This is a genomic window from Actinoplanes aureus, assembly GCF_015704865.1.
Taxonomy (GTDB): Bacteria; Actinomycetota; Actinomycetes; order Mycobacteriales; family Micromonosporaceae; genus Actinoplanes; species Actinoplanes aureus.
In genome coordinates this window covers 110,797-164,865 of the sequence record NZ_JADQTO010000017.1, presented here as the reverse complement: position 1 = coordinate 164,865, position 54,069 = coordinate 110,797, and the positions used below count along the sequence as shown (strand labels likewise).

Annotated in this window: 57 protein-coding genes, 1 pseudogene and 1 riboswitch (2 of these 59 cut by a window edge); of the genes and pseudogenes, 24 read left to right on the top strand and 34 right to left on the bottom strand. The window is 72.7% G+C overall.

All coding sequences use genetic code 11. From position 1 onward, the window contains the following. The 3 genes in view from I4J89_RS31400 to I4J89_RS31390 are tightly spaced (at most 22 nt apart) and all read right to left on the bottom strand, a layout consistent with a single transcriptional unit that may run on beyond the window. Positions 1-820, bottom strand: partial view of a type III PLP-dependent enzyme domain-containing protein gene (locus tag I4J89_RS31400; RefSeq protein ID WP_196417727.1) — the 5' portion only. 323 nt of this gene lie to the left of the window's left edge; only the first 820 of its 1,143 coding nucleotides appear in the window; the start codon lies at positions 818-820; its stop codon lies off the left edge, out of view. After that, entirely contained in the window at positions 813-2,387 is a 1,575-nt protein-coding gene (locus tag I4J89_RS31395) for an IucA/IucC family protein (RefSeq protein WP_196417726.1), read from the bottom strand. The genes I4J89_RS31400 and I4J89_RS31395 overlap by 8 nt, the downstream gene beginning before the upstream one ends. Positions 2,388-2,409: 22 nt before the next feature. Beyond that, positions 2,410-3,903, bottom strand: a complete 1,494-nt coding sequence (locus I4J89_RS31390) for an IucA/IucC family protein (protein ID WP_196417725.1) — start codon at positions 3,901-3,903, stop codon at positions 2,410-2,412. Between the two features lie 151 nt (positions 3,904-4,054). On the opposite strand from I4J89_RS31390, the gene I4J89_RS31385 reads away from it, so the two are divergent. Further along, positions 4,055-5,725 carry an FAD-binding dehydrogenase gene (locus I4J89_RS31385; RefSeq protein WP_196417724.1) on the top strand — a complete coding sequence of 557 codons (1,671 nt, stop codon included), beginning with the start codon at positions 4,055-4,057 and terminating at the stop codon, positions 5,723-5,725. A 59-nt stretch (positions 5,726-5,784) separates the two neighbouring features. On the opposite strand, the gene I4J89_RS31380 is transcribed toward I4J89_RS31385, so the two are convergent. After that, the gene (locus tag I4J89_RS31380) at positions 5,785-6,384 is read right to left on the bottom strand and encodes a CGNR zinc finger domain-containing protein (protein ID WP_196417723.1); all 600 of its coding nucleotides are present in this window, start codon (positions 6,382-6,384) and stop codon (positions 5,785-5,787) included. Positions 6,385-6,474: 90 nt separating this feature from the next. On the opposite strand from I4J89_RS31380, the gene I4J89_RS31375 reads away from it, so the two are divergent. Beyond that, positions 6,475-6,660, top strand: a complete 186-nt coding sequence (locus tag I4J89_RS31375; RefSeq protein ID WP_196417722.1) for a hypothetical protein — start codon at positions 6,475-6,477, stop codon at positions 6,658-6,660. A 157-nt stretch (positions 6,661-6,817) separates the two neighbouring features. Here I4J89_RS31375 and I4J89_RS31370 read toward each other — a convergent pair whose 3' ends face one another. Further along, positions 6,818-8,068 (bottom strand): polyamine ABC transporter substrate-binding protein, encoded by a 1,251-nt coding sequence (locus I4J89_RS31370; protein WP_196417721.1) that lies wholly within the window; start codon positions 8,066-8,068, stop codon positions 6,818-6,820. Between the two features lie 307 nt (positions 8,069-8,375). Next, positions 8,376-9,338 (bottom strand): NAD-dependent epimerase/dehydratase family protein, encoded by a 963-nt coding sequence (locus I4J89_RS31365; protein ID WP_196417720.1) that lies wholly within the window; start codon positions 9,336-9,338, stop codon positions 8,376-8,378. Positions 9,339-9,450: 112 nt separating this feature from the next. Here I4J89_RS31365 and I4J89_RS31360 point away from each other — a divergent pair, with 112 nt between their 5' ends. Then, positions 9,451-10,335 (top strand): bifunctional helix-turn-helix transcriptional regulator/GNAT family N-acetyltransferase, encoded by an 885-nt coding sequence (locus tag I4J89_RS31360; RefSeq protein WP_196417719.1) that lies wholly within the window; start codon positions 9,451-9,453, stop codon positions 10,333-10,335. Here the strand turns inward: I4J89_RS31360 and I4J89_RS31355 are convergent. Genes I4J89_RS31355 through I4J89_RS31345 form a run of 3 tightly spaced genes read right to left on the bottom strand, consistent with a single transcriptional unit; the run spans position 10,314 to position 11,981 of the window. After that, positions 10,314-10,685: a hypothetical protein gene (locus I4J89_RS31355; RefSeq protein WP_196417718.1), complete on the bottom strand. Its 372-nt coding sequence runs from the start codon at positions 10,683-10,685 to the stop codon at positions 10,314-10,316. The two genes, I4J89_RS31360 and I4J89_RS31355, sit on opposite strands and share 22 nt — an antisense overlap. A 45-nt stretch (positions 10,686-10,730) precedes the next feature. Continuing rightward, positions 10,731-11,510, bottom strand: coding sequence for a lysophospholipid acyltransferase family protein (locus I4J89_RS31350; protein ID WP_196417717.1), 780 nt, complete (start codon positions 11,508-11,510; stop codon positions 10,731-10,733). A gap of 57 nt (positions 11,511-11,567) precedes the next feature. Then, on the bottom strand, positions 11,568-11,981 hold the full coding sequence (locus I4J89_RS31345) for a DUF6069 family protein (RefSeq protein WP_230859885.1): 414 nt from the start codon (positions 11,979-11,981) through the stop codon (positions 11,568-11,570). 109 nt (positions 11,982-12,090) lie between these two features. Between I4J89_RS31345 and I4J89_RS31340 the strand changes: the two genes are divergently transcribed. Genes I4J89_RS31340 through I4J89_RS31330 form a run of 3 tightly spaced genes read left to right on the top strand, consistent with a single transcriptional unit; the run spans position 12,091 to position 14,219 of the window. Then, on the top strand, positions 12,091-13,239 hold the full coding sequence (locus tag I4J89_RS31340) for a sensor histidine kinase (RefSeq protein ID WP_196417716.1): 1,149 nt from the start codon (positions 12,091-12,093) through the stop codon (positions 13,237-13,239). Continuing rightward, positions 13,227-13,886, top strand: coding sequence for a response regulator transcription factor (locus I4J89_RS31335; protein WP_196417715.1), 660 nt, complete (start codon positions 13,227-13,229; stop codon positions 13,884-13,886). The genes I4J89_RS31340 and I4J89_RS31335 overlap by 13 nt, the downstream gene beginning before the upstream one ends. Positions 13,887-13,904: 18 nt before the next feature. Beyond that, positions 13,905-14,219, top strand: a complete 315-nt coding sequence (locus tag I4J89_RS31330; RefSeq protein ID WP_196417714.1) for an NIPSNAP family protein — start codon at positions 13,905-13,907, stop codon at positions 14,217-14,219. On the opposite strand, the gene I4J89_RS31325 is transcribed toward I4J89_RS31330, so the two are convergent. Beyond that, complete coding sequence (locus tag I4J89_RS31325) at positions 14,188-14,775, bottom strand: hypothetical protein (RefSeq protein WP_196417713.1); 588 nt, start codon at positions 14,773-14,775, stop codon at positions 14,188-14,190. The two genes, I4J89_RS31330 and I4J89_RS31325, sit on opposite strands and share 32 nt — an antisense overlap. A 163-nt stretch (positions 14,776-14,938) precedes the next feature. Further along, a riboswitch (guanidine-III (ykkC-III) riboswitch) is annotated at positions 14,939-15,009 on the top strand. Positions 15,010-15,023: 14 nt separating this feature from the next. Between I4J89_RS31325 and I4J89_RS31320 the strand changes: the two genes are divergently transcribed. The 3 genes from I4J89_RS31320 (at position 15,024) to I4J89_RS31310 (ending at position 16,701) form a co-directional block, all read left to right on the top strand. Continuing rightward, entirely contained in the window at positions 15,024-15,338 is a 315-nt protein-coding gene (locus tag I4J89_RS31320; RefSeq protein WP_196417712.1) for a DMT family transporter, read from the top strand. 170 nt (positions 15,339-15,508) lie between these two features. Beyond that, positions 15,509-16,039: a TetR/AcrR family transcriptional regulator gene (locus tag I4J89_RS31315; protein ID WP_196417711.1), complete on the top strand. Its 531-nt coding sequence runs from the start codon at positions 15,509-15,511 to the stop codon at positions 16,037-16,039. After that, positions 16,036-16,701, top strand: a complete 666-nt coding sequence (locus tag I4J89_RS31310; protein WP_196417710.1) for a GAP family protein — start codon at positions 16,036-16,038, stop codon at positions 16,699-16,701. The genes I4J89_RS31315 and I4J89_RS31310 overlap by 4 nt, the downstream gene beginning before the upstream one ends. A gap of 393 nt (positions 16,702-17,094) precedes the next feature. Here the strand turns inward: I4J89_RS31310 and I4J89_RS31305 are convergent, their stop codons facing one another. Further along, on the bottom strand, positions 17,095-17,586 hold the full coding sequence (locus tag I4J89_RS31305) for a hypothetical protein (protein WP_196417709.1): 492 nt from the start codon (positions 17,584-17,586) through the stop codon (positions 17,095-17,097). Between the two features lie 158 nt (positions 17,587-17,744). On the opposite strand from I4J89_RS31305, the gene I4J89_RS31300 reads away from it, so the two are divergent. Then, positions 17,745-18,308, top strand: coding sequence for a chloramphenicol phosphotransferase CPT family protein (locus I4J89_RS31300; RefSeq protein ID WP_196417708.1), 564 nt, complete (start codon positions 17,745-17,747; stop codon positions 18,306-18,308). Here the strand turns inward: I4J89_RS31300 and I4J89_RS31295 are convergent. The 3 genes from I4J89_RS31295 to I4J89_RS31285 all read right to left on the bottom strand — a co-directional run bounded on the left by I4J89_RS31295 (position 18,305) and on the right by I4J89_RS31285 (position 20,583). Next, complete coding sequence (locus I4J89_RS31295; protein ID WP_230859884.1) at positions 18,305-19,033, bottom strand: hypothetical protein; 729 nt, start codon at positions 19,031-19,033, stop codon at positions 18,305-18,307. The genes I4J89_RS31300 and I4J89_RS31295 overlap by 4 nt on opposite strands. An 84-nt stretch (positions 19,034-19,117) precedes the next feature. Further along, positions 19,118-19,843 (bottom strand): VOC family protein, encoded by a 726-nt coding sequence (locus I4J89_RS31290; RefSeq protein WP_196417707.1) that lies wholly within the window; start codon positions 19,841-19,843, stop codon positions 19,118-19,120. After that, on the bottom strand, positions 19,840-20,583 hold the full coding sequence (locus I4J89_RS31285; RefSeq protein WP_196417706.1) for a metallophosphoesterase family protein: 744 nt from the start codon (positions 20,581-20,583) through the stop codon (positions 19,840-19,842). Before I4J89_RS31285 ends, I4J89_RS31290 begins: the two co-directional genes overlap by 4 nt. A 77-nt stretch (positions 20,584-20,660) precedes the next feature. Between I4J89_RS31285 and I4J89_RS31280 the strand changes: the two genes are divergently transcribed. After that, positions 20,661-21,110 carry a GNAT family N-acetyltransferase gene (locus I4J89_RS31280; RefSeq protein ID WP_196417705.1) on the top strand — a complete coding sequence of 150 codons (450 nt, stop codon included), beginning with the start codon at positions 20,661-20,663 and terminating at the stop codon, positions 21,108-21,110. Positions 21,111-21,116: 6 nt separating this feature from the next. Here I4J89_RS31280 and I4J89_RS31275 read toward each other — a convergent pair. Further along, positions 21,117-21,278, bottom strand: a pseudogene (locus I4J89_RS31275) (glyoxalase); the annotation flags it as partial. 943 nt (positions 21,279-22,221) lie between these two features. Here I4J89_RS31275 and I4J89_RS31270 point away from each other — a divergent pair. Then, entirely contained in the window at positions 22,222-23,169 is a 948-nt protein-coding gene (locus I4J89_RS31270; protein WP_196417704.1) for a tyrosine-type recombinase/integrase, read from the top strand. Positions 23,170-23,203: 34 nt separating this feature from the next. Here the strand turns inward: I4J89_RS31270 and I4J89_RS31265 are convergent, their stop codons facing one another. Together I4J89_RS31265 and I4J89_RS31260 are read right to left on the bottom strand one after the other, a co-directional pair. Further along, a complete protein-coding gene (locus I4J89_RS31265; protein ID WP_196417703.1) occupies positions 23,204-23,623 on the bottom strand; it encodes an organic hydroperoxide resistance protein in 420 nt (139 codons plus the stop codon). After that, positions 23,620-24,054 carry a MarR family winged helix-turn-helix transcriptional regulator gene (locus I4J89_RS31260; RefSeq protein WP_196417702.1) on the bottom strand — a complete coding sequence of 145 codons (435 nt, stop codon included), beginning with the start codon at positions 24,052-24,054 and terminating at the stop codon, positions 23,620-23,622. The genes I4J89_RS31265 and I4J89_RS31260 overlap by 4 nt, the downstream gene beginning before the upstream one ends. Before the next feature lie 76 nt (positions 24,055-24,130). On the opposite strand from I4J89_RS31260, the gene I4J89_RS31255 reads away from it, so the two are divergent. Beyond that, positions 24,131-24,649 carry a GNAT family N-acetyltransferase gene (locus I4J89_RS31255; RefSeq protein WP_196417701.1) on the top strand — a complete coding sequence of 173 codons (519 nt, stop codon included), beginning with the start codon at positions 24,131-24,133 and terminating at the stop codon, positions 24,647-24,649. Here I4J89_RS31255 and I4J89_RS31250 read toward each other — a convergent pair. Continuing rightward, positions 24,613-25,389 carry an endonuclease/exonuclease/phosphatase family protein gene (locus I4J89_RS31250; RefSeq protein ID WP_196417700.1) on the bottom strand — a complete coding sequence of 259 codons (777 nt, stop codon included), beginning with the start codon at positions 25,387-25,389 and terminating at the stop codon, positions 24,613-24,615. The genes I4J89_RS31255 and I4J89_RS31250 overlap by 37 nt on opposite strands. 119 nt (positions 25,390-25,508) lie before the next feature. Between I4J89_RS31250 and I4J89_RS31245 the strand changes: the two genes are divergently transcribed. Both I4J89_RS31245 and I4J89_RS31240 read left to right on the top strand, forming a co-directional pair. Further along, a complete protein-coding gene (locus tag I4J89_RS31245) occupies positions 25,509-26,270 on the top strand; it encodes a sulfite exporter TauE/SafE family protein (RefSeq protein WP_196417787.1) in 762 nt (253 codons plus the stop codon). 17 nt (positions 26,271-26,287) lie between these two features. Then, positions 26,288-26,764: a heme-degrading domain-containing protein gene (locus I4J89_RS31240; protein WP_196417699.1), complete on the top strand. Its 477-nt coding sequence runs from the start codon at positions 26,288-26,290 to the stop codon at positions 26,762-26,764. Here the strand turns inward: I4J89_RS31240 and I4J89_RS31235 are convergent. Genes I4J89_RS31235 through I4J89_RS31220 form a run of 4 tightly spaced genes read right to left on the bottom strand, consistent with a single transcriptional unit; the run spans position 26,685 to position 31,796 of the window. Beyond that, positions 26,685-27,437 (bottom strand): hypothetical protein, encoded by a 753-nt coding sequence (locus tag I4J89_RS31235; protein ID WP_196417698.1) that lies wholly within the window; start codon positions 27,435-27,437, stop codon positions 26,685-26,687. The genes I4J89_RS31240 and I4J89_RS31235 overlap by 80 nt on opposite strands. A gap of 32 nt (positions 27,438-27,469) precedes the next feature. Continuing rightward, positions 27,470-28,294 carry an aldo/keto reductase gene (locus I4J89_RS31230; RefSeq protein ID WP_196417697.1) on the bottom strand — a complete coding sequence of 275 codons (825 nt, stop codon included), beginning with the start codon at positions 28,292-28,294 and terminating at the stop codon, positions 27,470-27,472. Next, complete coding sequence (locus tag I4J89_RS31225) at positions 28,291-28,824, bottom strand: LuxR family transcriptional regulator (protein WP_196417696.1); 534 nt, start codon at positions 28,822-28,824, stop codon at positions 28,291-28,293. The genes I4J89_RS31230 and I4J89_RS31225 overlap by 4 nt, the downstream gene beginning before the upstream one ends. Beyond that, positions 28,821-31,796 (bottom strand): LuxR C-terminal-related transcriptional regulator, encoded by a 2,976-nt coding sequence (locus I4J89_RS31220; RefSeq protein ID WP_309238546.1) that lies wholly within the window; start codon positions 31,794-31,796, stop codon positions 28,821-28,823. Before I4J89_RS31220 ends, I4J89_RS31225 begins: the two co-directional genes overlap by 4 nt. Positions 31,797-31,974: 178 nt before the next feature. Between I4J89_RS31220 and I4J89_RS31215 the strand changes: the two genes are divergently transcribed. From I4J89_RS31215 to I4J89_RS31190, 6 genes are all read left to right on the top strand, one after another. Beyond that, entirely contained in the window at positions 31,975-33,444 is a 1,470-nt protein-coding gene (locus I4J89_RS31215) for a dynamin family protein (RefSeq protein WP_309238545.1), read from the top strand. Then, on the top strand, positions 33,441-35,237 hold the full coding sequence (locus I4J89_RS31210) for a dynamin family protein (RefSeq protein ID WP_196417694.1): 1,797 nt from the start codon (positions 33,441-33,443) through the stop codon (positions 35,235-35,237). The genes I4J89_RS31215 and I4J89_RS31210 overlap by 4 nt, the downstream gene beginning before the upstream one ends. After that, positions 35,237-35,686, top strand: a complete 450-nt coding sequence (locus I4J89_RS31205; protein WP_196417693.1) for a hypothetical protein — start codon at positions 35,237-35,239, stop codon at positions 35,684-35,686. The genes I4J89_RS31210 and I4J89_RS31205 overlap by 1 nt, the downstream gene beginning before the upstream one ends. A gap of 73 nt (positions 35,687-35,759) precedes the next feature. After that, a complete protein-coding gene (locus I4J89_RS31200; protein WP_196417692.1) occupies positions 35,760-37,136 on the top strand; it encodes an MFS transporter in 1,377 nt (458 codons plus the stop codon). After that, complete coding sequence (locus tag I4J89_RS31195; RefSeq protein WP_196417691.1) at positions 37,136-37,501, top strand: GntR family transcriptional regulator; 366 nt, start codon at positions 37,136-37,138, stop codon at positions 37,499-37,501. Before I4J89_RS31200 ends, I4J89_RS31195 begins: the two co-directional genes overlap by 1 nt. 241 nt (positions 37,502-37,742) lie before the next feature. Further along, complete coding sequence (locus I4J89_RS31190; RefSeq protein ID WP_196417690.1) at positions 37,743-38,267, top strand: RBBP9/YdeN family alpha/beta hydrolase; 525 nt, start codon at positions 37,743-37,745, stop codon at positions 38,265-38,267. On the opposite strand, the gene I4J89_RS31185 is transcribed toward I4J89_RS31190, so the two are convergent. The 7 genes from I4J89_RS31185 to I4J89_RS31155 form a co-directional block, all read right to left on the bottom strand. Then, complete coding sequence (locus I4J89_RS31185) at positions 38,257-39,192, bottom strand: RNA polymerase sigma-70 factor (RefSeq protein WP_196417689.1); 936 nt, start codon at positions 39,190-39,192, stop codon at positions 38,257-38,259. The two genes, I4J89_RS31190 and I4J89_RS31185, sit on opposite strands and share 11 nt — an antisense overlap. An 8-nt stretch (positions 39,193-39,200) precedes the next feature. Next, entirely contained in the window at positions 39,201-39,674 is a 474-nt protein-coding gene (locus I4J89_RS31180; RefSeq protein ID WP_196417688.1) for a carboxymuconolactone decarboxylase family protein, read from the bottom strand. 366 nt (positions 39,675-40,040) lie between these two features. Then, positions 40,041-41,018: a DUF3626 domain-containing protein gene (locus I4J89_RS31175; protein WP_196417687.1), complete on the bottom strand. Its 978-nt coding sequence runs from the start codon at positions 41,016-41,018 to the stop codon at positions 40,041-40,043. Further along, positions 41,015-41,851 (bottom strand): undecaprenyl-diphosphate phosphatase, encoded by an 837-nt coding sequence (locus I4J89_RS31170; RefSeq protein ID WP_196417686.1) that lies wholly within the window; start codon positions 41,849-41,851, stop codon positions 41,015-41,017. Before I4J89_RS31170 ends, I4J89_RS31175 begins: the two co-directional genes overlap by 4 nt. Positions 41,852-41,908: 57 nt before the next feature. Beyond that, complete coding sequence (locus I4J89_RS31165) at positions 41,909-42,850, bottom strand: tyrosine-type recombinase/integrase (protein WP_196417685.1); 942 nt, start codon at positions 42,848-42,850, stop codon at positions 41,909-41,911. Between the two features lie 13 nt (positions 42,851-42,863). Continuing rightward, complete coding sequence (locus I4J89_RS31160; RefSeq protein WP_309238544.1) at positions 42,864-44,366, bottom strand: ABC-F family ATP-binding cassette domain-containing protein; 1,503 nt, start codon at positions 44,364-44,366, stop codon at positions 42,864-42,866. A 275-nt stretch (positions 44,367-44,641) separates the two neighbouring features. Then, positions 44,642-48,079 (bottom strand): P-loop NTPase fold protein, encoded by a 3,438-nt coding sequence (locus I4J89_RS31155; protein ID WP_196417684.1) that lies wholly within the window; start codon positions 48,077-48,079, stop codon positions 44,642-44,644. A 124-nt stretch (positions 48,080-48,203) separates the two neighbouring features. Here I4J89_RS31155 and I4J89_RS31150 point away from each other — a divergent pair, with 124 nt between their 5' ends. Together I4J89_RS31150 and I4J89_RS31145 are read left to right on the top strand one after the other, a co-directional pair. Beyond that, positions 48,204-49,286 carry a hypothetical protein gene (locus I4J89_RS31150; RefSeq protein WP_196417683.1) on the top strand — a complete coding sequence of 361 codons (1,083 nt, stop codon included), beginning with the start codon at positions 48,204-48,206 and terminating at the stop codon, positions 49,284-49,286. 13 nt (positions 49,287-49,299) lie between these two features. Beyond that, a complete protein-coding gene (locus I4J89_RS31145; protein ID WP_196417682.1) occupies positions 49,300-49,623 on the top strand; it encodes a PadR family transcriptional regulator in 324 nt (107 codons plus the stop codon). A gap of 231 nt (positions 49,624-49,854) precedes the next feature. Here I4J89_RS31145 and I4J89_RS31140 read toward each other — a convergent pair whose 3' ends face one another. Then, entirely contained in the window at positions 49,855-50,709 is an 855-nt protein-coding gene (locus I4J89_RS31140) for a sigma-70 family RNA polymerase sigma factor (RefSeq protein WP_196417681.1), read from the bottom strand. A 179-nt stretch (positions 50,710-50,888) separates the two neighbouring features. Here I4J89_RS31140 and I4J89_RS31135 point away from each other — a divergent pair, with 179 nt between their 5' ends. Beyond that, complete coding sequence (locus I4J89_RS31135; RefSeq protein ID WP_196417680.1) at positions 50,889-51,413, top strand: 2'-5' RNA ligase family protein; 525 nt, start codon at positions 50,889-50,891, stop codon at positions 51,411-51,413. Between the two features lie 7 nt (positions 51,414-51,420). On the opposite strand, the gene I4J89_RS31130 is transcribed toward I4J89_RS31135, so the two are convergent. The 4 genes in view from I4J89_RS31130 to I4J89_RS31115 are tightly spaced (at most 32 nt apart) and all read right to left on the bottom strand, a layout consistent with a single transcriptional unit that may run on beyond the window. Beyond that, positions 51,421-51,774 (bottom strand): DUF6204 family protein, encoded by a 354-nt coding sequence (locus I4J89_RS31130; RefSeq protein WP_309238543.1) that lies wholly within the window; start codon positions 51,772-51,774, stop codon positions 51,421-51,423. 32 nt (positions 51,775-51,806) lie between these two features. Beyond that, entirely contained in the window at positions 51,807-52,619 is an 813-nt protein-coding gene (locus tag I4J89_RS31125; protein ID WP_196417678.1) for a sugar nucleotide-binding protein, read from the bottom strand. Positions 52,620-52,628: 9 nt separating this feature from the next. After that, complete coding sequence (locus tag I4J89_RS31120; protein ID WP_196417677.1) at positions 52,629-53,321, bottom strand: hypothetical protein; 693 nt, start codon at positions 53,319-53,321, stop codon at positions 52,629-52,631. Beyond that, positions 53,318-54,069: the 3' portion of an ATP-binding cassette domain-containing protein gene (locus I4J89_RS31115; protein ID WP_196417676.1), read on the bottom strand. It continues 124 nt past the right edge of the window; only the last 752 of its 876 coding nucleotides appear in the window; its start codon lies off the right edge, out of view; the stop codon is at positions 53,318-53,320. The genes I4J89_RS31120 and I4J89_RS31115 overlap by 4 nt, the downstream gene beginning before the upstream one ends.

The following is a 54,069-nucleotide window of genomic DNA, read 5'->3' as shown; positions in this document are numbered from 1 at the left end:
GGGTGGTTTTGAGGTCGAGGACTTCGGCGGTGTACCAGCCGGCGTCGGCGGCGAGGTAGCGGCCTGGTTCGAGGAGTAGTTCGAGGCCGTCCGGGACGGTCACGGTGGACAGCGGTGCCAGGTCGATGGAGTCCGTGGTCAGGTAGTCGACGCCGAAGCCGCCGCCGGCGTTGATGACGCGCAGTGCGATGCCGTGTCTCTGGGCGGTGCCGATGGACCAGGTGATGGCGTCGGTGAGGAAGGCGGCGTGTGCGGTGCCGTCGAGGTTGTTGGATACGGCGTGCAGGTGGAAGCCGATGACGCGCAGGCCGGCGGGTACGGCGGCGAGCAGGGCGGGTAGCTGGGTTTCGTCGACGCCGAACGGGGTGGGTGTGCCGGTCATGGTGTGGCTGCCGGTGAGGCCGGTGCCGGTGCGGTTGACCCGGACGCAGATGTCGGTTCGCAGGCCGAGGCCGGCGAGGCGGTGCATCTCGAAGGCGCTTTCGACGTTGAGGAGGGCTCCGGCGGTGACGGCGGCGGCGAGTTCGGCGTCGGTTTTGCCGGGTCCGGCGAAGGCGATGCGGCGGGCGCCGGCGTCGACGGCGAGGCGTAGTTCGCCGAGGGAGGCGACTTCGAGTCCGTCGCAGGCGTCGGCGAGGGTGCGGATGACTGTGGGGTGACCGTTGGCTTTCACGGCGTACAGGAAATGGGTGTTGGCGGGGAGCGCGGCCCGGAACGCGGCGGCACGGTCGCGCAGTGCCTGGGTGTCGTAGAGGTAGGCGCAGGCGGGTGCCGGCAGGCGCCGCAGCGCGGCGGCGACGTGGGTGGGGAGCTCAGCCATGGAGGGGGTTGCCGACCGGGAGGTAGATGTCGCCTTCGCCGGCGAGGCGCATCCGGACCAGGGCTTTGTGGGGGATGGTCGGTGCGGTGAAGTAGGCGTGGTCGGGGTGTCCGCCGATGGTGTCGTAGGTTTCGTCGACGATGTCGCGGACGATGCGCCAGGCGTGGTCCTCGGGTAGGCCGTGGGTTTCTTCCAGGCGGATGACGAGTTCGCCGAGGTGGGCTTGCAGGGCGGTGTAGCCGAGTTTGGCGCGCATCAGGTCGAGGTCGTCGGTGCCGACGACGGAGCCGGGCCACAGGGTGAGGGTGTGTCCGGCGGTGGTGAGGCGGCCGGGGTGCAGGCGCAGGCCGGCGAAGTCGCGCAGGGCGAGGCGGTGGGGGCGGCCGGCGATGAAGGTGGGCAGGCAGTTCTGCAGATGGGCTTCGAGGGCGATGCCGCGGGTGGCCAGGCGTAGCAGGGGTGGCAGGAGCAGGCGGGTGTAGGCGGTGAGCCAGGCGGCGGCGCCGAGGCCGGAGGTGTCGACGAGGCCGGCGAGGACGGTGGTGCCGGTGGTGGGGTCGTGGGCGGGCAGGGCGCTGCCGGGTACGGCGTGTTCGCCGGGTTGCAGGTGGCCGGTGAGGCCGTCGCGGGCGATGGCGGACAGGTCGCGTCCGGTGCTGGCGGTGGGTACGGCGGCGCCGTGGGTTTCGGCCATGAGCAGCAGGCGGTGGCCGTCGGGGTCGTCGGCGACGAGGCGGTGCAGCAGGGTGGACAGGGCGGGGCCGTTGCGGGTGCTGGCGACGCTGATGCTGCGGCGGGTGGAGGTGACCTGGATGTCGAGGGACAGCTTGAGGTAGGTGCCGGTGCCGGGGAGCAGCAGGGTGCGCAGGGCGGCGGTGGGGATGGCGTCGAGGTGGCCGTCGAGGGGTCTGAGGGCGCCGTCGGCGAACAGTTCGGGGTAGCGGCTGGTGACGAGTTCGCGTTGCCAGGCGTGGACCGGCTGGGTGCGGTATCCGGGTGGTGCGGCGGGCAGGGCGAGGCGGGTGGCGAGGTCGTCGCCGAGGTGGTGGTCGTCGCGGACGGCGAGGAAGCCGATGGTGGTGTGGCCGGCTTCCAGGTCGTGGGCGAGGACGTCGACGGTGTCCCAGCCGAGGCGGGTGCGGCCGCAGGGGTGCAGGTTGTGTCCGGCGACGGCGAGGCGTTCGAGGCGTACCGCTTCGTCGTCGGGGTTGGTTTGTGGCTGGCCGGGTGTGAGTCGGGACATCGCGATGGCCAGGTTGAGGACGGCGTTGCGGATCTCTGCGGCGAAGGTGCCGTTGTCGAGTCCGGCGAGCAGGTCGACCGGGTCGTTGACGCCGGCGTTGGGGTATTCGACGCGGTTGAAGGCGTGGACGCGGCCGCGGGCGAAGGCGGGGGTGAGTTCTTCGCGGACGAGGGCGGCGCGCAGGCGGCGGCCGACGGTGTCGGCGGCGTGCGGCAGGTTGGCGATGAAGCCGTTGACGAGGTGGGGGGCGTGGACGGCGAGGGCGGCCTCGGTGTGTGCGGCGGCCGCGGCGAGCCGGCCGGTGCTGACACTGCGGATGATCATCGGGGGTCCTTCCGCGGGTGGCTCATGCCGCCATCGGGTTGGGCAGGTGGGTCCACTGGTCGGTGAGCGGGTCGGCGGCGAGCCGCATGGCGGTGGTGGCCTTGATCGGGAGGGGGTCGGTGAGCAGGTGCGGGATGTCCGGGGTGCCGGTGGCGCGCAGGGCGGCGGCGATGATCGTCCAGAGGCGTGCGGGTTCGGCGTCGTGGTGGTGGGCGAGGGCGGTGACCAGTTGCAGGGCGACGGTGCCGAGCGCGGCGGCGGCGAGTTTGGTGCGTAGTTCGGCCGGGTCGTCGGTGGGTAGGTCGCCGTGCAGGTCGAGGTCGGGGTGGTGGGCGGTGTGCACGCGGATGCCGCCGAGGTCGCGGTAGAGGGTGCGTACCGGGTGGCCGCCGGCCAGGACGATCAGGGTGTTCTGGCCGTGGGCTTCCAGCGCGATGCCGCGTTGCAGGACGCGCGCCAGCGGCGCGAACAGCACGGTGCCGAGTGAGGACATGAAGGCGTACGGGTCGGTGACCGTTTTCCGCAGGATCGGGGTCGTCGCGAGGACGCCGAGGGGGATGGCCGTCTCGCCGGGGCCGAGCCGGGGTGCCTGGCGGATCAGGTGGGCCAGGTGCCGGTCGGGTCCGTGTTCGGTGATCACGGCGCCGGCCTCGGTTTCGGTGAGCACGTCCAGGGGCAGGTCGGCGGTGAGGCGGGTGAGCAGGGCGGACAGGCGGGGCCCGTTGTGGACGGCGGCGGGGGAGACGGTGCGGACCGCGGAGGTCATCTGGATGTCGACGGCGGTTTTGATGTGTGGGCCGCCGCTGATCGGGGCGACGGTGCGCAGGGACATCAGGGGGCGTACCGGGCGGGTGACGCCGGCGTTGGTGAGCCACGGGTAGCGGGCGAGCAGCCGGGTGGCCTGCCAGGGGTGGGCGTAGAGGATGGGCTGGGCGGTGCCGTGCCAGCGGTCGGCGGGTACGCGCAGGCGGCGGAGCCGGATGAGGGGGCGGTGTTCGGGGGCGTAGGCGAGGACGTCGGCGACGGTCATGCCGGTGCGGGTGCGGCAGCAGGGGTGCAGTGGGTGGCCGTCGACCAGCATCTGTTCGATTTTGCCGAGGGCGGCGGGGTCGCCGGGTTCGGGCAGGTCGGCCGGTGTCGCGACGGCGCGGGCGAGTGCCAGGTTGGCGACGCTGTTGGCGATCTCGTCGCGCAGTGGCGTTCCCGGCCACAGTCTTTGCACCAGTTCGACCGGGTCGCCCGGGGGTTCCGCCTGGGCGAACGGTTCGGCCGCCGCGGTGGGATAGGTGACCGTCTCGCCGTGGCGAAATGTCACTTCGGTCCGGCCGTTGCCGTGCTTGCGGTGGGACAGTCCGGGCAGGGGTTCGCGTTCGAGTGCTCCGTAGAGGCGGGCCAGGACGGCTGCGCGGGCGCCGGGCAGTGCGGCGTCGTAGCGGGGGATCAGGTCGGGGCGCAGCGCGGTCAGCTCGGCGCGGGTTCGTGCGGGATCGGCGGTCGGCTGCGGCACGGTTCTCATTGTGGTCGGGCGTGGGCCGGGTGTCTGTGCGGGGCGTTACGGGGCGAGCGAGACCACAGTGCGGTACCGGCGTGTCGATCTTGCAGGTTCCCCCGGAGCGGCTAATCCGATAAATTCTCGTATCCAGCTTCAGCGCAGAAGGGTGTGGGCCGTGGACGCGGACGTCATCGTCGTGGGTGCCGGATTGGCCGGGCTGGCCGCCGCGCACGAGCTCACCGCCGCCGGCAAGAAGGTGGCCCTGCTCGACCAGGAGAACGCCAACAACCTCGGCGGGCAGGCCTGGTGGTCGTTCGGCGGGCTGTTCTTCGTCGGCAGCCCCGAGCAGCGGCGCGCCCGGATCCGCGACGACGTGGAGACCGCCTGGTCCGACTGGCGGTCCAGCGCCGGCTTCGACCGGCTCGACGACGAGGACGCGCAGGCGGTGAAGTGGGCGCGGGCGTACGTCGAGTTCGCCGCCGGCGAGAAACGCGCCTGGCTGGCGTCGCTGGGGTTGAGCTGGCTGCCGTTCGCCGGCTGGGCCGAGCGCGGCGACCTGCGCGCCGGCGGGCACGGCAACTCGGTGCCGCGCTTCCACATCACCTGGGGTACGGGCACCGGCGTCGTCGAGCCGTTCGCCAACTCGGCGCTGGCCGCCGCGGCCGCGGGACTGTTGACGTTCCACCACCGGCACCGGGTCGACGAGCTGATCGTCGAGGCCGGCGCCGTCACCGGAGTGCGCGGCACCCTGCTGGAGCCGGACGACGCGGCCCGCGGTGTGCCGTCCAACCGGCGCACGGCCGGTGACTTCGAGCTGCGGGCGCAGGCGGTCATCGTCACCACCGGCGGGATCGGCGCCAACCACGACCTGGTCCGCCAGTACTGGCCGGCGCGGCTGGGCACGGCGCCGCGGACCATGGTGACCGGGGTGCCGGCGTACGTGGACGGCCGGATGCTCGGCATCGCCGAGACCGCCGGCGCGCGCCTGGTCAACCGGGACCGGATGTGGCACTACGTGGAGGGCGTGCGGAACTGGAACCCGGTGTGGCCGGGCCACGGCATCCGGATCCTGTCCGCACCGTCGCCGATGTGGTTCGACGCGCTCGGCCGGCGGCTGCCCGCGCCGTACTTCCCCAGCTACGACACCCTCGGCACGCTGCGCCACCTGCGCACCACCCCGGAGATCGCCGGGTACGACCACTCCTGGTTCCTGCTCACCCAGCGCATGATCGAGAAGGAGTTCGCGCTGTCCGGCTCCGAGCAGAACCCGGACCTGACCGCCAAGGACCGGCGCGCGTTCCTCAAGGAACGGCTGTTCGGCAAGGGCGCGCCGGCGCCGGTGGAGGCGTTCAAGCAGCACGGCGCGGACTTCGTTGTGGCCGACCGGCTGGACGAGCTGGTCGCCGGGATGAACAAGCTCACCGAGGAGCCGCTGCTGGACGCGGCCCGCATCCGTGAGCAGATTGAGGCGCGGGACCGGCAGATCGCCAACAAGGTCAGCAAGGACGCGCAGGTGCAGGGGATCCACAACTCGCGGCGCTATCTCGGGGACCGGATCGGGCGTACGTCGGCGCCGCACCGCATCCTCGACCCGGCGGCCGGCCCGCTGATCGGGGTGAAGCTGCACGTGCTGACCCGCAAGACGCTCGGCGGCATCCAGACCGATCTGGACTCGCGCGTGCTGAGCGTCTCCGGCGATGCGCTGCCCGGCCTGTATGCGGCGGGCGAGGTGGCCGGGTTCGGCGGTGGTGGGGTGCACGGCTACAACGCCCTGGAGGGCACGTTCCTCGGCGGCTGCCTGTTCTCCGGCCGCGCCGCCGGCCGGCACGCCGCCCGCTCACTCTGACCTTTCGGTCCGGCGGGGACCGCGGGCGCGAAGCGGCCCACCAGACGGCCGCGCGGTGGTCAGGGTGTGGTTCGGCGGGCGGCGCGGCGGCGGGCGGTCTGGCGGCTGATTTTGGCTTCCACGCCGCAGGTGCCCATGTCGCACCAGCGGCGGCTGCCGTTCTTGCTGATGTCCAGGAACAGGCCGTCGCAGCCGCCGCTGGACGCGCATACCTTGACGCGGGCGAGCCGGTCGGTGGTGAGCAGTTCGACCGCGGAGACGGCGGCCGGCCACCAGGCCCGGTCGAGGTGGTCTCCGGCGAGCGTCCAGGTGTAGTGGGTGCCGGCGGGGGTCAGGGTGGCGGTGGACATCGCTTCGGCGTACCCCTGCTGAATGAGCGCGAGGTCATTGGCGGCCGGCGGCGCGGCGCAGAGCCGGAAGGTCGCTTCGCGCAGGCGCAGCGCGGCGGTGTAGGAGGCGGCCGCGGCCTGCGGCCGCGCCTTGGCGAGCAGGGCCAGGTGGTGGGCGGTTTCGGTGTCGAGCAGATCGGCGTACGCGGCCCAGCGCACCAGATCGGCGTAGTCGTGCAGGTGTTCCTCGGGTTCGGGCAGGGCCCGCCCGTCCACGGTGTTCGCGAAGTCCAGGCAGGTCAGGCCGCCGTAGAGCGAGGGAAAACCCATGTGCTTCCACCAAATCGCGTTTAGAGAGTTGCAAAGACGGGCAGCTTCCAGTGTAATGAGTTTAACCGGAAGCATAGGGAGGGATCACTGATGATCGACCTCATCCTGCCGATGATCAACCCGGCCACCCGGGTCAGCCACTCCGCCCTGCCGGACGCGCCGGTCGTGCCCGACCCGGGTCCGGGCCGGCTGCGCCGAGGGACCGCCGGCCTGTTGCGGCGCACCGCGACCCGGCTGGACCACGACTACCGGGCGACGCGGCCGGCGGCCGCCTGAGAAGAACAACGGCCGGCAGCCGCCTAGGACGAATGACGGCGCGCACCCGCCTCAAGCAAACGATGGCGGGCGCCCGCCTGAACAACACCGGCGCGCGCCCGCCGGAAGCGAACGATGCCGCCCTCCAGCCGGAGAGGCGGCATCGTCGATCCGGGCCTCAGCCCAGGGTGATCGAGTCGAAGATCCGGGAGAAGTCCTGCTGCTCCTCGGCGGTGTCGAACCCGACGTAGTAGTGCAGCCGGGCGTAATCCTGCTCGCTCGGGAAGATCAGCCGGCTGGCGGCGATCCGCTCCAGCTCCGTGCGGTCGGCGCCGGACAGCTCGGCGGCGTTCTTGCGGATCTGGTCCTGCGCGGCCGGCACCGGGCACACGTAGTTGATGTACTCGGCGAGCGACGCCGCGTTCTCCACCTGGTAGAAGAAGTCGATCAGGGTGAGCGCGTCGACCGGGTTGGCCGCGGTGACCGGGATGGCGAAGTTGTCGGTCCAGATCGTGCCGCCCTCCTCGGGGATCACGAACTCGAAGTTCGTGCCGTCGGAGAGGTTCTTCTGGAAGATGTCGCCGGACCACGCCTGCGTGATCCACACCTCGCCCTTGCCGAGCGCGTCGACGTAGTCCTGCTCGTAGTACTTGCGCACGAGGCCGGCGTCCTTCTGCTGCTGCAGCTTGGCGGCGGCCTTCTTCCACTCGGCCTCACCGGAGGTGCCCGGCTCGAACCCGGCGGCGAGCAGGCCGAAGTTCGCCAGTTCGGTCACGTCGGACATCATGCCGACGCGGCCCTTGAACTCCGGGTCCCACAGGTCGGCCAGTTTGGTGATCGGCCGCTTGGTCTTGGCCGGGTCGTAGGCGATGCCGGTGATCCCGGACGCCCACGGCACGCTGAACACGTTGGCCGGGTCGAACGCCTCGCGCGCGTACTTCTTCGCCGCGTTCTTGGTGTAGTTCGGCAGCCGGGTGTGGTCCAGCGGGGCCAGGAAGCCGGCCGCCCGGAACTGGCCGAACTGGATGCCGTTGGTGATCACCATGAGGTCGAAGTCGATCGACTGCTTCGCCGACAGCTGGGGTTGCACCTTGGCGAACCAGGGGCCCATCTCCTGGATGACCTCCTGGTAGTTCACCTGGATGCCGGTCTGCTCGGTGAACTTCTTCAGCTCCGGCATCTCCGGGTCCATGTACAGCGGCCAGTTCGCGAAGTCGACCTTGCCGTTGCTGGTCTTGCCGTCCCAGAAGGTGGCGATCGTGCTCGAGTCCAGGCTCGCCGCCGGGGTGCCCTTGCCCGCCACACCGCACGCGGCCAGGGCGGAGCCCAGCGCGGTCAGGCCACCGAGCCGCAGTGCGTCGCGGCGGCCGAGCCGCCGCTGCGTCAGGCCGCGCGCCAGGAACGGGTCGGGGGCGTTGCGGTGGAACATCGGGCTCCGATCGGGTACGGGTACGCCGGGCTGCTCAGGGCGTGACCCACCCCCAGCATGATCAACCGTAGGCGGGGGTGGTCACCCGGGAATCGGCGATCAGGCTGCCCGGCGTCGGCGAACCGCCAAGATCAACTAGCCCGGACGCGTAGCCGGTCACGACCTTCGGCCACTGTCATCGGCCAAGAAGTCGATCTTTGACGCCACCTGCCCGGGCCCGGCGGGCGCGCTGGGGCCCGGCTCCGGGCAGGTGGTCGCGTGGCTCGGCGGGACGGTCCCGATGCGGCGGTGCGGGGTGGGGCGTACCTCAGAGAAGTTTGTTCTCCAGGAGGGGATCGAGGCCGGACGCGGGGCGGTCGGTGCGCTGCGGCGCGCCGCCGGCAAGCGTGCCCAGCCAGCGCCAGGTGTCGGTGATGGTGTCGCGGACCGGGCGGCAGCGCAGGCCGGCGCCGATCGCCTTGCTGACGTCGCCGCGGTGCATGAAGTCGTGGTCGTGGCCGGGCGGGAGCCAGATGGGCAGGTGGGTCCACGGTTCGATGCCGGCGGCCAGGATCGGCTCGGGGTCGGTCCAGCGCAGCTCGGCGTGCCCGCCGGTGATCTCGTTGGCGGTGTCGAGGAGTTCGCCCATCGTGGTGTGGCCGGGTTCGCTGACCACGTTGTAGGGGCCGCCGCGGCCGGCGGCGGCCGCGTCCAGGACGAACGCGGCCAGGTCGCGGGCGTCGATGTACTGCAGGGGCAGCTCGCGCGGGCCGGGGGCGAGGGTGGGGCCGCCGCGGTGCAGCCGGTTCAGCCACCAGGGCAGCCGGCCGATGTCCTCGTGCGGGCCGAGGATCAGGCCGGCGCGGGCCAGCAGCAGCGGGCCGCCGAAGCCGGCGGCGGCGAGTTCGCCGCGCAGCTTGTCGCCGGCATAGCCGGGATCGGCGGGGTCGGTGAGCGGGGAGTCCTCGGCGAGCGGTGCGGCGCCGCCGTAGCGGTAGACCGAGCGGCTGGAGATGTAGGTGAAGTGGCCGGCCCGGCCGCTGAGCAGCTCGGCGGCGGTACGCACGGCCTCGGCGTCCGCGGACCAGGTGTCGACCACGGCGTCCCAGGTGCCGCCGTCGAGGGCGGCGAGCCCGCCGGGGCTGAGCCGGTCACCGATCAGGGTCCGGGTGCCGGCGACCGGGTCGCGATGCCCGCGGTTGAGAACGGTCACGGTGTGGCCGCGGCCGACCGCTTCGGCCGCCACCGCCCGGCCGACGAAGCCGCTGCCTCCGAGTACGAGAATCCGCATGCCGCCGAGCCTGCCCGACCCGGTCCCCGGTTCCAAATCGCTCTGCCGTCAGCAGATCCGCCCCGGGCGAGAATTCTCTGACACAGGTCAGAGAAGTGGTTAGCATCGGGCCATGGACACCGACCGGATCGAGCGCGTCCGCGAGTTCAACCGCTACTACACCCGGCACCTCGGCGTGCTCACCGACCGCTACCTCGGCCAGGACCGGCCGCTCGGGCAGGCCCGGCTGCTGTTCGAGATCGGCGCCGGCAGCGACGTGCGGGAGCTGCGCGAACGCCTCGGGCTGGACTCCGGCTACCTGAGCCGGCTGCTGCGCGCCCTGACCGACCAGAAGCTGATCACCGTCCGCGCCCACCCGGCCGACCGGCGGGTCCGCATCGCCGAACTCACCGCCGCCGGGCACGCCGAGCGCGCCGAACTGGACCGCCGCTCGGCGGCCGGCATAGCCGAGCTGCTCGACCGGCTCACCGACGGCCAACGCGACCAGCTGCTCGACGCGCAGGCCCGGATCCGGCGGCTGCTGCGCACCGCCGCGCTCACCGTCGAACCGGTCCCGGCCGGTGACCCGGCGGCCCGTGACTGCCTGCACCGGTACGCGGCGGAGCTGGCCACCCGCTTCCCCGAGGGCTACGACCCGGCCACCATCACCGCGGCCGACCAGGTCGACGGGACGACGCTGCTCGCCCGCGAGGACGGCCGGCCCGCCGGCTGCGGCCTGTGGATCCACCTCGCCCCGCGCATCGCGGAGATCCGCCACCTGTGGGTCGCCCCGCCGGCGCGCGGTCTCGGGCTGGGCCGCCGTCTGCTGCACGCCTTGGAGGCCGACGCCGCGGCGCACGGCGTCAGCATCGTGCGGCTCGGTACGCATGCGGCGCTGACCGAGGCGATCGAGCTGTACCGGCGTGGCGGCTACCGGCAGATCGCCGGTTACAGCGACTCGGTGTACAACCAGCTCGCCTTCGAGAAGACGCTCGGTCAGTCGTCCCAGTCCAGCTGAGACTCCGGGACACCGGCGCGGCGGCCGTACGCCACGGCCTCGGCCCGCCTTTCGGCGTCGCCGGCCGGATACCGGAAGATGTGACCGGCGAAGACCACCACATGGTCCGGGCCGTCGCGGAAGTCGGCATACCAGCCGCCGTCGGCGGCCAGCGCGCTACTCAGCGCGGCGGCGAGCTGACCGGCGGCGGCGTTCGGCGCGGCCACGTCGATCAGCGTCCACACCGGCGGCTGGCCGGGCCCGGCGCTCGCCGCGACGTCGACACGGGTCAGGCTGGTCAGGGCCAGCCCCGGTACGGCCAGCTCGGTGCCGGGGCGCAGGCTCTCGGCGATGATTCGTCCGTGCAGCATGCCCGGATCGTGACATCCGGGTCGCGGATCCGCTCGCCGAGACGCCTATCGATCGTCGACCGGCACCGGCCGTGGCCGCACCCGGGACATGTCCGGCGGCCGGCTGTGGTCCACGAACAGCGGCATCCGCATCTCGCCGGAGCGCAGCGGGGTCAGCGCCGCGTCGATCCCCTCCATGATCAGCCGGGTGGCCTGCACGGCCCGCGCCCCAGCCGACCCGGACACCCCGGACAGATCCACCGGGGTGCCGAAGTTGACCCGCACCACCGGCCGGCGCAGCAGCGCCCGCAGCAGGGGACGGGCCATCCGTTTCGGTGCCTCGTACGGCAGGACCGCGTGCGCGCCCCACTGCGCGACCGGCACCACCGGGGCACCGGAGATGTCGGCCATCCGCGCCACCCCGGTCTTGCCGCGCTCCGGCCACATCCACGGGTCCAGCCCGATGCGGCCCTCCGGGTAGACCAGGACCATCGCGTTCTCGGCGAGCGCCCGGCCGGCGGCCTGCAACGCGTTCGCCGCGTGCACGGTGTTGCGGTCCACCCGGATGTGCCCGCAGCGCCGCATGATCCAGCCGAGCACCGGCGCGTCGAACACCCCACCGGTCGCCATGATCCGCGGCGTGAGGCCGGCCGCGTGACTGGCGGCGATCATCACTAGCGGGTCGAACGGGCTGACATGGTTCGCGGCCAGGATCACCGGGCCCTCGCGCAGCGCGGCGGGCGCGGTGCCGGTCACGCGCAGCCGGCACAGCGGCCACACCAGCACGCGCGCGGCGGCGAGCAGCACCCGCCACAACAGCGGCGCCCGCCAGGAAGAGTTCTCCATGAGGCGGTCATGATGTCACGCGGGCTCCCGGCGGCGATGCCCGCCGTCCACCGGCGGTCAGCGGCACCGGCAGGGCAGTCCGGTGATCAGCACGCCGGCGACGGCCGAGTGCAGCACGCTCAGAGCCAGCACGGCGCCGGCGTCGGCGCCGCCCAGCGGGCCGAGCAGCGACACCGCGAACACGGCGGCGGCCACCACGGTCCAGATCAGCCGGGCCCGGCTGGTGACGCGTTCCAGCACGGCCAGCAGCGCCCACCCGGCCAGCCCGGCCACGGCGGCGGCCACCGCCACCGCGGCCGGGCCGACCGTCGTACCGTCGGCCAGTGCCAGGTCGGTGCCCGCGCCGTAGCGGGCCAGCAGGTAGACGGTCTCGGCGGCGGCGACCGCCAGGGCGACCGTCCGCAGCCGGTAGAGCGTGACGCGGCGTACGGGCTTCGGCGTCGTGCGTTGCTGAGTCAGGTTGTCAGTCATGCCCCCCAGCGTCGGGGGCCGCGGCGGGCGCCCGCATCGACCGGCCGGCAACAGCGGATACGACTTTGGTCGGTGGTCCGTCTCCGGCGGCCCCACTAGCCTGATCGCCATGGGGACGGCGACAGCGGACACGAGGCCGCAAGCCCCGCGCCGGGTGATCGTCTGGTCCACCGCGGCGGTCAGCCTGCTGGTGGCCACCGCGGTGTGGAGCGCGATCCGGTTCGAGCCGTCCCACCTGCTGCGCCTGGACCTCGCCGCCGCCGTGGCGGCCTGCGCGCTGGTGCCGGTGGCGATCCGCCGCCCGTTCGCCGGCGGGCTCGCGCTGAGTGTGCTGACCGTGCTGTCGCACGTGGTCACCCCGGCCGCGACGTTCGCGGCGCTCAACACCGCCCGGCAACGCCCCACCCGGCAGGCGCTGCTGGTCGGCGCGGCCGGGGTGACCGGGCACGCGGTGCTCGGCTGGTGGCGGCCGGCGGCCGGGCTGTCCTACCGGTGGTGGCTGCTGCTGGTCGTCGTCACGTACGCGGCGCTGCTCGGCTGGGGCACCTGGGCGCGGGCCCGCGAGGCCCTGCTGAACTCGCTGCGCGAACGCGCCCACCGCGCCGAGGCCGAACAGCAGCGCCGGGTCGCCGAGGCCCGCCTGGCCGAACGCACCCGGATGGCCCGGGAGATGCACGACGTGCTCGCCCACCGGCTGTCGCTGCTGGCCGTCTACGCCGGTGCCCTCGAATACCGGCCGGACGCGCCACCGCAACGCCTCGCCGAGGCCGCCGGGGTGATCCGCGACGGCGTGCACCAGGCCCTCGACGAACTGCGCGAGGTCGTCACCGTGCTGCGCCAGGACCCGGACGAGGATCCGGACGGGCCGCCCGGGCCGGGGCTCGACGACGTGCCCCGGCTGGTGCGCGAGAGCAACGCGGCCGGGCTCACGGTCGGCCTCGACGACCGGATCGGCCTGCCCGCCGAGGTGTCGGCGGTGACCGGGCGGACCGCGTACCGGATCGTGCAGGAGGCCCTCACCAACGCGCGCAAGCACGCCGCCGGGCGCCCGGTCCGCATCGTCCTGGCCGGCCGCCCCGGCGGCCGGCTCACCGTCGACGTGCGCAACCGGCTGGCACCGGCCGGCCCGGGCCTGCCCGGCGCCGGCCTCGGGCTGCTCGGCCTGGCCGAGCGCGTCACCCTCGCCGGCGGCGAGCTGCGGCACAGCACCGAAAGCGGCGAATTCCAGCTGTACGCGGAGCTGCCGTGGCGGACCTGAGCGAGGTACGGGTCGTGATCGTCGACGACGACCCGCTGGTCCGGGCCGGCCTGACCATGATGCTCGACGGTGCCGCCGGCATCACCGTGGTCGCCGCGCTCACCGACGGCGACGAGGTGCCGGCCGCCCTCGACCGGCATCACGTCGACGTGGTGCTGATGGACATCCGGATGCCGCGGGTCAACGGGATCATCGCGACCCGCTGGGTACGCGCCCGCACCCGGCCCCCCGAAGTGATCATGCTGACCACGTTCGACACCGACGAGCACGTGGTGCGCGCGCTGCGCGCCGGCGCCGGCGGCTTCCTGCTCAAGGACACCCCACCCGACCGGATCGCCGCCGCCATCCGGGCCGTCGCGGGCGGCGAGCCGATCCTGTCGCCGGCCGTCACCCGCCGGCTGATGCTGCGGGTCGCGGCCGGCGCCGACGCGTACGAGCAGGCACGCTCCGCCCTGGCCGCGCTGAGCCCCCGCGAACGCGAGGTCGCCCTGGCACTGGCCCGCGGCGACACGAACGCGCAGATCGCCGAGACGCTGGCGATGAGCGTGGCCACGGTGAAGGCACACATCACCCACATCCTGACCAAACTCGACCTGAACAACCGCACCCAGGTGGCGATGCTCGCCCACGACGCCGGGCTGCTCTGACCCGCTAGGGTCGAGCCGGTGATCACCTGCGTCGTGCACTACACCATCGATCCCGCCCAGATCCCGGCGTTCGAACGGTTCGCCCACGAGTGGATGCGCCTGGTCGCCGCGCACGGCGGCATCCACCACGGCTACTTCCTGCCCGCCGAAGGCGCCTCCGACCGGGCCGAAGCCCTGTTCAGCTTCGACAGCCTCGCGGCGTACGAGCAGTACCGCACCCGGTTCGGCGTCGACCCGGAGTTCATCGCCGCCGACCGCATCCGCGACGAGTCGGGGTGCGTGCTGCGCTACGAGCGCACCTTCATGCGGCCACTGCTGCCGCCCGCGGCCTGACCGGCTCGCGGCGCAGCGGCAGCAACGCCACCAGCATCAGCAGCCCGGACAGCGGCATCAGATCCAGCGTCACCGCCGGCAGCAGCACCGCGGCGAGCAGCAGCGCCGGACTCCACCAGGGCAGCCGGCCGGCCTGGGCGACCAGCGCGGCCAGCGCCACGATGCCGAGGTAGAAGAACAGCGGCCCGAAGTCGTAGACCGCGGCCTGCACCCCCGGCAGGCCGGAGAAATCGCTCTGCAGGCTGCGCAGCTCCGCCCGGTCGGCGGCCAGGAACGCCTGCACGATGTCCGCGCCGAACTGGACGATCGACGCGGCCAGCCCGGCCAGCGTGACCGCGACCGCCACCTCACGCGCCGGACCCGCCGCCACCAGCTGCCGCATACCCAGCACCAGCGGCACGAACAGCAGCAGCCCGGCCAGACCGAGGAAATGGGCGAGCTGCCAGTCGAAGCCCGGCCCGTAGCTGTCGTCGAGCCGGCCGATCAAACGCGCCACGCCGTAACCGGCCATGGCGAGCGGCGCGGCGATGACCGCGAATCTCGCTGTGCTTGTCATATCGACGATCGTGGTCGCGGGCCGGTGGGCGCGCCTCCGGGCCGTAACCCTGAGAAGGCCCGGAGACCCGACCCTGACAGCCCCGAGCGGCCCCCGCTGGTGAAGTCGGCCACCAGACCGGCCGCCACCAGGCCGATCGCCCGCCGGATGGCTAGGCTGGGAGACGGCGCCGCCGACCGGTGGCCGCCCCGGACGAGTTGCGTGTCGTACCCGGCCTGACAAGACGACCGCCGACGAGGTGAGTTGTCGTGGCCTGGCTCGTACTGATCATTTCCGGCCTGCTGGAAACCGTGTGGGCGATCGCCCTGGACCGCAGCGCCGGCTTCACCCGCCCTGCGCCCACCGCGGTGTTCGGCGTGGCCCTGGTGGCCAGCATGGCCGGCCTCGGATACGCGCTGCGCACCATCCCGGTCGGCACCGGCTACGCCGTGTGGGTGGGCATCGGCGCCGTCGGCACCGCGGTGATCGGCATGGTCGCTCTCGGCGAATCGGCCAGCCTGCCCCGGATCATCTGCCTGCTGCTGGTCATCTCCGGGATCGTGGGCCTCAAGTACTTCCACTGACGGATCCGGTCGCGGTGATCCGGTACGTGGGACGCGATGTCAGCGCCGGTGCCGTCGGTGGTGCTCGTCGTTCTCGGCGGTGATGCGGGCGGAACTCCATGTCGGGGTGTGCCTCAGCAGCGTAAACAACGCCCCCGCTACTGTACCGTCCGGACGGTACAGTAGCGGGTATGGGAACAGCACGGGAGCGCATTCTGGACGCGGCTGAGGAACTGATCACCGCGGGTCAGGTGCCGCCCTCCTTGGAGGCGGTAGCGGCGGCGGCGGGCGTGAGCAAGGGCGGCCTGCTCTATCACTTCGACAAACAGTCGCTTCTGCGGGCGTTGGTGACCCGGGCGGTACACCGGTTCGACGAGCGGCTGATGGCGGCCGCGGCGCAGGGGATGATGGCCGCGGCCTGGCTGCGGTTGTCGGTGCCCACGGCGGATGAAAGCGCGGTTTACCGGGCGATCATGTCGACGATGCGGTTGACCACCACCGGCGAGTTCGACCTACCGGGTGAGGTGGGCGACGCCGAACAGCGCTGGCAGCAGATGCTGACCGCCGAGCTGGGCGACCCGGTCCGGGCGCGGCTGGTTCGGCTGGTCGGTGACGGGCTGTTCATGGCCGCCCTGACTGGTCCGCCCCCGACCTCCGACGAGGTGGAACAACTGCTGCACCACCTCGGTCTGCGCACGGCAGCCGAGCAGGCGCGGCCGTGACCGCGGCGCTGCTGGCCGGGGTCACCGGCCTGGCCCTGCTCGACGCGCTGAATCCCGCGACGATCGCTGGGGTGGCATTGCTGCTGCTGGCCCCGATGGCACACCCGGTCCGGGCGGCGGCCGGGTTCGTCGCGGGCGCCTATCTGACGGTCCTCGCGCTCGGGGCCGTGGTGTACATCGGCGCCGATATCGCCGCCGACGCCGTGGGCAACGGTTTGGTCTGGGTGCGCCGGATCGCGTTCACGGTGGCGGCGGTGGGGCTGGCGGTGGCCGGGCTGCGCCGGCTGCGGGCCCGGATCCGCCCGGCGGTCACCGTGCCGGGCTGGGTCAACCCGGTGAGCGCCGCTCTGCTCGGACTGTTCATGACCGGGGCGGACCTGCCCAACGCCTTCCCGTACTTCATCGCCATCGAACGGATCGTCAACGCCGATGTCGGCACCACCCGCTCACTGATGATCATCGCCGGGTACGCGCTGGTCTACTGCCTGCCGTGCCTGTTGCTTCTCATCGCCGGCGCCGCCCGCGGCGACCGAGTACGCCGCCGCCTTGGCACCCTCTACGAGCGGCTCGGCGCGGAGAAGAAACAGCCCCGCAGCGTGCCCATCGCAGCCGGGTACGTTGTTGCCGCCGCCGGCGTCTTCACCATCGCCGTACTGGCCTGAACCACAGACGGATTCGCCTGACGGCGCCCACACCCGCCGAGCACACGTATCGGGTCGCCACGCGTGAGCGTCACGACCGGATCCTGCGGACGCTGGTGCCGCTGTGCGCGCATGCTCCGGCCGGACCGGAGCGGCGGCCGACGAGGGCGGGTGGATCGAGTTCGACGGGCCGCTCGAGCCGCTTCCAGCGCGTCCCGGCGGCCGCGCCGGGGCCGCCGGGAAACGGAGCCCCTTCCGCACGGTCCCGTTCCCGAACATCGACGGCATCGGAAAGCGGCTATACCCGCAGCGGCCCTGGTGGTGGGCTGGCCGATGCCGGCGGCCGCCGGCCTGTGTGCCGCAGTGCGGCAACACCCGCAGCGGGTACAGGGCGGGCCGCGCCCGTGGCCCCGGCTAGGCCGGGACCGGCCCGGCCAGCACGGCACGAGACCCGGCATCCAGAGCGGCCCGGACCCGGTCGAGGGCATTCCGCAGCCACGCGCCGTACTCATCGGCCGGAAGCGCGTCGGCCTGGTCCATCGCCAACCCCAGATGGTGGCGCGCCCGGTCGGTCTCGCCGCTGCGCCGGTAGCCGTCGGCCAGGTTGAGGTGCAGCGACGGCAGGAACGCCCGCACCTGCAGCGACTCCTGGAAGCGGCGGGCCCGCTCATCGGTCAGGTCGGTTACCGCGGCCAGGGCCCGCCGATCCCACTCCAGCTCGTCGGCCACCGCGTCCTGCAGGTCGGCGCAGTAGTGCGCGATGCTGCACCGGTGCAGGGCGTCCCCGTCGGCGCCGACGCTGTCCCACAGGGCCTCCAGAGCCGCCCGCGCCCCGGCCCGGTCACCGGCGCGCCCCTGCTCGACGGCCCGGCCCATCTCCACCATCACGTTGTCGATCTCGGTCATGCGCCCCAGCCTGGACCCTCGACGAGGTCGAGAGTCAACCGCGAGGCGCCGATAAGCCCACCGCGCCGATGGCCGTGCGCCGCTGAGCCTCACCACGCTCGAAGCCCTTCGCCGTCCAGGGAGATCGCCGTAGCCGGAGCCCGTGCGAGGATGACCGCATGCCGCCGGTCGTCTTCCTCAACGGCGCTTCCTCGGCCGGCAAGACCAGCATCGGCGCCGCCCTGCAGAAAGCCGCGGACCAGCCGTTCCTGCTGCTCGGCCTGGACACCCTGTTCGCCATGGTGCCGCCACGCTGGGCCGGCGGCCCCCGCGGCGAGCTGCGGCATCTCGGTTTCGCCTACGACGAGCTACCCGCAGACGACGGCCATCCGATGGTGCGCATCACCTACGGCCCCGCGGGATGGCGCATGATGGCCGGCTTCCACCGGGCCGTCGCCGAACTCGTCCGCGCCGGCAATCCGGTCGTCGTCGACGAGATGCTGCTCGACGGGCGGGTCCGCGACGACTGGCGGGCCGTGCTGGCACCCTGGCAGCCGTGTTACGTGGGCGTGTACTGCGCGGACGCCGAACTCGCCCGCCGCGAGCAGACCCGCCGCAACCCGCCCGGCCTGGCCCGCTGGTCGGCCCGGCACGCCCACCACGGCATGCGGTACGACCTGACCGTCGACACCACCGCCACCGACCCGCAAGCCGCGGCCACCCAGATCCTGAACGCCCTCTAGGACTTCGCCTCGCCCAGCTCGGCCAGCCGCGCCTCGATCTCGGCGAGCTCGGCGCGTAACCGCTGCGCCTGCTGCTCGGCCTCGGCACGCTCGGCGGCCAGGATCTGCTGCACCGCCTCCTGCACGCCCGGCACGTCGACCAGCTGCACCATGCGCAACGCCTCGGCAGGCCGAATCACATAGGGCCGGGCGAGGGCTTTCGCGCCCTGCTGCGCGGCAACGGTCCACTCGCCGTCCCCATAGGCCAGGGTGACCGTCAGCGCCGGAACCGGCTTGCTCTTCGCGGGTCGCGCCGCCTTACGCGCAGCCGTCACGTCGTTTCCTTCCTTGGGCGCAGCCGAGCCGTTGCGTTGCGCGGGCGCCGCGGCGGCGGGCCGAGCCGGCAACGGCTTGTCGATCAGAAACTCGGGACCGGACAGCACCGGATCCGGCCCGGGCTCCGGCGGCGCGGACGCGGGTGTGGCCTTACGGGCGGCCGCCCCTTTCGGCGCGATCCGCAGATCACCGGGGGAGAAGGGCAGCTCATCGCGGCCGAACTTCACCACCACCCACTCGTCGGACTCGGCCGGATCGGTCAGCTGCACCACCTGCCCGATCTGCCCGGCGATCTGCCCGGCCGAATCGGTGAACTGCACCCGCGGCTTGCGCCCGGCCGCCAGTTGATCCCGAACCTGCTGCAACTCCTCCGGGCTCAGCCCGCGGGCGTCCACGCCTGCCGCCGTCATCCCCACCACACCTTCGTACGTTTGTATGAGAGCCCCTTTCTACCAGCCCCCACCGACAACAATCGGCAAGCCGCGCCGAGCCGATCACCAGCCGGCCGGGGAGCGGGCCGTCACGCAGTACTCCCGCCCGGCCGGATCACGCAGCGTCGTCCAACTCCCGGCAACCCGGCGCACCACCACCGCACCCAGCGCGACATGCCGGGCCACCTCGGTGTCCACGTCGTCACAGGCGAAATCCAGGTGCACACCGGCCCGCTCGCCGCCGGTGCGCTGCAACAACAGCCGCAACGGGAGCGCCGGGTCCGGCTCCAGAAAGGAGAACTCCGGCATGTCCGACGCCCGCGACCGCCAGCCGGTCACCGCCGCCCAGAACGCCGCCTCCCGCACGTACACCGCCGCCGGAATGTCCAGCGACACCTGATCGACCAGGCTGGACTGCCCGCCCGGCCACCGCACCGACCCCGGCCTTACCCGCTCACCCTCCCAGCGGACCAAGCAGAACGCGATACCGGCGGGGGAGCGCAGCACCACCAGGCCGTCCTCGGCGTACGTGACCACCGCACCCAGCCCGGTCACCACCGCGGCCGCCTGCTCCACGTCGTCCACATGCAGATCCAGATGCCCCCGCGCCGGCGGATCAGCGACCACCTGCACCCGCAGGCACGCGTCCCCGGCGGCCGGGATCAACGTGGCGAACGCCCCGCCCGGCCCGCGCCGCGACGACAGCGCCGTCCCGGTGACCGCCAGCCAGAACGGCTCGGCGTCCCGCGACGGCGTGTCCAGAAACCCGGTCACCCACCGCACCGTCACGCCGGCACCCGCCCGGTCCGCATCGCGTACGCCACGTCCGCCCGCCCGAACCCCTCCGCCAGCACAGCCGCGTCCTCCCACCGATACTCCACCGACCGCAACGACACCTCCCAGTCCCCGGACGCGTCGTCCACCAGCGCATACCGCGCGTGCGGCGAACCCGCCTCCATCCGATGCGGATACGGCTCGTCATCGGCGTACGCCGGCCATCCGACACTGCCCGGATTCACCACCAGCACCCCGTCGGGCAGCCGCAACCACCCCGGCAGATGGGTGTGCCCGCACAGCAGCAGCCGGTACCCGGACACATCACCGAGCCGCCGCACCACCTCGTCCTCGGTGGCCGCCCGGGCACCCGACGGATCGACGGTGTGCAGCAGATACTGCAGATCGTCAGTGGGCGTGCCATGAAACGCCAGAACACAAGGCGCGGGGGAGAGGGTCAACGGCAGCGACGCCATCCAGTCCCGATGCTCCGCGGTGATCACCGCACTGGTGAGCCGGTCCGCCATCCCCATCTTGTCCGCGTCGAACGTCAGCACCTGCCGCTCGTGGTTGCCGCGCACCGTGGCCAGCCCCGCGGCGATCAGCCGGTCGGCGGTCCGCGCCGGCTGCCCGTACCCGGAAAGCAGATCGCCCAGGTTCACCGTCAGATCGGCGCCGTCGGCGGCGATCGCCGCCAGCACGGCCTCCAGCGCGAGCAGATTGCCATGGACATCGGAGATCACCGCGATTCGCATCCGGCCATCCTGTCACCAGCAGCCGGCGCCGCGATATCGCTCGCCCGCACCCGCACCCACCCGCTACCGTGCCCCGCATGCGCCTGGCCGAGATCACCCCCGACAACTACGAAGCGGCCCTGGCCCTGACCGTCCATCCCGACCAGAGCGACCTGGTCGCCCCGGTGGTCAAGTCCCTCGCCGAGGCGTACGTGTTCCCGCGCCACGCCTGGCCCCGCCTGATCTACGACGCCGACCGGCTCGTCGGCTTCGTGATGGCCTTCCACGACGTCGCGTGGGGCGACAGCCCCGACGACCTGCGCTCCGGCCTGTGGCGGCTCAACATCGCCGCCACCGAGCAGGGCCGCGGCTACGGCCGGTACGCCGTCGAAGCCGTCTGCGCCGAGATCAGCGCCCGCGGCCACAACCTCGCCTACGTCACCTACGAGCCACGCGACGGCGGACCCGCTCCGTTCTACGCCAAACTCGGCTTCCGCCCGACCGGCGAGGTCAGCGACGGCCAGACCGTCGCCGTCCGCGACCTGTAACCCTCATCAGCCCCGGGCGGAGCTCTGCTGCACGGCCCGCCCGTCGCCGTCCGGGTCGCTGAAGAACACGAAACCCACGTTGTCCACCTGCACGTCACTGCACACAACGCCACGCTCGACCAGCTCGGCGTGCGCCTTGCGGATGTCTGCCACGACCAGCTGCAACCCCAGGATCAGGGGGAGACCCGGCCCGGCGTGTTGCTTCCTAACCCCCCAGCCGGACCCTCTTCGGGTAGAGAGGGCTCCCAGGCCGAGCGACCCGGGCCGAGCCGGTGCGCAGTTGGTGCGGTGGCCGCTGGCGTGGTGGCTGCCTGCCAGCGGCCGGGTGCGAATTCCGGGTCGGATAGGCCGCTCACCGGTGGGCGATCGGTGGTACCGGCGCCGCGGGCGCGCCCCTCAGGGGAGCGGCTGGCGCACGTCGTTACCTCGGCGGCACCGATACCACTCAGCAGCAAGCCGGCGTCGGCGACTCTTCTCGGTCGCCGGTGCTCCGGTCGCATCTTGGCGATCCCCGGGAAATCGACCGCATCGCAAACTACCGCCTGCGGCACGGCGTTATCAGAGCCCCGCTCTCACCTAAATTTACTGGGTCGATAATGCATATTATGTCAACTTGGCTCTGAGAGGAGCTTCCTGAGAGGGGCCCGTAACCGCTCACAACGCGCTCCTCCCTACTTTCGTCAGCAAGGCGCACGCGACGGCGACTTGAACAAGCTCGTGCAAGCGAGTGGCGAGACGCCAGCGGAGCGGCCATCAGAACGGCCCCGCCGGAGCAGGCCGGGCTGTTTGCGGGGTTGCTCGGAAGGCTGCGCGGAGTTCTCTGATCGTCGGGCTCTGAGGCCGGCTTGGAGAGATCGGATGTTCGCCCACGGCAATAGGCGCGCTGGGAGCGCCCGGCATGCGGCGACGGCGAACGCGCTCTCCCTTGGCGGGTTCGATCGAGGCTGCTGGGCTCATCTACGGAGTGAAGCCGGAGCCGCCCTACCCCAAACCGCGGTTGGCTGCTTGCGGTGTCGCACCAGGACAGCGCGCGCTATGGAAGCCACCGGATCTCGCTCTTAACGCGCGAGCTACCTGCCCGAATGCGGATAAATGCTGCATAATATAGCTTATGCAGCATACTGCGATCAGTGAGTTGATTGACGAGTTCCTGGCCGCGCGGGCAGTCCGGAAACCCTCGGCGCACACGCTTTCGGCGTACCGTCGCGATCTGCTTCTGGTCTTGCAGCAAGCCGACCCCGCCCCGGTCACCGTGAGTGACCTCTCCCCTCGCGTGTTGCGGGCCGCGTTCGCGCGGTTCGCGGCGGATCGCGCTCCCGCCTCGGTCTCCCGGGCCTGGTCTTCGTGGAACGCGTTCTTCACGTTCCTGGTCACCGAGGGTGTGGTGGCGGGTAATCCGATGCCGGCGGTGGACAAGCCTCGGCCGGTGGTCCTCTCCCCCAAGCCGTTGCGGGGCGAGGGCACTCCGGAGCATCTGTTACGCACCGTGAGCGTCGTGGATGAGCGGCAGCGGGATCCGTGGCCGGAGCGGGATGTGGTGGTGCTGGCGCTGGCGTTGTGTGCGGGGTTGCGGTTGTCGGAGATGTTGGCGTTGCGGGTGGGTTCGGTGGCGGGGCGGGCCGGTGAGCGGCGGGTGGAGGTGGCCGGTAAGGGTGGGCGGCCGCGGACGGTGCCGATCGAGGTGGGACTGGATGCGGCGGTGGGGCGGTATCTGGATTCGCGGCGGGTGCGGTTCGGGCGCGTGCCGGCGACCGCTCCCCTGCTGGTGGATCGCCGGGGTGCGCCGTTGCAGCGGGGTGGGCTGCAGTATCTGGTGCGGTCGTGTTATCGGCGTGCCGGGATTGGTGATCGGGTGCCGCGGGGTGCGCAGTTGCATGCGTTGCGGCATACGTTCGCGACGCGGTTGGCGGAGGACGGGGCGAACGCGTCGGAGATCATGCGGTTGCTGGGGCACGCTTCGCTGGCTACGTCGCAGTCGTATATCGAGGTGACGGCGGAGCAGCAGCGTGCGGCGGTTCAGGCGAACCGGACGAATCGGGTGTTGCGCGAGTTGACCTAGCGGCCCGTTGCGCGAGCAACGGGCCGCGTCCGGGTCAGGCCAGGTTGAGCTGGACCTCGACGTTGCCTCGGGTGGCGTTGGAGTACGGGCAGAGCTGGTGCGCCGCGTCCAGGACGCCGCGGGCGGTGGCCTCGTCGAGGCCGGGCAGTTCGGCTTCGATGGTCACCGACAGGCCGAAGCCGCCGGTGGGCAGCGGGCCGATGCCGACGTCCACGGTGATGGCGGTGTCGACGAGGGTGAGCTTCTGGCTGCTGGCGACGCGCTTGAGGGCGCTGTGGAAGCAGGCCGCGTATCCGGCGGCGAACAGTTGCTCGGGGTTGGTGAGGGCGCCACCCGGGCCGCCCATCTCCTTGGGGATGGCGAGGTCGAAGTCGAGGACGCCGTCGCTGGAGCGGACGTGGCCGTTGCGGCCGTCGCCGGTGGCGGTGGCGGACGCGGTGTAGATGGCGGTCATGTGTTTCCTTTCGCGGACTGTCGGGCGCGGGTGAGCAGCTGGTGGAGTTGGCTGAGTTCGTCGAGGGTGAGGCCGGTGGCGCAGACGAGTCGCTGGGTGAGGTCGCCGATCGCCTCGCGCAGGGCGGTGCCGGTGTCGGTGAGGTGGGCCCAGACGACGCGTTCGTCGTGGGTGTCGCGTTCGCGGCGCAGGTATCCCTGGGCTTCCAGGCGTTTGAGGAGCGGGGAGAGGGTGCCGCTGTCCAGGCGCAGGGTGTGGCCGAGGTCGCGGACGGTGGTGGGGCCGTCGTGCCAGAGCACGCGCAGGACCAGGTATTGCGGGTAGGTGAGGTGGTGTGGCTCGAGCAGGGGCCGGTAGATGGCGGTCATGCCGCGGCTGGCCGCATAGAGCTGGAAGCAGATCATGTCGTCCAGGGCGGTGCTCTCGCGCATACCGGAACAGTAGTGCCCAATTTAGTTGTGCACAACCGAACCCGACGGGGCCGGACCGATATGTGACCATGCCGACATGCCGTCCATCCGCTTCGTGAAGCTCTCCCCCGCCGCCCTGGCCGCGCTGGTCGCCGGTGATCTCGCCGCCGCCAGCGCCGCCGCCGGGCACCCGCTGACCCCGTTCCTGGTCGACGAGAAATGGCTGTGGCGGATCCGTCTGGACGACATCCGGCAGGACCCGGCCGCCGCCGACTGGATCGCCCGGGCCGCGGTCGCCGAACCGGACGGGATCGTCGTCGGCCACGGCGGCTTCCACGGGCCGCCGGACGCCGACGGGGTGGTCGAGGTGGCCTACTCGGTGGACCCGGCGCACCGGCGCCGCGGCTACGCCAAGGCGATGCTCGCCGAACTGCTGCGCCGCGCCGACAACGACCCGCGGGTCAGCGCGGTGCGCGCCAGCATCCGCCCGGACAACGTCGGCTCGCGGGCCACCATCGCCGGGTTCGGGTTCCGCAAGATCGGCGAGCAGTGGGATCCGGAGGACGGCCTGGAGGACGTCTACCTGCGGTCGAAGCCGACCACCAGCGGGCGGTGATCGGAGACCGGCGCGTGCGGGGTGCGTACCTGCACAACCCGGCCCAGCGCCGCAACCTCGCGGGGGTCGGCCACCACGTGGTCGAGCTGGGTCTTCGGTGACGGGCTCGGGAACGTCGCCGCCCGGGCCAGCGGCTTCCAGCCGGTGAAGGCACGGACCGGCCCGGCCGGCATGTTGAGATCACCCAGCAGGACCCGGGGCGCGGGCAGGGCGCGCAACGCACGCACGGCATGGCGCAGCTGGCGCACATTCCATCCCGGTACGAACGACAGGTGCGTCGTCGCCACGGTGAGAGGACCGCTCGGGGTCTCGACCACGGCGGCGAGCAGCACGCGGGGTTCGTCGCGCAGCAGCAGCAGGCCGCCGTCCGGGACGTACACCGGGGAGCGGATCGGGGCGGCCGGCAGCGGGGTGATCTGCCAGCGCAGCACCGGATAGCGGGTGACCAGCGCGATCCCGTACTGCGGGTGGCCCATGTCGGCGCCGGAGTGCCACGGCTCCCAGGTCTCCCCCGGGGTCCCGACCACGGCGGCGGCGAACCGGTGTGTCTTGGCGCCCAGCGCGTCCGCGGCCAGGGCGGTCAGGTCCAGCAGGCCGGATCGCGGCTGCGCCCGGTCCACCTCCTGCAGTCCCAGCACGTCGGCGTCGAGGTCGGCGACGGCAGCCGCGATCCGGTCGGCGTGTACGGTTCCGTCGGACAACGATCTGCCGTGCAACAGGTTGAAGGTGGCCAGGCGCACACGGCCGACCTTAGCCAACGGAGTACAGGCATGGTTTTCAAGGCGCTGTGTTGCGTCCTGACCTTGGTGATCATCGGTGCGTTGATCGGCGCGTGGCTGCAGAAGGCGCGGGGGCGCCGGTGATCGTCACGCTGCTGATCGCGGCGGCGGCGGCCGGGTGGGTCGATGCCGTGGTCGGCGGGGGCGGGCTGCTGCTGTTGCCGGCGCTGCTGCTGGCCGCTCCGCAGCTGCCGCTGGCCACCGCGCTGGGCACCAACAAGCTGGCGGCGATCTGCGGGACCAGCACGGCGGCGGTGACGTACGCGCGCCGTACGAAGATCGACTGGGGGGTGGCGGCACCGTCCGCGGCTCTCGCACTGGTCTGTTCCGGCTGCGGGGCGGCGCTGGCCGGGGGGATCCCGGCGAGCGCGTACCGGCCGGTGATCATCCTGGTCCTGGTGGCGGTGGCGGTGTTCGTCACCGTACGCCCGCAGATGGGCCTCGCCGAGCACATGGAGAAACGCACCCCGTGGCGGCGCGGCATCACGGTGGCCGTGGCCGGCGCCGTGATCGCCGCCTACGACGGGCTGATCGGGCCCGGCACCGGCACCTTCCTCGTGCTGGCGTTCACCACGATCGTCGGCGCGGACTTCGTGCACGGCTCGGCCATGGCGAAGATCGTCAACACCGCCACCAACCTGGGCGCCCTGGTCGTGTTCGCGGCCACCGGGCACGTGGCCTGGCTGATCGGCGCCGGCATGGCCGTGGCCAACATCGCCGGCTCGGTGGTCGGCGCCCGGATGGCCCTGCGGCGCGGCGCCGGGTTCGTCCGCGTCGTGCTGCTGGTCGTGGTGCTCGCGCTGATCGTGCGCCTCGGGTACCTGCACTGGCAGGAATCGTGACCGTACAGAATGGCGGCATGAGCGAGGACCTGGACAAGCTGATCGCCACCACCGAGGAGCAGGAACGCCGGCTGGTGTTCCCGCGGTTCGACGAGACCGACGCGTGGGCGCTGGGCTGCCTGCTGGTCGACCTGGCCACCGAACGGCAACTGCCGGTCGCCGTCGACATCCGCCGCGGCGAGCAGCAGCTGTTCCACGCCGGCCTGCCGGGATCCAGCGCCGACAACGACGCCTGGATCGCCCGCAAGGTCCGCGTCGTCTACCGGTACGCGGCCTCCTCCTACCTGGTCGGGCGCCGCCTCGCGGCCAAGGGCCAGACCCTGGGCCCGGACATGGGCGTCGACCCGGCCCAGTACGCCGCGCACGGCGGTGCCTTCCCGGTACGCGTGCCCGGCGCCGGCGTGATCGGCGTGATCACCGTCTCCGGCCTGCCCCAGGCCGACGACCACGCCTTGGTCGTCGAGGCGGTCGAGGCTTTCCTGGCCGGGGACTGATCAGCCGGCCCGGGTCACCGGACGGCCGCAACGGACGGGGCCGGCTCACCGGCTCGCGCGTCGGGCCCCAGCCGGCCACCACCGCCAGCAGGCACAGCGCGGCGAAACCGCCCAGCGCCACATTGCGCGCTACATGGGCGCGGGCCACCTTCTGCGGGATCTCCGGGCCGCTGAACCCGTCCGGGTCGAACACCACCTCGGTCGTCTGGTCGAGATTGAACTCACGGCGGTTGTCCCGGCAGATCTCGCCGGGCACCGGCGTCCCGTCGAGCCGGCTCATCCGGTAGCAGTGGTCCTCGTACCGGGCACCGCGGCGCTCGCCCCAGGAGACGTCGTCGCCGACCACCCGTACCACGGCCCGCTCGCCCCACAGGTCCAGCACGATCAGCCGGGCGCCCGCGACCATCGAGAAGCTGAACGTGAGCACCGCCAGCACCACCGACCAGAACAGCAGCGGGCCGTACCCCGCCTTCCGGTCGCCGTCCTCGCCGGTGCGGGCCAGGAACAGCGTGCTCAGGCCCACGGTCGCCGGGAAGCCGACGAACAGCATCCAGCCCGGCGACCATCCGCGCAGACTGCAGACAGCGCCCACCACACCGGCCACCGACCAGCAGGCGATCATCGTCAGAACGCGGCCGACGGCACTGCGCGGGCGGACCCGATCAAGATTCACGAGCGTCATAGTGGACCGGTCGGGCAAGCCGTCTACTCGTCGTCGAGCAGCTTGCGCTGCGCCTCGCTCAACCGCAGCCCGGCGGCGTCGACGTTCTCGGCCAGGTGGCTGAGCGAGGCGGTCCCCGGGATCGGCACCATCACCGGCGAACGGCCGAGCAACCAGGCGAGGGCCACCTGCGCGGCCGTCGCACCGGTCTCGGCGGCGATCCGCGCGACCGGGCCGCCCGCGTCGACCGCGGGCAGCACCGGCCGCCACGGCAGGAACGCGATCCCGGCCTCGGTGCAGGCCCGCAGCACCGGCTCGTACTCGCGGTACTCCAGGTTGTAGCGGTTCTGCACGCTGGCGATCTCCACGACCGTACGGGCCTCGGCGAGCTGGCCGGCGGTCACCTCGGACAGACCGATGTGCGCGATCTTCCCGGCGTCCCGCAGCTCCCGCAGGGCGCCGACCTGGTCTTCGAGGGGCACCTGCGGGTCGACGCGGTGCAGTTGCAGCAGCTCGAGCCGGTCGGTGCGCAGCCGGCGCAACCCGGCGTCGACCTGCTCGCGCAGGAATTCCGGGCGGCCGCACAGCTCGCCGGGCGGGGCCACGCCGACCTTGGTGGCGATCAGCAGCTCCGGCGGGTACGGGTAGAGGGCCTCGGCGAGGAGTTCCTCGTTGGCGCCCCACCCGTACAGGTGGGCGGTGTCGATCAGGGTGACGCCCAGCTCGACCGCGCGGCGCGCCACCGCGATCGCGGTGTCGCGGGCCGCGGCGGGCTCGGTGGGCAGGTGCATCGCGCCGAACCCGAGCCGGCCGACCGGCCGGACCCCGCCGATCAGGAACGTGCCGCCCGCGGGCTGCTGCTCGCTCACTCCGGCTGCCGCTGACGTTGCCGCAGGTAGGCGAGGACCGCCTCGCGGGTGGTGCGTACCCCGAACATCGCTCGGGCCTCGGCGATGCGCCGGTTCGCGGTGCGCAGCGACAGGAACTCGGCGGCCGCGGCCGCCGCGATGGTGTCGCCGGCGGCCAGCCGGTCCAGCAGGGCCCGCTGCTCCGGGATCAGATTGGCGATCACGTCGGAGCCGTCGATGCCGCGGTGCACCGGACCGAGCCGGCTCAGGTCGTCGACCAGGGCCCGGCCGGCCGCCGATTCGGTGTCACAGACCGCCACCACGCCCGCACCGCGGGCCGCGGCGAGAACCGCCAGCTGCACGGTCTCGGTGTCGTCGTCGGCGATCCGGCCGTGCAGGACCAGCCGGGCGGCGCCCACGTCCCAGGACGGATCGGGCAGGGCGAACCCGGACCGTGCCGTCCAACCCTCCCGCGCCAGCCGGCGCAGGACCGTCTCCGCCTCGGCCGAGGTGGCGACCACGTGGCGTGGAGCGTCGGGCTGTCTGTTCACCGGCGACCTTCCTCGCTGCTGTCGAACGAATCGGGGGCGAAGGCCAGGGCGGCGGCTTCGGTACGGGTCCGAGCACCGAGCTTGCGCATGCTCGAACGAATGTGCGTGTCCACGGTCTCCGCGGAGATGCCCAGCTGACCGGCGATCCGGCGGGTCGGCTCACCGGCCGCCACCAGGCGCAGCACGTCGGTCTCGCGCTGCGTGAGCCGCCCACCGGAGCGGGGACTGCGAGTGTCGCGGTGAATCTGGTGCCGGCGCAACCCACGGCGGGCCCGGCCGGCCAGCACCGCCAGCCCCGCACGGTCGGCCAGCTGCTCGGCCTGCAGCAGCGCGGCCACCGCCCGGTCCCGGTCCGGCTCGGTCAACCCGGCCGCGATCAGGCACCGGACCTGCTCACGCAACGCCACCGGCCGCCAGCCGTCGGCCGCTGCCCCGAACCCGGACCCGACCGCCCACGCGGTAAGCGTCCGCCGGGCCGCTCCCGGCAGCCCGACCGGGATCGCCGCCCCCGCCGCGACACCGAGATCGTGGGCCGCCCACTGCGCCGTGATCGCGTGCAGACCGGCCAGCAGCCCGGCACCGGTCGTCCCCGGGACCTGGACGGCCCGGTCCGGTTGCCCGTCCAGCCAGGCCGCCTCCCGGGCCACCCAGGCCGGCGCCGGATGCTCCGGCGATCCGCCCAGACGGGTACGCGCAGCGGCCAGCAGCCCGGTATCGGCCTCGATCAGCGCGGTGGCGGCGGTCGCGTAGGCACGTGCTTCAGCGGGAAGCGCCCGGTCGGTGAGGTTCGCCGCCCGACGCAATACCGCCTCGGCACCCTCCCAGGCCACATCGAGCGGCGGCACCGCGGGTTCCTCCACCGCCGCCGGCCCCTCCCGCGGCACGCCCGCCGCAGCCGGCGCCGCAGGCGCGAGCGCCCCGAAGTCGGGCCCGGCGAACGGTGGCGTGACGGGTTGGTCCGGGCGCGGCGCACCGGGCGCCGGCGCAAGGCCGCCATGCGGCGTAGAGGGCGGCGCGAGCTGATCGGCGTGCGTCCCGGGACGGGCAGCCGGCGGCGCACCCGGTGCTGGCTCACGGCCACCGTGCGGCGCCGAGGGTGACGCAAGCTGACCGGAGGGCGGCACGGCGGGACGGTCGGAGCCGGCCGCGTGCGGGTGGGCCGGGTCCTGGCCGGGCGGGGCGGTCGGCGGCAGCCCCAGATGGTGGCCGTGCAGGGCGAGCGCCCAGTCCGCGGCCGCCAGGAACCGGGTCTGCCAGCCGTAGGCCAGCGCGGCTCCGCTGGTCTCGGCCGCGCTCAGGGCGGCACGCGCCGAGTCGAGCAGGCGGCCGTCAGCGGCCAGATGCTCGACCAGCAGCCAGGCACTCCACCGGGTGATAAGCGGATCGCCGCCGGGTGCGGCCGTGGCGGCCAGAGCACTGTCCCAGCCCGGCAGCCGGTGAACCGCGCGAACCGCCGCCAGCGCGGCGGCGATGCCCGGCAGCGGCTCCGGATGCCGCACGGCGACCTTGTCGGCCAGCTCACGGGCCGCCATCGGCTCGGTGGCCAGGGCGGCCAGCAGCAACACCCGGTCACGACCGGCGACCACCGGCACGGAAGCGGCATCCGGGACGACCCGCACCGCCTCGCGGGCCGCCGCCGGATCGCCGGCCTGCAACAGCGCCTCACCGCGCAGCACGGCCGCCTCCAGAACCAGCGGACCCGCGAAGCCGGGCACCGGCCGGGCATCCCGGCTGTTCCGCATCGTCGGCGTGGCCGGCCCGCCGGCGGAAGCCGACGGAGAGCCGGCGGCCCATGGCTCAGCGGCTGCAGCGGAAGCCGCTGGAGACCCGCTAACCCAGGGCTCGGCAGCCGGCGCGGTGATCGGCGGAGCGGCGGCGAGCGGCCGCAACACCTCAGCCGCCTCCTGCGGGCGCCCCGCCGCCAGCGCCGCATCGGCGGCGGCCAAACGCACCCGCGGATCGACCGGCACGTCGAGACCGCAGGCGAACAGCAGCAGCGCGGCCCGCTCACCCCCGGCCGCACGGTCGGCCGCCGTCAGCGCCGCGCGGTGCGCGCCCGCGCTGTCGCCGGCGGCGGCCAGGTGCCGGGCGGCCTCGGCCGGCGGGGTCAGCTCGGCCAGGCGGGCGTGCATGTCGGTCCGGGCGGCGGCGTCGAGCAGACCCGCGGCGGTCTCCGCGACATACGCCGACACGGGCAGCAGGGCACCGCCCGGCTCGGCGGTGACCAGGCCGGTGGCGAGCAGGTCGGCGGCGCCGGTGCCGAGCAGGGCCGGCGGGGCGGGGCGGCCGAGCAGGCCGAGCGCGGCCAGGGCGGTGCGGGCGGGACGGGGCAGGTCGGCGAGGGCGGTCGCTATCGCGTACCCCACCTGGTCGATGTCCTCGCCCACCGGAGCGCGACCGGCGGCTGCCTGCCGGGCCAGCGCGGTGATCGCCAAGGGGTTGCCCCCGGCCCGGACGACCACCGCGTTGAGCTGGGCGTCGTCCAGCCGGGCGGCGGTCTGCCGGGCCAGCGCGCGGGCGGCGGCCGGGTCCAGCGGGGGCACCGCGAGCCAGGCGGTGGCGGCGGCGCGCAGGGCGGCCACCGCCGGTTCGGCGAGGCGATGCGGGGTACGCAACGCGACCACCACCCGGCACGTGCGGGCGAGATGGGGCAGCGCCGCGATCGTCGCCGTGTCGGCGTGCTGGAGATCGTCGAGAACGAGCAGCCCGCCGCGCACCCGGGACCGGACCGCCTCGGCGAGCAGGTGCACGTCGTCGGCGGGCAGCCGGGCCCGCACCGCCCGGGACAGGGCGAGCGCGGGGACTGTGGCGAGCATGGCCAGGCCGCCGCCGACGTGGGCGGGGCCGGGGACCGAGCCGGCGACCCGGCGCAGCAGGGTGCTGCGGCCGCAGCCGGGCGGGCCGGTCAGGACGACGAGCGCGGGTCCCTGGCGCAGCGCCGCGCGGGCGGCCGACTCGGGCTCGTCCGGCACCGGCGCTCCCCCCTCACTGGCACGAACACGGGATCCGGCCGCGACCCCGACGTCCGTAGGCTGTGCTGCGGGCAGGTGCTCCGACCTGCCGCTGCTGCGACGGAAAGGCCCTCCTCGTGACGACGTCAGCCGCGGTACGCACATTGTCGCCGACGTGGTGCGCACCTGACGAGTCGTGGTGACCGGGCCGCTCACCACCGGCGTCGCGACGCTGTGTCACGAGATCGTCACGAAGATCTCCTCCGATGCTGGTGGCCAGGTACGACAGATCGGCGACCGTCTTCACGATCCGCTACGTGTCGCCATCGCGGGTCGCCTGAAAGCCGGAAAGTCGACACTAGTAAACGCGCTGATCGGGCGGCGCGTCGCCCCCACCGCCGCCGGCGAGTGCACCCGCGTGGTCACCCGGTTCCGCTACGGGCCGGCCGACCGGATCAACGTGGTGACCCGCGACGGTGAGCGGCGCAGCCTGCCGCTGGACGAGGACGGCATGGTCCCGGCCCGGCTCGGGGTGCCGGCCGCCCGGGTGGCGTACGTGGACGTGACCCTGACCAGCGACCGGCTGCGGCAGCTGACCGTGGTCGACACGCCGGGGCTGGCGTCGACCGACGGGGCCGGCAGCGCCCGGGCGGAGGAGGCGGTCGGCATCGACGCGGACTCGGCCGGCGAGATCACCGCGGCCGAGGCGGTCGTCTACGTGTTCACCCAGGCGGTCCGGGCCGACGACATCCGCGCCCTGGAGGCGTTTCACGCGGCGTCGGCGCGGCTGGCGACCAGTCCGATCAACGCCATCGGGGTGCTCGGCAAGGTGGACACCCTGGCCGGCGGCGCGGACGACCCGTGGCCGATCGCGGGACCCCTCGCCGAAGGGCAGGCGCGGCTGCTCGCGCGTACCGTCGGCGATGTGGTGCCGGTGGCCGCACTGCTGGCCGAGACCGCCGAGGCCGGCCGGCTCACCGCCGCCGACCGCGACGCGCTCGCCAAGCTCGCCACCCTGCCGGCCGCGGAACTCACCCTGCTGCTGGCCTCGGCCGACCTGTTCCGCAACCGGCCCGCGCCGGTCGGCGCCGAACAGCGCGACCGGCTGCTGACCCGCCTCGACCTGTACGGGATCGGCTTCGCCTGCGCGCAGCTGGCCGCCGAACCCCGGCTGGGCACCGGCGAACTGGTGCGCCGGCTGCTCGCCGCGTCCGGCTTCGAGCGGCTGCGCGACACCGTGGACCGCACGTTCCGGTGGCGCTGCGACGCGATCAAGGCCGGGTGGGCGCTGACCCGCCTGGACCGGCTCGCCGGGTTCAGCGCCGACCCGCGGGCCCGGACCGTGATCCGCGACGCCCTGGAGTCGGCGCTGCGGGACCCGGCCTACCATCGGCTGCGGCTGCTGGACGCCGCCCAGCGCGCCGCCAACGGCACGGTCCCGCTGCCGCCGCGCTGGGAACAGGAGCTGATCCGGCTGGCCACCTCCGACGACCCGCGCTGGATCCTCGACCTGCCGCAGGCCGGCCCCGGCGAGCTGGCGGCGGCCGCGATCAGCGCGGCGGGACGCTGGCGGGCGTACGCGGTGGACGGTGCCGGCCCGGCGCAGGCCCGCATCGCCCAGGTGGCGCACCGCGGCTTCCACCTGCTCGCCCAGGAGGTGCGGCGGTGACCGGCGACCTGACCGCCCAGCTGGACACCGCGGTCCGCGACACCCTGTCGTACCTGCGCACCACCGACCCGGACGCCGCCGCCGACCTGGCCCAGCTGCGCCGCGACCACCTGGTGCGGCCCGGCATCGTCATCGTCGGCGAGACCAAACGCGGCAAGAGTTCCCTGATCAACGCCCTGCTCGGGGTGCCCGGCCTGTCCCCGGTGGACGTCACCGTGGCCACCACGGCCTACCTGCAGTTCCAGCCGGGCGAGGCGTTCTCCGCGACGGCCTGGCTGCCCGGCGGCGGCGAACCGGTCGAGATCACCGACCTGCGCCACCAGCGGGCCCGCCGCATCGAGGTGACCCACCCGGCGCCGCTGCTGCGCTACATGAGCCTGCTCGACACGCCCGGCGCGGGCGGCCTCGACCCGGCGCACGCCGCCATCGCGCTGGACGCGGTACGCCGCGCCACCGCCCTGCTGTTCGTCGCCGACGCGTCCGCCCCGCTGTCCCAGCCCGAGCTGGACTTCCTGGCGGCCGCCACCGAACGCGTCGACGCCGTCGTCTTCGCCCTCACCAAGATCGACGCGTTTCCGCAGTGGCGCACCATCGCCGAGGACAACCGGGCGCTGCTCCAGGCGCACGCACCCCGGTTCGCCGGCGCACCCTGGTTCCCGGTCTCCGCGCGTCTCGCCGAACTGGCCCTCGCCGGTCCGGCCGGCGCCCGGCAGGCCCTGGCCGACGAGTCGCGCATCGCCGGGCTGCAGCACGCCCTGGTGGAACTGGCCGGGCGCGGCCACCAGCTGCGCCTGGCCAACGTGCTGCGCGCCGCCCGCGGTGACCTGGCCCGGCTGCACGACGCCGCCGAGGCCCGCATCCAGGCGGCCGCCGCCGACCCGCGCAGACAGGCCGACGCCAAAGCCGAACGCGCCGCGCTGGCCGGCCGCAAACGCACCGAGTCGCGGCAGTGGACCCTGCGGCTGGGCACCGAGATCCAGCGGGCCCGCGTCGAAACCGTCGGCTACCTGCGCACCCGCATCGGCGAGGTGCAGCACGACCTCGCCCAGCGCATCGACAAGGCCGGCACCGACGAGCTCGCCGGCCTGCCCGACGACGTCGACACCCACCTGCAGGCCGTCGCCGCCGACCTCTCACAGCGGCTGGAGAGCGCCTACCACGCGATCGCCGAGCGGGTCCTCGCCGAAGCGTTCGACGCCGAACGGCTCGCCGCCACCCTGAGCCGGCTCAGCGCCACCATCCGGCACGCCCTGGCCGCCGGGCCACCGCGCGGCTCCGGCGACAACATGCTGATCGCCCTGTCCGCCGGCGGTATCGCCCTGGTCGCCGGCCGCGGCGCCACCCTGGGCATGTCCGCCCTCGGCGTGGCCGGCGCCGGACTGCTCATCCCGGTCGCCGGTATCGCGCTCGGGCTGGCCGCCGGCGGCTACGTGCTGTACCGGCGGCGGGTGCACAACGACCGCCGGCAGGCGCAGAGCTGGCTGCGCGACGTGCTCGCCGAGGCCCGGGCCGCGCTCACCGACGAGATCAGCACCCGGTTCACCGACCTGCAGTACGCGTTGTCGATCGCCCTCGACGACGCCATCGAACGGCGGCTGCGCGAACTGGACGCGCACATCGCCGAGATCGACGCCGCGATCGCCGAGGACGCCGCCGGCCGGGCCAAGCGCCGGGCCGCCGCCACCACCGACCGCGACGCCGCCGCCACCCGGCTGCGGCAGGCCGACGAAGCCCTGCTGCGCGCCCGTGCCCTGACCCCCGCACCGATCGACGACGACCGGGAGAGGCCCTGATGACCGACCACTGGGACGACGACTTCGACTTCGAGCCACCGGACGAGCTGCCCGACCTCGATCAGCCCGACCTCGCTCATCCGGACGTCGACCTGCCCGAGCTCTCCATCGACGAGCCGGCTTTCGAGGAACCGTCCTGGGAGGATCCCCAGGTTCCCGATCAGCCGGACATCGCCCCGGAGCCGGCGGACGCGGTGTTCCCGCCCGCCCTCGACGTCGGTGAGCTGCCCGAACCCGTCGACGGCTTCCCGTGGGTCGACGCCGCCACCCTCGGCCCGGCCGACGCCGAGGGGTTCACCGCGCCGGTCGAAGCGGTCGACGCTCAGGAGCTCGCCGCCTACGCCGGGGTTGACCTGCCGGCCGGCGCCGACCCGTGGGAGGTGCTCGCCGCCGACGAGGATCCCGCCACCAGCGCCCTCGCCCGGTGGTGGACACCGGGTGAACAGTGATCCACATCTCCCGCTGAGGCCGCCCGGGTGGCATCATGTGCGCGCACCGCATTGACACTCTGGAGCGCGATCGATGGCCGTGACCGGCACACCCACCCCTGTTCCCGCCGGCCGGCGGGAACGCACCGGCTGGTACTTCTACGACTGGGCGATGTCGGCCTTCTCGACCACGGTCATCACCGTGTTCCTCGGGCCGTTCCTGACCACCGTCACCGAGCTGGCCGCCGGATGCCCGATCGACGCCGACGAGTGCGACCGGGTGGTCCGCCCGTTCGGCATCACCATCGCCGCCGGTTCCTACTTCCCGTACCTGGTGTCGCTGTCGGTGCTGCTCACCGTCTTCGTGCTGCCGGTGATGGGCGCCATCGCCGACCGGGCGCCCCGCAAGAAGCCGCTGCTGGCCGGTGCCGCGTTCCTCGGCGCCGCCGCCACCATCGCGATGGCCTTCGTCACCGGCGACCGCTACCTGCTGGGCGGACTGCTGTTCCTGATCGCCAACATCGCCTTCGGCGCGGCGGTGGTCGTCTACAACTCGTTCCTGCCGCAACTGGCGGGCCCGGACGAACGCGACAAGATCTCCAGCCGCGGCTGGGCGGCCGGCTACCTCGGCGGTGGCGTCCTGCTGCTGCTCAACCTGGTCGCCGTCATGTCGCTGTCCGAAGAGGGCAACCCGCAGCGCACCCTCGACATCGCCCGCTGGTCGATCGTGTCGGCCGGCCTGTGGTGGGCCGCGTTCACCGTGGTGCCGCTGCTGTGGCTGCGCGAACATCCGAGCGTCGCGGCCGCCCAGGCGCGCGGCAACGTGCTCACCGACGGGTTCAAGCAGCTCGGGCACACCATCAAGGGGATGCGGGCGTACCCGCTCACGCTCTTCTTCCTCGGCGCCTACCTGATCTACAACGACGGCATCCAGACCGTCATCGCGCTGGCCAGCCAGTTCGGCACCGAGGAACTCAAGCTCGAACAGTCCACGCTGATCCTGACCATCCTGATCGTGCAGTTCCTCGCCTTCGGCGGTGCGCTGCTGCTCGGCGCCGTCGCCAACCGGATCGGTGCCCGCAAGACGATCCTGATCGCCCTGGCCCTGTGGCTGGTCGTCGTCACCGCCGCCTACTGGCTGCCGGAAGGCGAACCGCTGCCGTTCATGCTGCTCGGCGCCGGCATCGGCCTGGTCATGGGCGGCAGCCAGGCCCTGTCCCGCAGCCTGTTCTCGCAGCTGATCCCGGCCGGCAAGGAAGGCGAGTACTACGGCTTCTACGAGATCAGCGACAAGGGCACCAGCTGGCTCGGCCCGCTCTTCTTCGGCCTGATCTTCCAGGTCACCAACAGCTACCGGACCGGCATCATCTCGCTGATGATCTTCTTCCTGGTCGGTGGCGTACTGCTCGCCTTCGTGCCGCTGCGGCGGGCCATCCTCGCCGTGGGCAACACACCCCCCAGAATCCTCTGATGGACATCACCATCGACCCCGGATCCGCCGTACCCCCATACGAGCAGGTCCGGGTCCGCATCGCCGAACTCGCTGCCGGTGGCGACCTGCCAGCGGGCACCAAGCTGCCCCCGGTCCGCCAGCTCGCCACCGCGCTCGGCCTGGCCGTCAACACGGTCGCCCGCGCCTACCGCGAGCTCGAGCAGGCCGGCCTGGTGGAGACCCGCGGCCGCGCCGGCACGGTGATCACCTCCCGCGCGGCCGGCACCTCCCGGCGCGCTCAGCAGGCCGCGATGACGTACGCCGAGCAGACCCGCGCCATGGGCGTCCCTGCGGAGACCGCGCTCGCCCTGGTCAAGGCCGCCCTGGAGGACCGGCCGCGGTGATCCTGCTTGGCCCAACCTCCCTGCTGTCTCAACGGCCGCCAGACAGCACCCACGTTGGGCCGGACAAGACCCTGACCGCGATGGTGTTTCCCGGCGGGCGCGCTGGGGCTGGAACGGAAAGCCTGGCTCGCGGTGGGAGAGCGGGGACGGGCCGGCTTCGGCGGGACGGCCGGTTACGCGTACCCCGAAGAAGCGTGACCGATAGGCAGAGAGCACGGAAAGCTGGTTTAGGTTCACTGTCATGACTGAACGGATCCGGGTGCTGCTGGTGCCGGGGCGGGGTAAGCCGTTTCCCGAGCACTGGTCGGTGCGTTGGGAAGCGGAGAATCCGGAATTTCATTGGGCGCCGGAGCCACCCGGCCCGCCCTATCTGCCGGACGAACGCGTGGCCGACCTGGACGCGGCGCTGCGGGCCAGTGATGAGCCGGCCGTGCTGGTCGCGCACAGCGCCGGGTGCCTGACTGTGGCGTTCTGGGCGCAGGAGCACAGCGGACCGGTGCGGGCGGCGCTGATGGTCACCCCACCGTTCCTGGAGCGCCCGGATGTGACCTGGACGCCGCTGCCGTTCCGGACGGTCGTGGCGGCCAGCCGCGACGATCCGCATTCGACATTCGAGCAAGCGGCCGACACGGCGCGGCAGTGGGGCGCCGAGGTGTTCGACGCCGGCGCGGTCGGTCACCTCGACTCGAAGACCGGGTTCGGGCCCTGGCCGGCGGGTGAGCGCCTGGTCAAGGCCCTGATCGCGGGTGCGCCGGTCACGGGGTGAGGCCGGAGCGCCAGGTCGGGTGGTCGAGCTGGGTCATGGTGGAAACCGGGCCGAGGTGGCCTAGTTTGTCGGGGTTGACGACGCCGTGGATGGCCTGGATCGCGCCGTCGGCGACGTCGAGTTCGATCACGCTGGCCACCCGGCCGTCCAGGTCGTGCAGCACGGCACCCGGCCGGCCGTTGACCTGGGCCGGACGCAGGCCGAAACCCGCCTCGGTCAGCCGGCGGAACAGGTCGATCACGAAGCGGGCCACCTCCTGCCGGCCGGCCAGCGGGGTCGCCAGAGCCGGGGCCTTGCCGCCGCCGTCGCCGTAGGAGACCACGTCGGGCGCCAGGGTGCCGAGCAGCGCGTCCAGGTCGCCGCCGGTGACCGCGTCGAAGAACCGGCGGGCGAGTTCGGCGCCCTCGGCGCGGCGGGCCGGCGACGGCGCCGCCCGGCCCGCGGCGATCCGCTGCCGGGCCCGGGCGAAGATCTGCCGGCAGTTCACCTCGGACTTGCCGACGATGCCGGCGACCTCCGCATGGCTGTAGCCGAACACCTCGTGCAGCATGAAGACCGCCCGTTCCACCGGGGACAGCGCTTCGAGCAGTACGAGGAACGCCATCGACAGCGAATCGGACAGTTCCGCGTGCTCGGCGGGGCCCGGATCGCCGGCCGGCACCACGACCGGCTCGGGCAGCCAGTTGCCCACATAGGTCTCCCGGCGCACCCGGGCCGAACGCAGATAGTTGATGCCCAGCCGGGTGACGGACGTCGTCAGGTACGCCTTCGGGTCGGTGATCGTGGTCCCCGCCCGCCGGGCCCGGGTGGCGCCGAGGAAGGCGTCCTGCACGATGTCCTCGGCGTCACCGACCGACCCGGTCATGCCGTAGGCGATCGAGAACAGCAGCGGGCGGTAACCGTCCACGTTCGGCTCCTCAGTCATGACGCGTGTCAGTGGAACATGCCGACCCGGTAGTCGCCGGCCGGCTGCTGGACGATCACGTTCAACCGGTTGAACGCGTTGATCAGCGCGATCGCGGCGACCAGCGCGCCGAGCTGCTCGTCGTCGTAGTGCTTCTGCGCGTTCGCCCATACGTCGTCGGAGACACCGCCGGCCGCGTCGGCGATCCGGGTGCCCTGCTCGGTCAGTTCCAGGGCGGCCCGTTCGGCGTCGGTGAACACGGTGGCCTCGCGCCAGGTGGCCACCAGGTTGAGCCGCAACTGGGTCTCGCCGGCCGCCACGGCCTCCTTGGTGTGCATGTCGGTGCAGAACCCGCAGCCGTTGATCTGGCTGGCCCGCAGCCGTACCAGCTCCTGCGTGGCGAGCGGCAGCGTCGACTCGGTGAGCACCCGGCCGGCGGCCGTGAGGTGCTTGAGGGCCTTGCCGGCCAGCGGGTCGGTGAAGAAGTTCAGTCGTGCTTCCATGGTGCGCTCCTTACCGGTTGTCGGTGGTACGCCCCTCTAAGACAGGCTCGGGCGCCGGGACGTGACGTCGATCTGATGTGACGACGGTCGCTTTCGCGGTCGGGGCCTGGTTGGTGACGTTCCAGGGGTGGCCGTTGGGCAGTCGCGCGGTGAGCCCGTGTGTGGCGGCCAGCGCGGCGCGACAAGGACCCGGCCCGGCGCGGCTCGGGCAGGCGCGGCCACGGGAGCGGTGACAGGCACAGCCGAAACCGCTTTTTCGCCTGTTTGATCATTCGGCCGCGCCGGGAGAGCGGGGACGGGTCGGCTTCGGCGGGACGGCCGGTCACGCGTACCCCGAAGAAGCAGGACCAGACAGGGGTCTTGGGGTTATCCGCGCAGCACGAGGATGTGCCACAGGTATTTGATCTGCTGGAGGGGGTCGTCGAAGCGGGACCACTCGTGCGGGCTGCGCACGACCGAACGGGCGGCCCGGCCGATCACCTCGGCGTCCAGGACGGGCCGCTGGTAGCGGTCGGCGACCAGCCGGGCCAGCGGCGGGACCGCCGGGCCGCGCAGGTCGGCCGGGAAGTCGCCGGCGGGCAGCCGGAAGCCGTGGTGCCAGCGGATCGGGACGCCGAGACGGGCCAGGGACGCTTCGGTGGAGGTGCCCCGGAATGATGGGTCGGCGACGACGGCCGTGACGTTGCCGTCCAGCGGGAGGCCGCCGTGCACCTGGGCCTCGATGTAGGCGTCGAGCGATCGGCCGGCCGGCACCGGCGGCGGGCCGGGCTCGGCCGGCCAGGCCGCGTAGGCAGCGGCGCGGGTGGCCAATTCAGCGGCCCATTGCGGTGGCGAGGCCGCTGCGACACCCAACGCGGATCCGGTACGCGTGACCTCGCCGAGCAGAGCCGCCCAGACCGCGGCGAACGTGCCGGAGGTGCCGAGCACGGTCGGCTCGGTGACGCTGTCGCCGTGGCTGAACGTGCTGCGGGCGGCGACCCGCGGAGTCAGGACCAGGTGGCAGCTGCCGAAGCGGGGTGCGGCGCCGTCCGGGTGCCCGGCCAGGTTCAGGGCGCCGTAGACGGGCCGGCCGGTCGGGCCGGTGTAGGCGCCGCCGAACATCCGGTGCTCCCAGCTTTCCCGCGCCCCGCCCAGGTGGGCGTTCAGCCCGCCGTTGGAGATGCGGGTCTCGAACTGGTTGCGGTACACGCCGTCGGCGGCCAGGCACTCAGCGACCGTGCGGCCGTCGGCGGCCAGCCGGTCCGGGTGGAAGTTGACCGTCACCGCGGCCGGTACCGGAAAGCCGCCCGGCGACGGGAAGAGCGCCCGCACGTGCGCGAGCGCCCGTTCGGCGGCGGCCGTCACTTCGCCTGGATGGTGCCTGTCGCGAGCAGAACCAGCAGCAGCGAGCCGAGGGCCAGGCGGTAGAAGATGAAGACGCTGTACGAGTGCTTCGAGACGAACTTGAGCAGCCACGTCACCGACGCGTACGCGACCACGAAGCTGACCACCGTGGCGACGATCGTGTTGAGCCAGCCGACCCCGCCGGAGATCCGGTCGAACTCCTCGACGCCCTGCAGCAGCGACGCCCCGGTCAGCGCCGGGATGGACAGGAAGAACGACAGTTTCGTGACCGTCACCCGGTCGAAGTCACGCAGCAGGCCGGCCGACATGGTGGCACCCGAGCGGGAGATGCCCGGGATCAGCGCCATGCACTGCACGACGCCGATGATGATGGTGTCCTTCCAGGTCACGTCCTTCTCGTGGCGGATCTGGGTGGCGGCGTGGTCGGCGAACGCCATCACGCCACTCCAGATGATCAGCGCGCCGGCGACGAACCAGAGACTACGCAGCGTGGTCTCGATGGTGTCCTTGAACAGCAGCGCCGCGAACACGATCGGCATCGAGCCCAGCAGCACCGCCCAGCCGAACCGGAAGTCGGGATGATCGCGCAGTCCCTTGTCGAACAGGCCGCGGAAGAACGCCGGCACCACCCGGGCGATGTCGTGGCGCAGGAACAGGATGGTGGCGAGCACCGCGCCGGACTGGATGATCACCGTGAAGGCGGTGATGTCCGGGTCGTCGATGGTGTGCCCGAACAGCTTCTCCAGGATCGTCAGGTGACCGGTGCTGGAGACCGGCAGGAACTCGGTGATCCCCTCGACCGCACCGAGAATCACCGCTTCGACGATATTCATTTCCGCAGCCACGCTTGCCCGCTTTCCCTAGCCAGCTTGAGAGCATAGGGGGACGGATCAGGCGCTGTTACGCCGGGCACGCGCCGCCGCGATCGTGTATGCCGGGTCACGGTCCAGGTTGTGACGGTCACGGTCGTAACGGCGGGTAGTGCGCGGATCGGCGTGCCCCATGGCGTCCTGCACGTCTTCCAGCGGCACGCCCTCGGCGCGGGCGGTGGTGGCGAACGAGTGCCGCAGCGAGTGCGGCGACAGCCGGTCCGCGGCGTCGATGCCGGCCTCCTTCGCCAGCCGCCGGACCAGCCGGAACACCGCGTGCCGGTCGACGCGGGCGCCGGTGCCGGTCAGGAACAGCGGACCAGGTTCGGCGCCGCGCAGCCGCAGGTACTCGTCCAGGGCGGCGGCCGCGCCCGGCGTCAGCGCCCGGCGCCGCTGGTGGCCGCCCTTGCCGACGAACCGCACGGTACGGTGCCCGCGCTCCCAGCCCACGTCGGCCAGGTCCAGGCTGACCAGCTCGCCGACACGCAACCCCAGGTCGGCCAGCAGGAGCAGCATGGCGTGATGGCGTACCGCGGCCGGGCCGCTCGCGCGCTCGGCGGCGGCGAGCAGATCGTCCACCTCGGCCGGTGTCAGCCCGACCGTCGAGGAGTGGTCCCGGGAGACGTACGGCCGGTCGGCGGCACCCACCGGGTTCGCGGTGACGGCCTGCAGTTTGACCAGGAAGTCGTACCAGCTGGAGATGCCGGACAGCTTGCGGGCCACCGACGCCGGTGCCAGCGGCCGGGCCTCCAGACCCCGGGCGTACGCGTTGACGTCCAGGAACGACGCCCGCAACGGATCGACCCGCCGCCCGGCGCACCAGGCCAGCCACGACCCGACGTCGCGCCGGTACGCCGAGCGGGTGTGCTCGGACAAACGCCGGTTGGCCAGCCACGCCTCGGTGAACTGTTCCGCCGAACCGCCGGCGGCCAGGTCCCGGGCGGCGTGTGGGAGCAGCGACATGCCCGCCAGTTTGTCAGCTCTCGATCACTTGTCCGTCCGCGACATGCCAGTGCCGGGTGTGGCCGACCGCATCCGCGAAGTACCGGTCGTGGCTGACGATCAGCAGCGTCCCCCGGTAGCGCCGCAGCGCCTCCTCGACCACGTCGAGGGCCTCGAAGTCCAGGTAGTTGGTCGGCTCGTCGAGCAGCAGGACCCGCGACGGGCTGTTGACCACCACGGCGAGCAGCAGCCGGCGCAGCTCGCCGGCGGACAGGTCGCGCACCGGGGCGATCCACTGCTCGGGCTCGAACTGGTGCCCGGCGAGCAGCCGCTCGGCGTCGTCGACGTACACCGGCACCCGCGCCCGGAAGAAATCGATCATGCTGGTGGGTGTGCGCAGGCCGTCGTCGGACTGCGGCAGCACGGACGCCTCCGGGTACCGCTCGGCGAGCGCCCGCAACAGCGTCGTCTTACCCGACCCGTTACGACCCGTGATGACGATGCGATCGCCACGGGTGACGTCCAGATCCACGTGATCGAGCAGGACCCGGTCACCGAAGGCCACCGTCAGATCCCGGACCTTGAGCACGACCTCCCGGTCCTCGGCGTCGTCACCCGGGAAGGCGAGGGTCAGCGGCGGACGGGTGCGCGGCTCGGCGATCCACTTCACCGACGCCATCTGCCGGCGCAGCCGCCGCTCGCGCACCTTGGCCTTGCGGGCCACCAGCCGGGCCACCCGTCGCAGGTGTGGCGCCTCGGCACCGGAGCGCACGGTGTTCTCGACGCCGGCCGCGTACCCCTTGGTCCGCTCGATGTCGGCCTCCCAGCGCAGCCGGTCCTTCTCCTGCGCCTCGTAGTCGAGCAGCAGGCGCTCCCAGCGCCGCTGTTTCTCGGCGCGGTAGGCGGTGTAGCCGCCGCCCGGATAGTCCTGAGGTTGCTCGTCGATGCCGTCCAACTCGATGATCCGGCCGGCGAACTCGTCCAGGAACGCCCGGTCGTGGCTGACCGCGAGCACCCCGCCGGGGAAGTCGCGCAACCACTGCCGCAGCCATGCCGCACCCTCGGCGTCCAGGTGGTTGGTCGGCTCGTCGAGCAGCAGCAGGTCCGGACCCCGGCCGCCCAGCAGGGCACGCGCCAGCAGCAGGCGGGCCTGCTCGCCGCCGCTGACCGCGGTCACCGGCAGGTCGTCGGGCAGGTGCTCGATGTCGAGCCGCTGGCGGATCTCGGTGATTCGGGCCTCGGCGGTCCAGCCCTCCAGGGCGGTCCAGCGTTCCTGCACCGTGCCGAACTCGGCGAGCACGTCCTCGCCCGCGGCGAGACGCGCCTCCAGCTCGCGCATCCGCGCGGTCACTGCCGCGAGCTCACCGAGCCCACCGCTGAGAAACGCGCCGACGCTGCCGTCGAGGTCGGGCATCCTCTGGGGTACGTGTTCCACGTGCGCCCCGGGCGAGACGGTGACACTGCCGGCGGTGGGTCGGAGCTCGCCCGCCAGCGCCTTGAGCAGGGTGGTCTTGCCGGCGCCGTTGGGACCGACCACCCCGATCCGGTCGCCTTGCGCGCAGCACCAGGTCGAACCCGGAGAAGAGCAGGTCGCCGTCGTGGGCGCAGCCGAGGCCGACCGCTTTGAGATGAGCGTTACGAGGTTGCATGCAGGCCTCCGGAACAGGGCGACACCGACAGGGACGCGCCGCGCGGGCGCTGGACAAGGTCGGATCGCTCTCACATCGGGGCAGGCACTCCTCGGGCCGGGATCAGGTCATCGCCAACCTTGCCTCGCCCGGCCCGGCCCTGCAACCGGATTTTCCCGAGAGCTCAGAGCATGCGGTCGGCGAGGCCGGCGATGCCGGGTTCGGTCTCCAGGAACCGGCGCAGTTCCTCCGCCCACGCGGGGTTGGTGCCGGCCGGCTGGTTCTCGGCGAGCAGGCCGACCCGGCGCAGCGCGTTGCGCCACGCGTTCACGGAGATCGGCTCGTCCGATCGCAGGGACTGCTCCAGATGGCCGAGATTGCTTGAAGCGCCGTCGCCGCAGCCGCGGCCCAGCAGACCGAGCAGGTTCGGCCAGCGGATCGCGAGCACACACAGTTTGGCGATCTCCGCGCCGCTCGCCGGGGGCAGCCCCTGAAGGCGGTGCTGCTGGGCGATGAAGCTGTAGAAGCGGAACAGGTTGACGAACCGCTTGATCTCGCGCGGATTGTCCGAGGCGAGGCCGGGCACGCCGGCCAGAATCGCGGTCCGTGCCTCGTTGTCGCTGTACAGCTCGACCAGCACCCGGTTGGCCGCCTCGGAGGTCTCCGGCAGAACCGTGGCCGGCGAGTCGGGTATCACCTCCCGCTGCGCGTGCAGGGCCACCGCGGCGAGGGTGTCGGTGGTGGGCTCGCGCTGCCGGATCGCGGCTTCCAGCCGGCTGACCAGGACGGCGCGGTCGGCGGTGGCCGGCGCGGCGGTCTCGGGCCGGGCGGCCGGCGCGTCCGCCGCCGGTTCCGCGGCCCGGGCCGGCGCTGCCGCGGGTGGCGGTGACACGTCGGCCACCGGTGCCGGGGTGACCCTCCGGACCGGCCGGTCGAGCAGCGCGTTGAGGTAGCCGCTCGTCTGCCGCACCGGGTCCGGGGGCGGCAGGTTCAGCGGCAGCTGCACGATCTTCTCCAGGAACCGCCAGCCGAGCGTGGCGCCCTCCGCGGTGGACCGGCTGACCTCCGGATGCGCCGCGAGATCCTTGTAGACCGACTCGACGTGGGCGGCGACGACGGCGGGCTCCATCGCGACGACGAACACGCAGTTGGGGAACTCGCCGGCCAGGAACAGGTTGATCGCCTCGATCACCCGTACCACGGCGCCCGGTGAGCAGCGGTCCAGGTCGTCGACGAAGACCACCAGCGGCCGCTGGTGGGTGGCGATCAGATCCAGTACCCGGCGCATGTCGGTCTGCACCAGGTGCAGGAAGCCCAGCCGCCGGTCGTAGGCGGGGTCCGGGAAGAGCTCGGTGTACGCGCCCTTGACCTCGTCGCCGGCCCGGTCGGCGGCGGACTTGATCGGGTCCGGCACGCGCAGCAGCGGCCCGAACGAGCCGGCCGCCTTGGCGCCGAGGAACTTCCAGGCGGCGACGACCGCACCGATGCCGAACGTCAGCCCGGCGGCCGAGAGCAGGCCGGCCGCGCTGATCCGCAGCGCACCGGCGATCGGCGGGAACACCACCGCCATCAGTACGCCGGCCGTGGCGAGGACGACGGCCAGGCCCAGCCACAACAGCCAGGGCAGGAAACGGTCGACCAGCTGGCGGTAGATCCGGCGCCGCAGGGCCTGCCGGTCGACCCGGCGCAGGTTGAGCGCGAGCCAGAAACGTTCCCGGTCGGCCGTGGTGAGGCGGCCGGTGACCTGGGTGATGATCTCGTACGCCAGACCGGCCCAGATCTGCTCGCCGCTCTGATACATCCACGGGTTGAACCAGACCGTCGGCCGCCACCCGCCGGACGGTGACTCCACATCGAGATTGCGGCCGTCCGCCTCGATCGGCGGTTCGGTGGTACGCCGCAGCAGCTCCCGGTTGGTCAACCGGCGGCTGGCGTCACCGCCCGGCGCCAGTGCCTTGCGGGCCCCGGTGGTCAGGCTGAACGGGACCGGGGTCCACCGGTCGCGGTCGGCGCGCGGATCGAGGCGTTCCTGCACCATCCGCATCAGCGACGTCTTGCCGGCACCCCACGGCGCGGTGACGCCGATGGTCAGCGGCGGGCGGGTGCCGCGGTGCCGGACGAAGGCGGCGATCGCGTCGGCGTAGGGCGCGTAGCCGAGGGTGTCGTCAGCGGTCCAGTAGTCGCGGGTGATCGGCATCTCCGGCTGGAAGGCGGTACGGACCGCCATCCAGCGGATCGCCCGGTCCAGGGCCGCGCGGCGTTCGTCCTCGGGTTCCTCGGCTTCCAGGCGGGTGGCCGCGAAGCGGAATGTGACGTCGCTGACCGCGTACTGGCCCGGGCCGGAGGTGTCGACCAGGGCCACCGCCGCCAGACTCTCCAGCTGCGCCACCACCGCCGCACCGTCGACCTCCGCCAGAGCGATGGCGAGAGCGACTTCGAAGTGCGCGGTCGGCAGCACCGCCAGCAGCCGGAAGAGCCGGCGTGCTCCTTCCGGAAGCGTCTCGTAGGCCTGGCTCAGCAGCAGTTGCGAGACGGCGTCGTGCTGAGAGACGCGCCCCATCTCAGCCACCAGCAACGCCAGCGACGCCAGCTTGCGTCTTCGTGCCTGGCCGGCCGCGAGGCGAAGAGGAAGGGGAAGCCCGTTGACCGCCCGGATGAGCCGTTCGGCGTTGGAAAGATCAGCGTCCACGATCTCCGGTCCGGCCGTCGCGCGCAGTAGTTCCAATGCGGCCTCGGTGGGCAAGCGCCCCAGCGTGACCGTCGAAATGTGGGGCGGCAGTCTGCGCAGCGGCCTACCGCTCGTCATGATGACGGCAGCCCGCGAGCCCAGGTTCACGAGCCGTTGGATGCTCCCCAGCGACTCGACCTCATCGAGCGTCACCAGGACGCGCTTGTCGGCGATCAGGGTCCGGTACTGCGCGTTGGGATCCGAGCGGCCGCCAAGAGCCGGCAGAGCGCCCATTGCGGCGAGGAAGGACTCGAACGCCGCTTCCGGGCTGAGCCCGGAGCCGAAACTGGCATAAAGGAGGCCGTCCGGGAAGCGGGCAGAGGCTCGGCGCGCGGCAGCCAGGGCGAGCGCCGTCTTGCCGCTGCCGGGCGGTCCGGTGATGACCACCATGGCGGGACGGTTGTCCTCGCCGGACTCCAGAGCGGAGAGAATCAGCCGCATCTCGTCGGTGCGATCGATGAACAGGTCGCTGGCCTGCGGCAACATGTTCACCGGAGGGTGGCCTCGCTGGATGATCAGGTCCGAGATCACGCCGACATCGTCGAACCAGGGATCTTCGCGCAGCAGAGTGGTCTGCGACGGCTCGAACGGATGCTCGGCCGCGCCGTCGGCTCCGGCCAGGACGTAGAGCACCCCTTTCCCTTGATCCAGCGCTGTATGGATCTCCTGCAGCTGACTCTCAGCCGGCCGGTACACCTGGGTCGTTCCCGGAGCACCGACGAGGACCACCACGACGTCGGCGGCCGCCATGGCTGTGACGCGGTCCGCGGAACCGCTCCTGGTGTCGATCCACACCGAGCCCCTGCCCAGCAGCGGCTCCAGGCCCTCGTGCAGCCTCTCCGCATACAACTGGTTCTCCGGGGTGTAGCTCAGGTAGACGCGGGGCTGGGTCATGGCGCCATCCTGTCGCCATCGACCGTCGTGAGACAGCCTCCATGCGTATAGGTCGGTTGACGATATATAGCGGCGCGCGTACTGTCGCGGCCATGGATCGAACTTCTTCGCAGGAAGCGGCGTCGTGACGGCGGCGCAATGGCCGCCGGCGGATCCGGCGCTGGAGCGGGCCTACAAGCGGCTGCTGCGGGCGTACCCGCCCGGCTACCGGCGCCGGCACGGGCGGGAGATCGTCACGACGCTGCTGGAGATGGCGGAGCCGGGACAGCGGCGGCCGGGCCGGGCCGAGACGTGGCACCTGATCGGCAGCGGGATCCGGCAACGGTTCCGGCTGCCCGCCGGACGGCCCCTGGCCTGGGCCCTCGCCGTGCTCGCCCTGCTGATCGGCGGCAGCATCGGTGCGGCTGCCGGGTCGTGGGCGGCCGAGCGCACGTTCGCCGCGTTGCCCGGCCCGTCGGCCGCCGAGGACATGCATCAGCTGGTGGCCGGCGGTGCGGGACAGCAGGCGTCGCTCACCTCTCACGGCGGGTCGCGGTGGTGGGGTCCGACGATGCTGGGCACCGTCGAGCTCGGTGCCGCCGACGGGTGGGACGCCGAGCAGGCCCGGCAGCGCCTGATCGCCGACGGCTGGCAGGTCAGCGTGATGAAGCACCCGTCCGGCAGCGCGGCGGTTCTCGACGAGAACGGGCAGACGACCGCCATGCGGGTGGACGGCGACGCGTTCACCGCCGAGCGCGACGGCCTCACCCTCGACGTGGACGGGTGGAACTCACCGCAGGCGGGGACGATCAGCACGCAACTGTGGGCGAGCGGGAACGCGAGCCTGCTGCCGCTGATCGTGCTGGGCGGGCTCGCCGGGATGGTGGTCGGCTGGCTGTTCGCCGCCGCGCTGGTCCAGCGGCTGCGTCACAGCGACCCGGCGCGGGTCCGCACTGCCGCCCTGCTGGGGACGGCGGCGGCTCTGGTGCTCTCGGTGCCGGCGGCGGCGTTCTACGGCAACGTGGTCCGGGCCTTCGAGAAGTACGGCAACGAGGGGCCGACGTTCACCGTGCACAGCGCGCTGACGCCGGGACCGTACTGGCCGTCCGGGCCGGGGTGGCTCACCGCCGCGATGTTCGGTGCCGGGGTGCTGCTCGCCGCGGCCCTCGTCCTCGTGTCGTGGGGACGACCGGTGGCGGCCACCGCCAGCCGGCCCGTGACGAGCTGAAAGGCTGAGCGACATGCAGGAGCCGACGTTTCTGATCCTCACCGCGCTCGCCGCGCAGCCGCTGCACGGCTACGGCATCGTCCAGTCCGTGCTGGACCTGTCGTCCGGCGAGGTCAAACTGCGGCCGGGCACCCTCTACGGCGCGCTGGACCGGCTCGCCGAGCAGGAGCTGATCGTGGTCGACCACGAGGAGGCGGTCGAGGGCCGGCTGCGCCGCTACTACCGGCTCAGCGACACCGGCGCGGCGGCGCTGGCCGCGGAGGCGGAACGGCTGCGCCGGCGGGCGGCGGCCGCGGAAACCCAGCTGCGGATGCGGCCCGGCCTGTCCAGCGCTTGACCCGCCGCGAGGGCCGCACGGGCGGTGCTTGACCCGGTGCTGTTTCCCGGCGGTGGCGCTATGGCCTGGTGTGGCAGGTGATCGCTGGGGGCAGGTGGGGACGGCCGTGATTCTCGGGGGCGGCCGTCGCGCGTACCCCGGCGGTGTATTCGTCTCCACGTGCCCGCCGGGCGAAGAAACGGGCCGCCGCGCTTGGTGCGCGGCGGCCCATTCGTGTTGTGCCGGGCCGCATCAGGCGGCGAGGCGCTGGCCGTGCACGTCGGTGGCGCTCAGCCGCGACATCATGGTGCTGCGCGCGGCGATCTGGGCGGCGTACGCCGCGCGGCGCCGCGCTACACAGCCGTCCTTCGCGGCCGGCACGCCCTTCTGCTCCATGTGCGTGGTGAGGCCGTCGCGCAGCAGGGCGAGAGCCTCGGTACGCAGCTGCGACACCCGCGACTCGGTGACGCCCAGCGAGGACGCCACCTCCGACAGCGGGCGCTCCTGCAGGAACGACGCCTCGACGACGTAGCGCAGCCGCTCCGGCAGCACGTTGACCGCGTCGTGCAGGTAGCCGAGCCGCTCGCGGTGCAGCAGCATCTCCTCCGGGTTCATCGAGGACTCGGTGACCATGTCCTCGGCGTTGCCGGCGCTGAAACCCTGCAACGACAGTACGGCGGCGCGCTGCACGTCGTCGTCGACGCTGCTCAGCTCGCCGACGGCGACACCGAGCAGTTCGGCCAGCTCCTCGGCGGTCGGGGTACGCCCCAGCTGCCGGGTCAGCTCCTCCCGGGCCACGTCGGCGCGCCGGGCCCGGGCCCGCACCGAACGGCTGGCCCAGTCCATGCTGCGCAGCTCGTCGAGCAGCGCCCCGCGAACCCGCACCGCGGCGAACCGGCCGAACGGGATGCCCCGCTCCGCGTCGAACGCCTGGGCGGCGGTGACCAGCGCCGCGTAACCGGCCGAGGCGAGGTCGTCGCGGTGCACGTGCGGCGGCACCTTGAACAGCATCTCCCGGACCATGTGTCCGACCAGCGCCATGTTGTCGCGGACGAGTTCCTCGTGCGCACGGGTGACGGCAGCGGTCGGCTGGACGGTCGTGGTCATCTTCGGATCCCCCCTGGTTCGTCTGACAGGGGGAACTTTTCGCCGCGTCGGGTGCAGGAAGCGGCCACTCTCGGTTGCCGCTCGGTTGCACCGAGAAATTTTCCTCAAGTGTCCGGTGGGCGGGCCGCGCTGTCCCGCCACGGGCACACCGCGGCATTCGCCAGGGTTAGTCTGCGGCGGTGGAACCGACGCTGAGTGCCCTCGCCGTCCTGGTCCCGGAAGCCGAGCCGGCCGTCGCCGCCCTGCGGCAGCGGCTGGACCGCAGCGCCTCACGGGGCGTACCGGCCCATGTCACGGTTCTCTTCCCGTTCCTGTCGCCGCACGAGCTGACCCCGCAGATCATCGCCGGGGTGCGGCACGTCGTCGCCGGGGTGCCACGGTTCTTCCTCACCCTGGACAAGGTGGGCTGGTTCGGCGAGCGGGTGGTGTGGCTGTCGCCGTCACCGGCCGAACCGTTCCGCGAGCTCACCCACCGGCTGGCCGGCCGGTTCCCGCGGGCGCAGCCGTACGGCGGCGAGTTCGCGGACGTCGTGCCCCACCTGACGATCGGGCACGACCATCCGCACGAGGTGCTGACCGCCGCGGCCGCCGAGGTGCAGCAGCAGCTGCCGATCCACGCCTGGGTCAGCACCGTGCACCTGCTCGTCGGCCGCCCGGAGCCGGACACGTCGTGGACGACGCTGACCGACTTCCCTCTCGGCTAGACCGGCATCAGCCCTGGAGCCGGCGGCCCCGGGGGCCGAGCGGCACCTCGGACATGTCGACGGTCTGCGAGGTGAGGCGCTTGAAGCCGTATCCCCGCTCGGTCATCCACGCCGCCGCCTTCGCCTCGGCGCGGGCGGTGACCCGGGCCACGTCCTTCTCCTCGGCGACCTGCTCGGCGAAGCGGAAGGTGAAGAACGGCCGCGCCTTCAGGTCGTAGGTGAGGTGGCCCTGCTCGGTGTACTGGACCGCGAGGATGTCGGAGTGCTGGTCGCCGGCCGCGATCAGCTCGGCCTTCTGCGCGTCGGTGAGGCCGTCGAAGGATCCGCGCACGGTGACGCGGACGGTGCGTTTGTCAGTCACGCGGCCCAGTATCGGCACCGCGCCGGCACATTTCATCCGATAAACGAGCGGGCCCCGCGCAGCCGGGTACGCAGCACCTTCTGCGCCCGGGCGGTGACCAGGCGGACGTCGGTGGGCCGGCTCAGGCCGAGTGCGGCCAGGCTGGCCGACAAGATGGCGGTCTCGTCCAGGCCGTCCCGGCGGGCCACTAGAACGCCCAGGTCGTAGCGGCTCACCGCGTCGGCGCCGGCCACGTTGAGCACGCCGCGGTAGTCGCCGGCGGCCAGCTCGAGCAGCGCGTCTGCCAGGTCGTCGACGTGCACCGGCTTGCGGATCTCGTCGGTGAACAGGGCGCCGCGCACCCGGCCGGCGATCAGGTCGTGGGTGAGGATCTCGTGGGCGCCGTTGCCGTCGCCGAGGATCAGCGAGGTGCGGACCACCGCCGCGGACGGCAGGATCGCCCGGACCGCGGTCTCGGCGGCGGCCTTGGCGGCGCCGTACGGGTAGACCGGGTCGGGGGTGGCGTCCTCGTCGTAGTCGACGGCCCGGCCGGAGAAGATCGCGTCGCTGGAGACGTGCACCAGGCGTACCCCGAGTTGTGCGGCCGCGACCGCGACGTTCGCCGCGCCGTCCGCGGTGGCCGGCCAGTCGTTGCGGTCGCGGCCCGCCGCGGTGTGGATGATCGCGTCGGGGCGCACCTCGCCCAGCACGCGCCGCACGTCACCGGGGTCGCGGATGTCCAGGCGCACGCCGGTGGGTGCGGACAGCGAGGTGCCGACCGGCTGGAAGCCGGCGGCCGCCGCGCGCAGCGCGACACGGCGGCCGAGGGAACCGGTGGCTCCGGTGATCAGTACGCGTGCGGTCACGCGAGCACCCTATGCGGCCTGCGTACGCAGCGGGATGTCCCGCACCGTCGCCCACGTCATCGCCCAGGTCACCGCCGCGATGATCACGGTGAGGCCGGCCATCGGCAGCAGGCCGTCCACCTCGAAGTCGACGAACGGCAGCTTGAGGAAGCTGTTGACTCCCCCGCTGACCAGCAGCAGCCCCGCGGCGGGCAGCAGCGCCAGAATTCCGTTGGTCTCCCACCGGTAGACGGCGGTGCCGACGAAGGCGCCGACGAACTGCCAGATCAGCAGCATGCTCCAGTACGCCACGAAGATCGTCGGATAGTCGCTGGTGGACTCGTACGCCCGGTCATCCTGCGTCTTCTGCCCCCAGTCGAGCGCCGAGTACGCCGCGGTCTCGGCCGCGTACATCGCGGTGACCAGCGCGGCCGCCGCGGTGGCCAGGATCACCTGGAAGGCGGCGTGCTGGGCGAGGAATTCGCGGCGGGTGCGGCCGTGCACCAGCATGGTGGTCAGCACACCGAAGGCGCTGAAGCCGTAGCCGACGGCCATCCAGTTGAGGATCTGCCCGCCGATGTCGACACCGCTGAGCGTGATGTCGGTCAGCAGGGCCACCACCGCCAGCACCACACCGATGGCCAGGTAGAACCCGAGCAGGACCAGGATCAGGAAGATGAAGTGGGTGCTGAGCAGGTAGCGGGCGATCGGCCAGCGGGTCATCGGAGGCCTCCGGTGAGATGGATGAACAGCTCCTGCAGGGCGACCGGCCCGAGCTCCAGGCCGTGGGCGCGGGCGGCCCGCAGGCTGTCCTCGCCGAGCGTGCCGTAGACCATGGCGCGCTTGGTGGGCCCGAGCCGTTCCTCGCCGAGCACGGTGAGCCCGAAGACGAAGTCGTCGACGATCGAGGCCGGGCCTGTCACCGACACGCCGCGCGAGCGCAGCTCGTCCAGCTCCTCGTGCAGCAGCAGCCGGCCCTCGTGCAGGACCAGCACCCGCTCGAAGATCGGGCTCTGCTCCTCGATCAGGTGGGTGGAGAGGATGAAGGTGCGGGGGCGGGCCACGTACTCGCGCAGCACCTCGTCGAGGAAGAGTTGCCGGGTGGGTGCGTCCATGCCCAGGTGCGCCTCGTCGAACATGGTGAGCGGGGCCCGCGAGGCCAGGCCGACCAGCACGCCGAACGCGGAGCGCTGACCCCGCGACAGCGATCCGAGGGTTTTCTTGCGGGGCAGCGCGAAGCGGTCCATCAGCTCGTCGGCGTACTTCTCGTCCCAGCTGGGCCGCAGCATCCGGGCCATGGCGAGGATGTCGGAGAGGGGGTCGGTGTTGTCGCCGACCCCGCTGTCGTCGCGGATCAGGCAGATCTGGGTGGTGACCCGCACGTTCTCGAAGACCGGCTCGCCGCCGATCCGCACGGTGCCGGCGGTCGGCTTGCGGAACCCGGCGAGGGTGGCGAGCAGGCTGGTCTTGC

What these genes read in the sequence shown, in the direction of transcription:
- I4J89_RS31170 (WP_196417686.1), bottom strand. Translation starts at nt 41,851, where the DNA reads ATGAATATCGTCGAAGCGGTGATTCTCGGTGCGGTCGAGGGGATCACC.
- I4J89_RS31360 (WP_196417719.1), top strand. Translation starts at nt 9,451, where the DNA reads ATGGACACCGACCGGATCGAGCGCGTCCGCGAGTTCAACCGCTACTAC.
- I4J89_RS31205 (WP_196417693.1), top strand. Translation starts at nt 35,237, where the DNA reads ATGACCGACCACTGGGACGACGACTTCGACTTCGAGCCACCGGACGAG.
- I4J89_RS31185 (WP_196417689.1), bottom strand. Translation starts at nt 39,192, where the DNA reads ATGACTGAGGAGCCGAACGTGGACGGTTACCGCCCGCTGCTGTTCTCG.
- I4J89_RS31260 (WP_196417702.1), bottom strand. Translation starts at nt 24,054, where the DNA reads ATGCGCGAGAGCACCGCCCTGGACGACATGATCTGCTTCCAGCTCTAT.
- I4J89_RS31240 (WP_196417699.1), top strand. Translation starts at nt 26,288, where the DNA reads ATGAGCGAGGACCTGGACAAGCTGATCGCCACCACCGAGGAGCAGGAA.
- I4J89_RS31300 (WP_196417708.1), top strand. Translation starts at nt 17,745, where the DNA reads ATGCCGCCGGTCGTCTTCCTCAACGGCGCTTCCTCGGCCGGCAAGACC.
- I4J89_RS31375 (WP_196417722.1), top strand. Translation starts at nt 6,475, where the DNA reads ATGATCGACCTCATCCTGCCGATGATCAACCCGGCCACCCGGGTCAGC.
- I4J89_RS31315 (WP_196417711.1), top strand. Translation starts at nt 15,509, where the DNA reads ATGGGAACAGCACGGGAGCGCATTCTGGACGCGGCTGAGGAACTGATC.
- I4J89_RS31355 (WP_196417718.1), bottom strand. Translation starts at nt 10,685, where the DNA reads ATGCTGCACGGACGAATCATCGCCGAGAGCCTGCGCCCCGGCACCGAG.
- I4J89_RS31305 (WP_196417709.1), bottom strand. Translation starts at nt 17,586, where the DNA reads ATGACCGAGATCGACAACGTGATGGTGGAGATGGGCCGGGCCGTCGAG.
- I4J89_RS31120 (WP_196417677.1), bottom strand. Translation starts at nt 53,321, where the DNA reads ATGACCCGCTGGCCGATCGCCCGCTACCTGCTCAGCACCCACTTCATC.
- I4J89_RS31365 (WP_196417720.1), bottom strand. Translation starts at nt 9,338, where the DNA reads ATGCGGATTCTCGTACTCGGAGGCAGCGGCTTCGTCGGCCGGGCGGTG.
- I4J89_RS31200 (WP_196417692.1), top strand. Translation starts at nt 35,760, where the DNA reads ATGGCCGTGACCGGCACACCCACCCCTGTTCCCGCCGGCCGGCGGGAA.
- I4J89_RS31190 (WP_196417690.1), top strand. Translation starts at nt 37,743, where the DNA reads ATGACTGAACGGATCCGGGTGCTGCTGGTGCCGGGGCGGGGTAAGCCG.
- I4J89_RS31390 (WP_196417725.1), bottom strand. Translation starts at nt 3,903, where the DNA reads ATGAGAACCGTGCCGCAGCCGACCGCCGATCCCGCACGAACCCGCGCC.
- I4J89_RS31270 (WP_196417704.1), top strand. Translation starts at nt 22,222, where the DNA reads ATGCAGCATACTGCGATCAGTGAGTTGATTGACGAGTTCCTGGCCGCG.
- I4J89_RS31295 (WP_230859884.1), bottom strand. Translation starts at nt 19,033, where the DNA reads ATGACGGCGGCAGGCGTGGACGCCCGCGGGCTGAGCCCGGAGGAGTTG.
- I4J89_RS31350 (WP_196417717.1), bottom strand. Translation starts at nt 11,510, where the DNA reads ATGGAGAACTCTTCCTGGCGGGCGCCGCTGTTGTGGCGGGTGCTGCTC.
- I4J89_RS31395 (WP_196417726.1), bottom strand. Translation starts at nt 2,387, where the DNA reads ATGATCATCCGCAGTGTCAGCACCGGCCGGCTCGCCGCGGCCGCCGCA.
- I4J89_RS31155 (WP_196417684.1), bottom strand. Translation starts at nt 48,079, where the DNA reads ATGACCCAGCCCCGCGTCTACCTGAGCTACACCCCGGAGAACCAGTTG.
- I4J89_RS31255 (WP_196417701.1), top strand. Translation starts at nt 24,131, where the DNA reads ATGCCGTCCATCCGCTTCGTGAAGCTCTCCCCCGCCGCCCTGGCCGCG.
- I4J89_RS31325 (WP_196417713.1), bottom strand. Translation starts at nt 14,775, where the DNA reads ATGACAAGCACAGCGAGATTCGCGGTCATCGCCGCGCCGCTCGCCATG.
- I4J89_RS31140 (WP_196417681.1), bottom strand. Translation starts at nt 50,709, where the DNA reads ATGACCACGACCGTCCAGCCGACCGCTGCCGTCACCCGTGCGCACGAG.
- I4J89_RS31380 (WP_196417723.1), bottom strand. Translation starts at nt 6,384, where the DNA reads ATGGGTTTTCCCTCGCTCTACGGCGGCCTGACCTGCCTGGACTTCGCG.
- I4J89_RS31195 (WP_196417691.1), top strand. Translation starts at nt 37,136, where the DNA reads ATGGACATCACCATCGACCCCGGATCCGCCGTACCCCCATACGAGCAG.
- I4J89_RS31145 (WP_196417682.1), top strand. Translation starts at nt 49,300, where the DNA reads ATGCAGGAGCCGACGTTTCTGATCCTCACCGCGCTCGCCGCGCAGCCG.
- I4J89_RS31340 (WP_196417716.1), top strand. Translation starts at nt 12,091, where the DNA reads ATGGGGACGGCGACAGCGGACACGAGGCCGCAAGCCCCGCGCCGGGTG.
- I4J89_RS31265 (WP_196417703.1), bottom strand. Translation starts at nt 23,623, where the DNA reads ATGACCGCCATCTACACCGCGTCCGCCACCGCCACCGGCGACGGCCGC.
- I4J89_RS31370 (WP_196417721.1), bottom strand. Translation starts at nt 8,068, where the DNA reads ATGTTCCACCGCAACGCCCCCGACCCGTTCCTGGCGCGCGGCCTGACG.
- I4J89_RS31345 (WP_230859885.1), bottom strand. Translation starts at nt 11,981, where the DNA reads ATGACTGACAACCTGACTCAGCAACGCACGACGCCGAAGCCCGTACGC.
- I4J89_RS31180 (WP_196417688.1), bottom strand. Translation starts at nt 39,674, where the DNA reads ATGGAAGCACGACTGAACTTCTTCACCGACCCGCTGGCCGGCAAGGCC.
- I4J89_RS31165 (WP_196417685.1), bottom strand. Translation starts at nt 42,850, where the DNA reads ATGTCGCTGCTCCCACACGCCGCCCGGGACCTGGCCGCCGGCGGTTCG.
- I4J89_RS31280 (WP_196417705.1), top strand. Translation starts at nt 20,661, where the DNA reads ATGCGCCTGGCCGAGATCACCCCCGACAACTACGAAGCGGCCCTGGCC.
- I4J89_RS31285 (WP_196417706.1), bottom strand. Translation starts at nt 20,583, where the DNA reads ATGCGAATCGCGGTGATCTCCGATGTCCATGGCAATCTGCTCGCGCTG.